The organism is Bradyrhizobium sp. SZCCHNRI1009, from assembly GCF_032487575.1.
Classification (GTDB): domain Bacteria; phylum Pseudomonadota; class Alphaproteobacteria; order Rhizobiales; family Xanthobacteraceae; genus Bradyrhizobium.
In genome coordinates this window covers 1-55991 of record NZ_JAUEUL010000017.1, presented here as the reverse complement: position 1 = coordinate 55991, position 55991 = coordinate 1, and the positions used below count along the sequence as shown (strand labels likewise).

General features: G+C 62.9%; 53 protein-coding genes, 1 tRNA gene and 4 pseudogenes (1 of these 58 running past the window's edge). 30 read left to right on the top strand and 28 right to left on the bottom strand.

Going from position 1 to position 55991, the window contains the following annotated elements:
- From QX010_RS24535 to QX010_RS24520, 4 genes are all read right to left on the bottom strand, one after another.
- Positions 1-318, bottom strand: partial view of a DUF302 domain-containing protein gene (locus QX010_RS24535; RefSeq protein ID WP_316182405.1) — the 5' portion only. It extends 96 nt beyond the left edge of the window; the window shows 318 of its 414 coding nt (coding positions 1-318); it begins with the start codon at positions 316-318; its stop codon lies off the left edge, out of view.
- 104 nt (positions 319-422) lie between these two features.
- Entirely contained in the window at positions 423-962 is a 540-nt protein-coding gene (locus tag QX010_RS24530) for a cytochrome c (RefSeq protein WP_315803374.1), read from the bottom strand.
- The gene (gene soxC / locus QX010_RS24525) at positions 949-2226 is read right to left on the bottom strand and encodes a sulfite dehydrogenase (RefSeq protein WP_316182403.1); all 1278 of its coding nucleotides are present in this window, start codon (positions 2224-2226) and stop codon (positions 949-951) included. The genes QX010_RS24530 and soxC overlap by 14 nt, the downstream gene beginning before the upstream one ends.
- A gap of 93 nt (positions 2227-2319) precedes the next feature.
- The gene (locus QX010_RS24520; RefSeq protein WP_316182401.1) at positions 2320-3693 is read right to left on the bottom strand and encodes a PLP-dependent aminotransferase family protein; all 1374 of its coding nucleotides are present in this window, start codon (positions 3691-3693) and stop codon (positions 2320-2322) included.
- A gap of 85 nt (positions 3694-3778) precedes the next feature.
- Here QX010_RS24520 and QX010_RS24515 point away from each other — a divergent pair, with 85 nt between their 5' ends.
- Positions 3779-4768: an AraC family transcriptional regulator gene (locus QX010_RS24515; RefSeq protein ID WP_315803371.1), complete on the top strand. Its 990-nt coding sequence runs from the start codon at positions 3779-3781 to the stop codon at positions 4766-4768.
- 20 nt (positions 4769-4788) lie between these two features.
- On the opposite strand, the gene QX010_RS24510 is transcribed toward QX010_RS24515, so the two are convergent.
- Positions 4789-5754 carry an MBL fold metallo-hydrolase gene (locus tag QX010_RS24510; protein WP_316182399.1) on the bottom strand — a complete coding sequence of 322 codons (966 nt, stop codon included), beginning with the start codon at positions 5752-5754 and terminating at the stop codon, positions 4789-4791.
- 238 nt (positions 5755-5992) lie between these two features.
- Here QX010_RS24510 and QX010_RS24505 point away from each other — a divergent pair, with 238 nt between their 5' ends.
- The 3 genes from QX010_RS24505 to QX010_RS24495 all read left to right on the top strand — a co-directional run bounded on the left by QX010_RS24505 (position 5993) and on the right by QX010_RS24495 (position 8643).
- On the top strand, positions 5993-6892 hold the full coding sequence (locus QX010_RS24505; RefSeq protein ID WP_315803370.1) for an AraC family transcriptional regulator: 900 nt from the start codon (positions 5993-5995) through the stop codon (positions 6890-6892).
- Positions 6893-7081: 189 nt separating this feature from the next.
- A complete protein-coding gene (locus QX010_RS24500; protein ID WP_315803369.1) occupies positions 7082-7903 on the top strand; it encodes an alpha/beta hydrolase in 822 nt (273 codons plus the stop codon).
- Entirely contained in the window at positions 7900-8643 is a 744-nt protein-coding gene (locus QX010_RS24495) for a response regulator transcription factor (protein ID WP_316182396.1), read from the top strand. Before QX010_RS24500 ends, QX010_RS24495 begins: the two co-directional genes overlap by 4 nt.
- Before the next feature lie 142 nt (positions 8644-8785).
- Here the strand turns inward: QX010_RS24495 and QX010_RS24490 are convergent, their stop codons facing one another.
- Positions 8786-9115 (bottom strand): hypothetical protein, encoded by a 330-nt coding sequence (locus QX010_RS24490; RefSeq protein WP_316182395.1) that lies wholly within the window; start codon positions 9113-9115, stop codon positions 8786-8788.
- A gap of 244 nt (positions 9116-9359) precedes the next feature.
- Positions 9360-10349 (bottom strand): alcohol dehydrogenase catalytic domain-containing protein, encoded by a 990-nt coding sequence (locus tag QX010_RS24485; RefSeq protein WP_316182393.1) that lies wholly within the window; start codon positions 10347-10349, stop codon positions 9360-9362.
- Positions 10350-10483: 134 nt separating this feature from the next.
- Between QX010_RS24485 and QX010_RS24480 the strand changes: the two genes are divergently transcribed.
- Positions 10484-11335: a LysR family transcriptional regulator gene (locus QX010_RS24480; protein ID WP_315803365.1), complete on the top strand. Its 852-nt coding sequence runs from the start codon at positions 10484-10486 to the stop codon at positions 11333-11335.
- A gap of 293 nt (positions 11336-11628) precedes the next feature.
- On the opposite strand, the pseudogene QX010_RS24475 reads toward QX010_RS24480, so the two are convergent.
- Together QX010_RS24475 and QX010_RS24470 are read right to left on the bottom strand one after the other, a co-directional pair.
- Positions 11629-12146, bottom strand: a pseudogene (locus tag QX010_RS24475) (transposase); the annotation flags it as partial.
- 1374 nt (positions 12147-13520) lie between these two features.
- On the bottom strand, positions 13521-14546 hold the full coding sequence (locus QX010_RS24470; RefSeq protein ID WP_316182392.1) for a KamA family radical SAM protein: 1026 nt from the start codon (positions 14544-14546) through the stop codon (positions 13521-13523).
- A gap of 13 nt (positions 14547-14559) precedes the next feature.
- Between QX010_RS24470 and QX010_RS24465 the strand changes: the two genes are divergently transcribed.
- From QX010_RS24465 to QX010_RS24450, 4 genes are all read left to right on the top strand, one after another.
- Positions 14560-15462: an amino acid--tRNA ligase-related protein gene (locus QX010_RS24465; protein WP_316182390.1), complete on the top strand. Its 903-nt coding sequence runs from the start codon at positions 14560-14562 to the stop codon at positions 15460-15462.
- A 34-nt stretch (positions 15463-15496) separates the two neighbouring features.
- A complete protein-coding gene (locus tag QX010_RS24460) occupies positions 15497-16828 on the top strand; it encodes an ABC transporter substrate-binding protein (protein WP_316182389.1) in 1332 nt (443 codons plus the stop codon).
- A gap of 335 nt (positions 16829-17163) precedes the next feature.
- Positions 17164-18426 (top strand): hypothetical protein, encoded by a 1263-nt coding sequence (locus QX010_RS24455; RefSeq protein ID WP_316182387.1) that lies wholly within the window; start codon positions 17164-17166, stop codon positions 18424-18426.
- Positions 18423-19520, top strand: coding sequence for an ATP-binding cassette domain-containing protein (locus tag QX010_RS24450; protein ID WP_316182385.1), 1098 nt, complete (start codon positions 18423-18425; stop codon positions 19518-19520). Before QX010_RS24455 ends, QX010_RS24450 begins: the two co-directional genes overlap by 4 nt.
- On the opposite strand, the gene QX010_RS24445 is transcribed toward QX010_RS24450, so the two are convergent.
- Positions 19501-20211: a methyltransferase gene (locus QX010_RS24445; RefSeq protein ID WP_316182384.1), complete on the bottom strand. Its 711-nt coding sequence runs from the start codon at positions 20209-20211 to the stop codon at positions 19501-19503. The two genes, QX010_RS24450 and QX010_RS24445, sit on opposite strands and share 20 nt — an antisense overlap.
- A gap of 339 nt (positions 20212-20550) precedes the next feature.
- Between QX010_RS24445 and QX010_RS24440 the strand changes: the two genes are divergently transcribed.
- The gene (locus QX010_RS24440) at positions 20551-20829 is read left to right on the top strand and encodes a ThiF family adenylyltransferase (protein ID WP_316182382.1); all 279 of its coding nucleotides are present in this window, start codon (positions 20551-20553) and stop codon (positions 20827-20829) included.
- 317 nt (positions 20830-21146) lie between these two features.
- Positions 21147-21227: pseudogene (locus tag QX010_RS33105) on the top strand (transposase); the annotation flags it as partial.
- Positions 21228-21386: 159 nt separating this feature from the next.
- On the opposite strand, the pseudogene istB reads toward QX010_RS33105, so the two are convergent.
- Positions 21387-22109, bottom strand: a pseudogene (istB, locus tag QX010_RS24435) (IS21-like element helper ATPase IstB); the annotation flags it as partial.
- A pseudogene (istA, locus tag QX010_RS24430) lies at positions 22109-23603 on the bottom strand (IS21 family transposase). The pseudogenes istB and istA, both read right to left, overlap by 1 nt.
- A 121-nt stretch (positions 23604-23724) precedes the next feature.
- Between istA and QX010_RS24425 the strand changes: the two are divergent.
- Positions 23725-24543 (top strand): aldo/keto reductase, encoded by an 819-nt coding sequence (locus QX010_RS24425; protein WP_316182380.1) that lies wholly within the window; start codon positions 23725-23727, stop codon positions 24541-24543.
- A 315-nt stretch (positions 24544-24858) separates the two neighbouring features.
- On the opposite strand, the gene QX010_RS24420 is transcribed toward QX010_RS24425, so the two are convergent.
- Both QX010_RS24420 and QX010_RS24415 read right to left on the bottom strand, forming a co-directional pair.
- The gene (locus QX010_RS24420; protein ID WP_316182378.1) at positions 24859-25092 is read right to left on the bottom strand and encodes a conjugal transfer protein TraD; all 234 of its coding nucleotides are present in this window, start codon (positions 25090-25092) and stop codon (positions 24859-24861) included.
- Position 25093: 1 nt separating this feature from the next.
- Positions 25094-25420, bottom strand: a complete 327-nt coding sequence (locus QX010_RS24415; RefSeq protein ID WP_316182473.1) for a conjugal transfer protein TraD — start codon at positions 25418-25420, stop codon at positions 25094-25096.
- Between the two features lie 171 nt (positions 25421-25591).
- On the opposite strand from QX010_RS24415, the gene traA reads away from it, so the two are divergent.
- Together traA and QX010_RS24405 are read left to right on the top strand one after the other, a co-directional pair.
- Positions 25592-28603: a Ti-type conjugative transfer relaxase TraA gene (gene traA, locus QX010_RS24410; RefSeq protein WP_316182377.1), complete on the top strand. Its 3012-nt coding sequence runs from the start codon at positions 25592-25594 to the stop codon at positions 28601-28603.
- A gap of 128 nt (positions 28604-28731) precedes the next feature.
- Positions 28732-28947, top strand: a complete 216-nt coding sequence (locus tag QX010_RS24405; RefSeq protein WP_316182472.1) for an AlpA family transcriptional regulator — start codon at positions 28732-28734, stop codon at positions 28945-28947.
- A gap of 255 nt (positions 28948-29202) precedes the next feature.
- Here the strand turns inward: QX010_RS24405 and QX010_RS24400 are convergent, their stop codons facing one another.
- On the bottom strand, positions 29203-29448 hold the full coding sequence (locus QX010_RS24400; protein ID WP_316182375.1) for a hypothetical protein: 246 nt from the start codon (positions 29446-29448) through the stop codon (positions 29203-29205).
- Between QX010_RS24400 and QX010_RS24395 the strand changes: the two genes are divergently transcribed.
- Positions 29411-31081: a recombinase family protein gene (locus QX010_RS24395; RefSeq protein ID WP_316182471.1), complete on the top strand. Its 1671-nt coding sequence runs from the start codon at positions 29411-29413 to the stop codon at positions 31079-31081. The two genes, QX010_RS24400 and QX010_RS24395, sit on opposite strands and share 38 nt — an antisense overlap.
- On the opposite strand, the gene QX010_RS24390 is transcribed toward QX010_RS24395, so the two are convergent.
- The 5 genes from QX010_RS24390 to QX010_RS24370 all read right to left on the bottom strand — a co-directional run bounded on the left by QX010_RS24390 (position 31038) and on the right by QX010_RS24370 (position 34010).
- Positions 31038-31114, bottom strand: a tRNA-Met gene (locus QX010_RS24390). The genes QX010_RS24395 and QX010_RS24390 overlap by 44 nt on opposite strands.
- A 239-nt stretch (positions 31115-31353) precedes the next feature.
- Positions 31354-31704 carry a hypothetical protein gene (locus tag QX010_RS24385; RefSeq protein ID WP_316182373.1) on the bottom strand — a complete coding sequence of 117 codons (351 nt, stop codon included), beginning with the start codon at positions 31702-31704 and terminating at the stop codon, positions 31354-31356.
- A 76-nt stretch (positions 31705-31780) separates the two neighbouring features.
- Positions 31781-32416 (bottom strand): class I SAM-dependent methyltransferase, encoded by a 636-nt coding sequence (locus tag QX010_RS24380; protein ID WP_316172598.1) that lies wholly within the window; start codon positions 32414-32416, stop codon positions 31781-31783.
- A 27-nt stretch (positions 32417-32443) separates the two neighbouring features.
- Positions 32444-33640 (bottom strand): tRNA 2-thiouridine(34) synthase MnmA, encoded by a 1197-nt coding sequence (gene mnmA / locus QX010_RS24375; RefSeq protein ID WP_316182371.1) that lies wholly within the window; start codon positions 33638-33640, stop codon positions 32444-32446.
- 142 nt (positions 33641-33782) lie between these two features.
- The gene (locus QX010_RS24370; protein WP_315803361.1) at positions 33783-34010 is read right to left on the bottom strand and encodes a hypothetical protein; all 228 of its coding nucleotides are present in this window, start codon (positions 34008-34010) and stop codon (positions 33783-33785) included.
- Here QX010_RS24370 and QX010_RS24365 point away from each other — a divergent pair.
- From QX010_RS24365 to QX010_RS24330, 8 genes are all read left to right on the top strand, one after another.
- On the top strand, positions 33997-35601 hold the full coding sequence (locus QX010_RS24365; protein WP_316182369.1) for a flagellar hook-length control protein FliK: 1605 nt from the start codon (positions 33997-33999) through the stop codon (positions 35599-35601). The genes QX010_RS24370 and QX010_RS24365 overlap by 14 nt on opposite strands.
- 12 nt (positions 35602-35613) lie before the next feature.
- Entirely contained in the window at positions 35614-36312 is a 699-nt protein-coding gene (locus tag QX010_RS24360) for a flagellar hook capping FlgD N-terminal domain-containing protein (RefSeq protein ID WP_315803359.1), read from the top strand.
- Between the two features lie 249 nt (positions 36313-36561).
- A complete protein-coding gene (locus tag QX010_RS24355; protein WP_002714638.1) occupies positions 36562-36837 on the top strand; it encodes a DUF1153 domain-containing protein in 276 nt (91 codons plus the stop codon).
- Positions 36838-37172: 335 nt separating this feature from the next.
- The gene (gene fliF / locus QX010_RS24350; protein WP_316182368.1) at positions 37173-38771 is read left to right on the top strand and encodes a flagellar basal-body MS-ring/collar protein FliF; all 1599 of its coding nucleotides are present in this window, start codon (positions 37173-37175) and stop codon (positions 38769-38771) included.
- Between the two features lie 44 nt (positions 38772-38815).
- Positions 38816-39910 carry a flagellar motor switch protein FliG gene (fliG, locus tag QX010_RS24345; RefSeq protein WP_315714167.1) on the top strand — a complete coding sequence of 365 codons (1095 nt, stop codon included), beginning with the start codon at positions 38816-38818 and terminating at the stop codon, positions 39908-39910.
- Positions 39910-40533: a FliH/SctL family protein gene (locus QX010_RS24340; RefSeq protein ID WP_316182367.1), complete on the top strand. Its 624-nt coding sequence runs from the start codon at positions 39910-39912 to the stop codon at positions 40531-40533. Before fliG ends, QX010_RS24340 begins: the two co-directional genes overlap by 1 nt.
- A 30-nt stretch (positions 40534-40563) precedes the next feature.
- Complete coding sequence (fliN, locus tag QX010_RS24335; RefSeq protein WP_015669138.1) at positions 40564-40911, top strand: flagellar motor switch protein FliN; 348 nt, start codon at positions 40564-40566, stop codon at positions 40909-40911.
- Positions 40912-40964: 53 nt separating this feature from the next.
- On the top strand, positions 40965-42344 hold the full coding sequence (locus tag QX010_RS24330) for a sigma-54 dependent transcriptional regulator (protein ID WP_315803356.1): 1380 nt from the start codon (positions 40965-40967) through the stop codon (positions 42342-42344).
- A 444-nt stretch (positions 42345-42788) separates the two neighbouring features.
- Here the strand turns inward: QX010_RS24330 and QX010_RS24325 are convergent, their stop codons facing one another.
- The 6 genes from QX010_RS24325 to QX010_RS24300 form a co-directional block, all read right to left on the bottom strand.
- Positions 42789-42944 (bottom strand): hypothetical protein, encoded by a 156-nt coding sequence (locus QX010_RS24325; protein WP_284421132.1) that lies wholly within the window; start codon positions 42942-42944, stop codon positions 42789-42791.
- Positions 42945-43031: 87 nt separating this feature from the next.
- Positions 43032-43601, bottom strand: a complete 570-nt coding sequence (locus QX010_RS24320) for a flavin reductase family protein (protein ID WP_316182363.1) — start codon at positions 43599-43601, stop codon at positions 43032-43034.
- Positions 43602-43615: 14 nt separating this feature from the next.
- Positions 43616-44476, bottom strand: coding sequence for an ATP-binding cassette domain-containing protein (locus QX010_RS24315; RefSeq protein ID WP_316182361.1), 861 nt, complete (start codon positions 44474-44476; stop codon positions 43616-43618).
- 10 nt (positions 44477-44486) lie between these two features.
- Positions 44487-45293, bottom strand: a complete 807-nt coding sequence (gene ssuC / locus QX010_RS24310) for an aliphatic sulfonate ABC transporter permease SsuC (protein ID WP_316182359.1) — start codon at positions 45291-45293, stop codon at positions 44487-44489.
- Positions 45290-46465 (bottom strand): FMNH2-dependent alkanesulfonate monooxygenase, encoded by a 1176-nt coding sequence (ssuD, locus tag QX010_RS24305; protein WP_316182357.1) that lies wholly within the window; start codon positions 46463-46465, stop codon positions 45290-45292. The genes ssuC and ssuD overlap by 4 nt, the downstream gene beginning before the upstream one ends.
- A 35-nt stretch (positions 46466-46500) precedes the next feature.
- Positions 46501-47457 carry an aliphatic sulfonate ABC transporter substrate-binding protein gene (locus QX010_RS24300; protein WP_316182355.1) on the bottom strand — a complete coding sequence of 319 codons (957 nt, stop codon included), beginning with the start codon at positions 47455-47457 and terminating at the stop codon, positions 46501-46503.
- Positions 47458-47831: 374 nt separating this feature from the next.
- On the opposite strand from QX010_RS24300, the gene napE reads away from it, so the two are divergent.
- The 7 genes from napE (at position 47832) to ppk2 (ending at position 54633) form a co-directional block, all read left to right on the top strand.
- Complete coding sequence (gene napE / locus QX010_RS24295; RefSeq protein ID WP_316182353.1) at positions 47832-48017, top strand: periplasmic nitrate reductase, NapE protein; 186 nt, start codon at positions 47832-47834, stop codon at positions 48015-48017.
- Positions 48018-48033: 16 nt separating this feature from the next.
- Positions 48034-48354 (top strand): chaperone NapD, encoded by a 321-nt coding sequence (locus QX010_RS24290; RefSeq protein ID WP_316182352.1) that lies wholly within the window; start codon positions 48034-48036, stop codon positions 48352-48354.
- A 15-nt stretch (positions 48355-48369) separates the two neighbouring features.
- Positions 48370-50874 carry a nitrate reductase catalytic subunit NapA gene (gene napA / locus QX010_RS24285; RefSeq protein WP_316182350.1) on the top strand — a complete coding sequence of 835 codons (2505 nt, stop codon included), beginning with the start codon at positions 48370-48372 and terminating at the stop codon, positions 50872-50874.
- 23 nt (positions 50875-50897) lie between these two features.
- Positions 50898-51350 carry a nitrate reductase cytochrome c-type subunit gene (locus QX010_RS24280; protein WP_316237569.1) on the top strand — a complete coding sequence of 151 codons (453 nt, stop codon included), beginning with the start codon at positions 50898-50900 and terminating at the stop codon, positions 51348-51350.
- The gene (locus QX010_RS24275) at positions 51347-52009 is read left to right on the top strand and encodes a NapC/NirT family cytochrome c (protein ID WP_316182347.1); all 663 of its coding nucleotides are present in this window, start codon (positions 51347-51349) and stop codon (positions 52007-52009) included. The genes QX010_RS24280 and QX010_RS24275 overlap by 4 nt, the downstream gene beginning before the upstream one ends.
- A gap of 213 nt (positions 52010-52222) precedes the next feature.
- Positions 52223-53332: an ATP-dependent RecD-like DNA helicase gene (locus QX010_RS24270; RefSeq protein WP_316182345.1), complete on the top strand. Its 1110-nt coding sequence runs from the start codon at positions 52223-52225 to the stop codon at positions 53330-53332.
- Positions 53333-53478: 146 nt separating this feature from the next.
- Positions 53479-54633: a polyphosphate kinase 2 gene (ppk2, locus tag QX010_RS24265; RefSeq protein ID WP_316182344.1), complete on the top strand. Its 1155-nt coding sequence runs from the start codon at positions 53479-53481 to the stop codon at positions 54631-54633.
- A gap of 10 nt (positions 54634-54643) precedes the next feature.
- Here ppk2 and QX010_RS24260 read toward each other — a convergent pair whose 3' ends face one another.
- Positions 54644-54895, bottom strand: a complete 252-nt coding sequence (locus QX010_RS24260) for a hypothetical protein (RefSeq protein WP_315803343.1) — start codon at positions 54893-54895, stop codon at positions 54644-54646.
- 159 nt (positions 54896-55054) lie between these two features.
- Positions 55055-55312, bottom strand: coding sequence for a hypothetical protein (locus tag QX010_RS24255; RefSeq protein ID WP_316182342.1), 258 nt, complete (start codon positions 55310-55312; stop codon positions 55055-55057).
- Between the last annotated feature and the right edge of the window lie 679 nt (positions 55313-55991).

The window sequence follows — 55991 nt, the reverse complement described above, 5'->3', positions numbered from 1 at the left end:
GTGACGCCCCAGCAGCCAGGCCGGGTCATTGTAGGACAACCAGGTGCGGCCCTCGGCGTCCTGCCACACGAGGACCTTCAGGGGCAGATCGATGCCGCTGGTCTGGGCGGCCTGCATCAGCGGCGTTCCCCCTTTGGGGCTGCCGAAGATCAGCAGGTCGGTCGGGCGCAGCGTCATGCCCGCCTCGACGGCGCCGGCCCGATGGTCGACATGAGCAAAGATCGTCAGTCCCCTCGATGTGACCGCGTCCTGCAGCTTCCGCATCGTGGTGCTCGGATCATTATGGCTTTGAATCGTGATCAGCCCGTTCGGGTCCATGGCTTGTGCTCCGATCGTTGTCGACAATGTCAGAAGGCCGAGCAGAGCGAGCGTCCACCCGATCACGAGGCCCCGGCCGGCGGATTGCCGGCAGCCTGATCCGCTCATTTTGGCGCCCGCACCCTGCTGAACTCCGGCACGGGAACGAAGCCGTCGCGGTTCGGCATTCTAACCTTCGGAAGCGAGGCCTGATCGAGACGGCCGTCCGGCGGCAGGATGCCGTTCAGGCTGAGGATGTAGGCCGACAATGCGTAGTAGTCGTCGACGCTGAGCGAGCCCGGAGCCTGGTACGGCATGGCGCGATGGATGTAGTCGAACAAGGTCGTGGCATAAGGCCAGAAACTGCCGACGGTCTTCACCGGATTGCCAGAGGCGAGCGTCCCCTGACCGCCCACCAGACGATCCTTGATGCCGCCCTGCCCGCCTTCGCCATGGCAGGCGGCACAGTTCTCGGCAAAAAGCTCCCTGCCACGCGCGGCCGTGCCGCTGCCCTCTGGCAAGCCCTTGCCGTCGGGACGGACGTCGATGTCCCATAGCCTGATCTCCTGCGCCGTTGCCGGGCGTCCGAATTCGGCCGCATGTGCCGGACAGACGAGAAGCGCCGCGGCCAGCGCGGTAGCGAAAAGGCGCTCAGGCGAGAACATTGCTGACCTTCCCATCGCCGCTGATACTCCACGTCTGCTGGGCGCTGTAGTGGAACAGCGCGTTGGTCCCGGTCTTCGCGATGAACGATTTGCGATCGGGCTGCACATTGCCCTTCTCGTCGGTCGAGCGGCTGACGATCCTGGTGGGCTTGCCGTCCCACTGCCAGTCGAGCTGGAAGCGCGCCTGCGCCTTCGGCAGCACGGGATGGTTCAACCGGGCCTGCTGCCAGGTTCGGGCCGCGTCGGTGCTCACCTCGACCTTTGCGATCCGACCATGGCCGCTCCAGGCCAGGCCGGTGATGCGGTTGTAGCCGGGGCGGATCGTCATCGTCCCCGAGGGCGAGGTGATGACGGAATTGGTCTCCATCCTGAGCTGGAACTGCATCGCCTTGCCGTTGGCCAGCAGCTGGGTGTAGCGCGCGGTCTCCCAGCGCGTCATCCAGGGCGCGTCGCCGAACTTCAGGCGGCGCAGCCATTTGATGTTCAGATTGCCTTCGAATCCGGGCATGATGAGACGCAACGGGAAGCCATGGGCCGGCCGCAGCGGCTCGCCGTTCTGGCCATAGGCGACGAACGCCTCGTCCATGATCTCATCCGTGAGCGGGATGCTTCGTGCAACGCCCGCCGCGTCGCCGCCCTCGGCCAGCATCCAGGCGGAGCGATGATCCTTGCCGACCAGCTCGATCAGATGGCGAAGCGGGACACCGGTCCATTCGTTGCTGCTGACGAGACCATGGGTATTCTGCACCGTCAGATTGGGGTCGGCCTTCTTCCAGTTCTCCCAGCCATTGCCGGTGCACTCGATGAAAACGACGCGCGAGATCGAGGGCATTCGCGCGATGTCATCGGGCGTCAGCACAAGCTGCTCGCGTGTCATGCCGTGGATGAGCAGCCTGTGCCTGGCCGGATCGATGTTCGGAACACCGGAATGGCTGCGCTCATAGTGCAGATCCGACGGGGTGATCGTGCCGACGAGCCTGTCGAGTGGCGTCTTAGAGTTGATCGCATCGGCGGGATCGACATTCCGCTTGCCGGGCGTCGCCTCCGGAATCCGTCCGATGTGAACATAGGGCGAGCGCGCGCTGAAGGCGGACAACGCATCACCCGGCTCCCGCGCCGGCACGTCGGCCAGATCGTCGGCGAGCGCTTCGCCGGCTATCGAGACGCTGACGGCGACCGCCGACGCCTTGACGAAGCGTCGACGCGAGATGCCGCCTCCCTCATCGGACCGGAGCCAGGTGTGAGACGGCTTTTCGATGCTCATGCGTGCCCTCAGGATGACGGAGGTCGCAGAGGCTTATCTGCAATTCGGTGGCGCCTCCATTATACCGGGGGATGTGAACGCCCGGGGATCGCGCTATACGATCTGTCTGACGGGGCGCGCGGTGACTGCGCGCGACAGCACCTGCAATGCCTGGCCGAGCTCGGCCCGGTTGCGTGCCGCTCCGAGAGAGAGACGCAGACCGCGCGGTGCCGGCTGGCCGACCGCGAACGCGACCTCACCGACGACGGCCAGGCCGTTCCGCATCAGATGCGACAGCAGGTCGGTGCCGTCGAGCTGCGGCGACAGCGGCATCCAAAGATGATGACTGGCGGGACGCGCGGCATAGGTCACTCCCTTCAGCAGACGCGACGCGAGCTGCTGACGGGCGGCGGCCTCGTTGCGGATGGCGCGGATGATCTCGTCGGCGACACCGGACTTCAGCCAGTGCGTGACCAGCGCAACCATCGGCGACGCCGGCATCTGCATCGTTGCCTGCAGGTTGACGCGCATCATCTGCTCGGCCTTGTCGTCGGACGCCAGCAGATAGGCGACACGCAGGGCCGGCGCGATGCATTTGGCGATGCTGGCCGCGTAATAGGTTCGCTCGGGGATCAAGGTCGCGATCGGCGCGACGCGCGGCTCCAGCGGGCCATAGGCATCATCCTCGATCAGCACGGTGTTGCGCTTGCGGATGATGTCGGCGATTGCCTGCCGCCGTCCGGCGCTCATCGTCGCGGTAGTCGGATTCTGCTGTGTCGGAACCAGATAGACCGCCTTCGGCCGGTGCTTGCGCACGGCGTCATCCAGCGCGTCGGGCCGGACCCCCTCCAGATCCATGGCAGCCCCGATGAGACGCACACCGAGCTGCGCAGCGGCTGCCTTGATTCCGGGAAAGGTGAGCGCCTCCGTCACGACGACATCGCCCGGCTGCGTCAGCGCCAGCAGAGCATTGAAGATGATCGCTTGCGATCCCGGATAGATCACGATCCGCTCGGGCGAGGCATGAGACAGCCGCGGTTGCAGCCAGAGGGCGGCAGCTTCGCGCTGGTCCACGCTGCCGCCCGGCGGCGCGTAGCTCAGAAACGCGCTCAAGCCGGCCTCCGTGCGAATGGTCGAAAGCCCCTGCTCGATCCGCCGTTCGAGCTGCGCCTCGACCGGCTGTGGCGGCAGGTTCATCGAGAGGTCGATGGTGACCGTGGCCGGCTGGTCCGGAGACGCACGCGCCGTGGTCTCGGACACGAACGTCCCCTGCCCGACGCGCCCCTCGATCAAGCCTCGACGACGCGCCTCGCTATAGGCGCGTGTGACCGTCGTCAGATCGATCCTCAGCTCCGCCGCGAGGCTGCGGTGCGTCGGCAGCCGCTGCCCACGCAGCAGCCGTCCGCTCGCGATATCCGCGGCGAGCGCATCGACGATGCGGACGAACAGCGGCCCTTGCCATTCGGAAAGTGTAGGGAGCCAATCCATGCAATTCTCCGCAATTCCTTTGATTGCATGCTTCTTCTGACAGATTGTATGGATCATCCCCCTCGGTCAAGGACGGAGGCGCGCAATGGACAACGAGGCCAGAGAAGCCAACACGGCGACGCGACTATCGCACACGGGCCGACATGTGCCGGCCCTGGTCACCTCGCTGCCAAGCCTGGCGCACATCCCTGCCGAACGACGCTGGCGCGAGCCACCGCACTCACCATCGCTGACCGCGGACGGCGGAGCACGACTCTCGGTCTCGATGTGGAGCGGAAGGATCGACAGAGCCGCACTCGAGGTGCAAGCCGATCTGGCCGACCTGCCCTACACGGTGTCTTACGCCGTGCGGTGCACGAACCTGTCGCTCTCCATTGCCGGACGGTCCGTGATCGATGGCGACGTCGTTCCAGGCACCATCGTCCTGACAGGGCCCGCGCTTCCCAATGCGCGGGCAATCTATCGCGAGGACTACGCGATCCTGCGGGCGTTCGTCTCTCCGGCCACCGTGACGGAATGTTACGAGGACATCAGCGGCAGGCCCGCCGACCCTTCGATGGAGTTGTTCGGCCCGCAGGAAGCGGACGACAAGGTGCTGCGTCACCTGATGACGTCGCTGATGCGCGCCTTCGCCGATGACGCCGCCCCGAGCCGGTTGTTCCTCGACAGCCTGAGCATCAGCTTCGCGGCTCACCTGATCGGGCGCTACCACCTGAAGCAGGAGCATTCGCCGAAGCGAAAGCTGTCGCCGCTGACACCGTGGCGGCTGAATCGGGCAAAGGCCTTCATTGATGCTCATCTTCAACAGCCGATCGCGCTGGCGGATCTGAGCGCCGCCGCGGGTCTCAGCCGCATGCATTTCGCAGCTCAGTTCAAGGCCTCCACCGGCATGTCGCCCCACATGTATGTCCTCCAGTGCCGGGTTCATGCGTCGAAGCGGCTGCTGCTCGATCCCGAGCGATCGATCCGGGATGTTGCCATCTCCGTCGGATTCAAGAGCGAAACGCATTTCATCAATGTGTTCCGGCGCCTGGTCGGAGAAGCGCCGGGACGCTGGCGCCGCGCTGTGCCATGATTTCGTCTCGGCCGCGGACGTCAGACGCCCTGGTAGACCAGTCGGGTAAAGAACGCCGGCGTGATCAGGAATTGGCCGAAGCGGCTGTCGAAGGCCGTGGTCGGCTTGGCCGCGATGGCCTCCTCCACCGAACGTCCCTGCTGCTTCAGCTTGGCGACATTGTCGCGGATGGCGGAGAGCATGTCCCGATAAACCGCGAGCTCTTTCCTGTTGCTCACGGGCGCGCCATGTCCGGGAACGACGATCGTCCTGTCGCCCGCCGCGGCCAGATTGGCATCGGCGGCCTTGATCATGCCGTCGATGCTGCCGCCGGTCGAATAGTCGATGAAAGGATAGATTCCGTTCCAGTACGTGTCGCCACAGTGCAGGACGTCGGCCTCGGTGAACGTGATCGACAAATCGGAATCGGTATGCGCAGCGCCGTAGGGCCGGAGCACAACCGTCGCGCCGCCGTGCTTCAGCGTCGTCTCGGCGCTGACGGTCTCGCTCGGAACTGCGGCGAGCGGCGATGTCGGGAAGTTGTAGTCCCAGTCCTCGACGCGCTGCGCTGACAACAGATGCTTGCGGGTGTTCGCGTGGGCGACGATCGCCGCTCCCTCGCCGTTCAACCACGCATTCCCGTCAGTATGGTCGAAATGCCAGTGCGAGTTGATCAGGCGCGTCACAGGGCCGCGGCCAATGGTATTCAGACTCTGCAGCAGCTTCGGACGCGACGCCGTAATGCCTGCATCGACAAGCAGCTTGCCGTCGCGTCCGGAGAGAACCGCGACGTTGCCGCCGGATCCTTCGAGAATGCTGACATCGCCGCGTAGCGCGTGGACCTTGATCGGCGCATGCGCCGCCGCGTCGCGGATCGTATCCACGATGTTGCGGGCTTCGGCAAACGCCTGCGATGGCGTGAGCCAGCCTCCCGCGGCAACTGCACCGGCTGCGGCGATACAGCAGATGCAGAACGTTCGGCGGGAATGGTTCTCAGCCAGTGTCATCTTGCGATCTCCCATTGCCCGTTCGGCAGCAACGTCTCCCGGCAGCCACCACAATCTGGCCTCGGCGCAGCGTTGCGACGGCTGGTCACGACATCTAGCGGACGAGAGACCATGCTTGCTTCCTGAAAGTGCGAATGACTTTCCAATTCGCACGTCAATCGATGGCGCTGCGGCCTACGGCCTCTTTCGCATCCGGTCGGCGCTGTCTAACTAAACGATTTCTCGACGAGGTCTCTCCATGCTGGTGCACGACGAAACTCAATGGCGCGCCAAGCCTGCCCCCGCCACGCTCGCAAACGGCCGCCATCTTCAAGTCGGCCTGTCGCGCTGGCGAAGCGAGCACAACGGTCCTATCGAAGTCTGCTCCGATTGCGAGGATGATTCACACGTCGTGACGCTGGTGCAGCGGCGCGCGCGACAAGAGTTGCTGATCTCCGGACGCAGCGTCTGGAGCGGCGGCGAGGAGCCGAATGCCATGCTGATCACCGGCCCGCGGCAGGGACGTTGGCGCGGGGTGGCCAGGGGCCGGCTCGACAATCTCAGGGTTTTTCTCTCGCAGGATCTGCTGCGCGAGTGCATGAACAGCGTGCTCGGGCGTTTGCCATCGGGCGACATCTGTCTGTTCGAGACCGACCGGATCGTCGACGACGGTCTCCGACAGCTTGCCTTGGCATTCAGGGCCGCGGACCTCTATGACGGAATCGCGGGACCCTCCTTCGTGGAAGGGCTCGCCTTGGCGTTCGGCTCGCGCTTGATCGAACGACATCATGGCCGCACGATCAGCGCCGGCGACGCGGCGAAGCCCGCGGCCGACCGTATCGGCCGCGCCCTCGACTATATCGATGCGCACCTTGGTAGGACGATCTCCCTGTCGCAACTCAGTGACATCGCTGGCCTTCCCCGATCTCGATTTGCCGCCCAGTTCAAGGCCGCCACCGGGCATCCGCCCCATGCCTATATCCTGCACCGCCGGATCGTCCGCGCCCAGGAGAGGCTTCGAGCGACGGAACAGCCAGTCGTCTCGATCGCCTTCGATCTCGGCTTCAGCAGTCAGGCCCATTTCACCACCGCCTTTCGGCGAATGACCGGAAACTCCCCGGCGCTTTGGCGGCTGGGCGCCCGCAATCGAACAAGCTGAACCGTAGCTCCATCCGCTGCAGCTGCCCAGCGCGTGCTCGTGCATTCTTTCAAGATTGGAAGTCCGCACGGAAGACTTCTCCGGTGGGTCTCTTTTAAGTCGTTGTCGAACGAATGCTCACGTCCGAGGCCGCGCCGTAGCCCGCGCTGCAATCGGAATCCTCGACGGGTCTCAACTGGAGATGCATCCATGCCCTTCATCACGACGACCGACGGAACCGAGATTTTCTACAAGGATTGGGGCAACGGACAGCCGATCCTGTTTCATCACGGCTGGCCGCTCAGCGCCGACGATTGGGACACCCAGATGCTATTCTTTCTGCATCGCGGCTATCGCGTGATCGCGCACGATCGGCGCGGTCACGGCCGGTCGAGCCAGTCCTCGACCGGCCATGACATGGACACCTATGCGGCCGACGTGGCGGAGCTCGCACGCGCGCTCGATCTGCGCAATACCGTCCACGTCGGACACTCGACCGGCGGCGGCGAGGTCACGCGTTACGTCGCCCGTCACGGCCAGGGGCGCGTTGCAAAGGCCGTTCTGGTCAGCGCGATCCCTCCGATCATGCTCAAGACGTCAGCGAATCCAGACGGCACGCCGCTCGCCGTATTCGATGATCTCCGCGCCCAGCTCGCGGCCAACCGGGCGCAGTTCTATCGCGATGTGCCGATTCCGTTCTACGGCTTCAACCGGCCGGGCGCGCGCCTCATCGAGGGTGTCGTCGACAATTGGTGGCGTCAGGGCATGATGGGCGCAGCCCACGCGCATTATGAATGCATCAGGGTGTTCTCGGAAACGGACTTCAACGAGGACCTCAAGCTCATCGATGTACCGACGCTGGTCATGCACGGCGATGACGATCAGATCGTGCCTTATCAAGACGCCGCGCTGCTGTCGGCCAAACAGCTCAAGCATGGCACCTTGAAGCTCTACAAGGGCTTTCCGCACGGCATGCTGACGATCCATGCCGACGTCCTCAACGCAGACATTCTCGCGTTCATCGCAGAATGACGGCAGAGCTTCCTCGCCGTCGAACATCCTCGCATTCGGCTGCGGACTCCCCTCTCCTGCAGCACGGTGCGCGGACGCGTGGCCGCGGCGAGTTGCACCATCTCAGGTTGGCCAGGCCGGAGATCCCACCACCTCATGTCGTCGCTGTCGTCGATGACGACACGACGTCGCGAGACGTACTCGATGCCATCTTGATGTCAGCGGGTCTCGAGTCCAGGTGGCACGATTCGATAGCTTCGCTGCTCACCAGGGGCGTTGATCGCGAAGTCGGCTGCCTCCTGATCGACGTCCGGTTGCCGGGCAAGAGCGGCTTGGCGCTGCAGCAGCATCTCTTTGCACGCAACGTCCGAACCCCGATCATCATGAGCGCCCGCGACGCGGATGTGTCGACCGCTGTCAGCGCCATGCGATCCGGCGCAATCAACTTCGTGGAGAAGCCATTCCAGCCGCGGAACCTCCTCACGGCGGTCGACGAAGCCATTGACATCGAGGCGCGACGGCAGAAGGAGGAGCGCGCGAAGGATCACTTGAGGGATCGCGCCACCCGATTGACGCCGCGAGAGATGGAGGTCCTGACGGCTCTCGATCGCGGCCTGGTCAACAAGCAGATCGCGGCCGAACTCGGGATCTCCCTCATCACGGTGAAGATGCATCGAAGCAATGCCTTCAGAAAGCTCGAGGCGACATCCGTGACGGACATGGTTCAGAAGGTCCGCGACCTCGAGCTCGGGCGGTGCTAGCGAGGGCGCCGTGGAGTTGTCGTCTGGGTGGTGTCGATAGAGAATAGGTCGAAGCCCGCCTTGCGCAATCCGGTGCGAGCGACACGTTCACCCGTGTATGTGCGGGCAACTGCAGGCGTGCTGCGCATGTCCTCGCCTGCGTTCAGATCAGGACGGCAGCGAATCTCCAGTCGACCGACTTGCCATCGACCATTGCGTGGAAGGGCGAGAACGCGGTCTCGGCCATTAGCCTTCTCGACGAATTCTGACCGTGCCGCTCAGACCTCCAGACGACGATGTCGGTGATCGAGCCATCCGCGTTGGAGATCATGAGCCGGGAGACGAAGCCGGGCTGCTGACGAAGCCAAGCATCGATGTCACGGCCGGCTTCGACGGCCTGCTTCGCCGCAATCCCCGGCTTCATGCGGAACGAGGTGACTTCCGCCGCCTGAGGCAAGCCCCGCGCGTGACGTGTCTCGCTGGCCGTCACCATGTCTCGCCTCTCAGATCTGGTCCCCACCGGAGACCTCGATCGAGGAAGAACGAACCCTTGAGATGCGTGGCGAGCAGGTTATCGAACATCTCGGGTGTCACCTGGTCGACGGTGGCGAAGAGGCCTGCTCCGGCTTTGTCGACAAGGTGGTCGAAGCGGGCGCGGCACCAGACTCTCATCGCGCGACACCTTGGCGTTGCCATTTGCGAGTGAAACCTGTGCAGCCGTGATTGGTCGAGCAAGCTCACGCCGCCCCGATGTCGACCGCAATCTTGCCTGCGCCACCCCCCTTCTTGAGGGCGTCATAGGCCGCGCCGACGTCCTCGAGTGCGAACCGGCGCGGGTCGAGCAGCGGCGTGAGCTTGCCGGCCTCGACCATCTGCGCGGCCTTCTTGAGAATCTCGCCGTGGTGCCGCCGTCCTTCACCCTCGATCAGCGGCAGGAGGGTGAAAACGCCGGAATAGGTGCCGCCCTTGAACGAGAGAGGCGCGAGCGGATGGGTACCCCACCCCAGCGATGAGGTCACGTGACCAAACCTCGCCACCGCGGCGAAGGCGACGTCGAGAGCGCCAACCGCATCGTACACGACGTCGAAGCCACGCCCTCCCGTCACGCGGCCGACCGCTTCGGCAATCGGCTCGTGCCGGTCGATGAAGGTCGCGCCAAGGCGCTCGATCACGGGCCTGCTCTCCGCGCTTCCCGTGGCATGGACCGTTGCACCGAATGCGAGCCCCAGCTGGACCACGATATGACCGACGCCACCGGCTCCGCCCAGCACAAGGAGCGTCTGTCCTTGTCGAATGCCGACGCGATCGACAAGACCCTCCCAGGCCGTGATCGTCACGAGGGGCAGAACCGCGGCCTCGCGCATGGAGAGGTTGGCCGGCTTGGCCGCAAGCAGATCCTCATCGGCGCTGACATATTCGGCCAGCGTTCCGGGATGACCGCCGACGCCGCCGACCATGCCGTACACCTCGTCGCCAGGGCGAAACCGGGTGACGCCGGGGCCGACGACCTCGACCGTCCCAGCCATGTCCAGCCCGAGGATGGCGGGCGCGGGATGCTTGGCATGCGCGGCCTGGCCGGCTTGGATCTTGGCGTCCAACGGGTTGGTGCCCGCCGCGGCGATGCGCACAAGGACCTCACGGTGCCCCGGCGTCGGGCGGCTGATCGGGGTGACGCGGAGCGGCGCGCCAGTTTCGTGGAGGACGGCAGCCATCATCGAATGGGTCATTGAGACCTCCTGCTGTGATGGCGGAGACCATGATCCCTCATGTTCTGAATGGACATCATCGAATTTGTACGTAATTCATTCAGTTCTGAATAGGTGTCCAGCGATCCCGTCGCGCTGTTTTTGAAAGGACCGGCATGGAGTGGAGCGACCTGCGGATCTTCCTTGCCATTGCGCGCGAGGGCACGCTCGGTGCTGCAGCGCGTCGGCTCGGCCTGTCTCAACCGACCATGGGACGCCGCCTCGCAGCCCTTGAGGCCGCCGTGAACCAGACGCTGTTCCAGCGGACGTCCGAGGGTTTCGTGCTCACACACGAAGGCACGGCCGTGCTGGCCCACGCCGAGCGCGTGGAGGAGGAAGCGCTCGCCTTCGAGCGACGCCTGGCCGGAACGCAGGCGCAACTCGACGGCTTCCTCAGGATCTCATCGTCGGACTGGTTTGGCCGCTTGATGCTGGCGCCTGTCCTTGCCGAGTTCGGCCGTCTCCACCCGCGCGTTTGTGTCGAGCTGCTGACCGATGCTCGGCTCTACAGCCTTCCCCGCCGCGAGGCGGACCTCGTGTTCCGCATTCGGTCGTTCGACGAGCCGGAGGTGATCTCGCGGCGGCTCTTGCACATTCCCTATGCCGTGTACGGCCCGGTTCACGGCCCCCGGAACGTCGGAGGCGACGGCGAAGGGATCAGGGTCGTCACCATGGACACGGCCTTCGCCGATATGCCCGACGCGCGCTGGCTGGCGAAGAAACTCCCGAAGGCGGAGGTCGCGATGCGGAGCAACAACCGGGACGTTCAGGCCATTCTCTGCGCGCAGGGAGCGGGCCTTGCCGTCCTGCCCCGACCGCTCGGAGACGCTACGCCCGGCCTCCAGCAGGTCGACGTCGGCGAGCAGCCGCCGGGGCGGGACACCTATCTCGGCTATCATCGAGATCTGCGCCGGCTGGCGCGGCTGCGGGCTGTGCTCGATCTGGTGATCGCGCGGCTGGCATCGTAGGCCGCGCCGTGGCGTGGCGCGCCAGCCTTGCGGACCGGGAGAATGGGGACGAAGCGTTCGGGTGGAGGGGTGACCGTTGGTAGCGGGGGTCCGCTACATCGCGAAACCCACTATCTCAGAAGCCCTGTTTTCCTATCGGCGTGCAGCCTAACTCGGGAAGAGGCGTCTCGATAGCCCGCCGTTCGTGCGCGATTCTTCGCTCGACTAAAATGTTGGCGAAGAGGTTCAAATCGGGGAGGCGCAACCACCGATACCGACATTCACTCAGCGTGGCGATTTAGACACCCTTGTGAGCGCGCCGTACGGTTGATGCCGGATCGCTCGCCTGCCCGTCGCAGCAGGATGAACAGCCGGCGATAGCTGAACCGCCGCCGTTCGTTGGCAAGCTCGCGCAGTCTGACCCGAAGCTCGGCGTCCGAGGGGCGACGCGACCGGTAGCGCACCATCGTCCGATCCGCCCCGACGATCGAGCAGGCCCGCCGTTCCGACACGCCGAGCTTGGCCTGCAGATGCGCCGCTGCGGCGCGCTTGGCGGCAGGCCCTACTATTTTTTTTGAAAGTAGCTCCCGCAGCGCTGCCGCATCGAGCATCTGCTCGGCCAGCAGCTTCTTCAGCTTGGCATTCTCGTCCTCGATCGCCTTGAGCCGCTTGGCCTCGGAGACACGTCCATGCCGCCGAACTTGGCCTTCCAATTGGAGAGCGTCGCCTCCGAGATCCCGTGTTTGCGAGCCAGATCGGCCGTCTTCGCACCGGCCTCGTGCTCTTTCAAAACCGCGATTATCTGCTCTTCCGTGAACCGCTTCCGCTTAATCTGTCCGACTCTAAGTCCCTCTGAAGGACATTCTTAGGGGCAGGTCAATGGTAGCCGGCACGGTCAGCAAGTAGCCGATCGAATTCTCGCTGGCCGGGCGATGGGCATGTCGCTGGTTAGGAAAGAGATAGGGTGTCCACCCCGTGAGCCCACGAAGGGCACGCAGGACATCAAGAGCCTGGGTCGAGAGCGGCACTAGGTGATCCCCGCTCTGATCATCCTTGTACTGGAGACGGAGCTTCATCCGCTCGGCCGGGACAACCCAGATCGGAGAGTCCGGATCCAGATCGTCGAACTCTGCCCAGGGCGCCGTGTCTCGGCAAGTCCGTCCGATCCTATGATATTGATCTCATCCTAAGGAGGTTACCTCCACGACAGCCGCGGGAGGTCCGTCTGACTCGGCAGCATGCGCAGCAACGCGATGTCGTCCTCGTCGCTGTCGAGGCTGGTGCGCGCGCCGGGATAGAGCACTTTATGCGGTATCATAATGGCATGTTTGGCAGGACCATCTCCGCTAGCCCCTTGACTTGAACACAATCTTTAGTTTGACTAGCTGATATTCCTTGCATATTCGCTTCCCTGCAACTTCGCGAGTCTGCCGTGCATCAAACGGTGGTGAGCATTTTTAGACGACTAAGATCGACTGGCCCTGTCTTCAGACACGGGCTTGCCATCAACTTGCTAGTCAATTCAGCACTCGTGGCCGTTACGATACTGGCCTACCAATTCGCCAATGAGATCCCCCTTGTTGCAGATTCTCCGAGCCGCTTCAGTGTGCTAATCGTTCCTCTATTGCTTGGCGCACTCGTAGCGGCTGCACTCTCCTTCCTCAATTACTTCTCTTTGCCGGGATGGCAGAGGGCCTTTCCCATCGCTGGAATGATCCTCGTCGGGCACACTCTCAATCTCATCGTCTTTGACAACTTTGGCGACGGATCAACATCCCATTTGTTAGATGCCTACACCGCCCGACTCGACAGAATTGGGTCTCTAATCCTGGTATTCTCCATCCTCACAATGTGCTGCAGCGGTCTAAAGATTTGCGAAACAAGAACTTTACCATCTGAACGGAGAGGCCAGTCCGCCGAATCGGACCCCGCATACTGGATACTAAAGATGCTCGTTGGTGATTTGCCAATCGTAATCAGCGCTCTGTTCGTTATCAAACTGCAAGAACTTTGCGCTGACTGCTCGCATCAGAACTATACCAACGTGTATGTAACCATTCTAAAGGGAGCAAGCGGCGCTATTAGCCGGAATGTCGACTCGTTGCATTTGCTTGAGATCCAGCGACAGCTATCTGTGGCCAATTTTTGGACAGGAGTTTCGCTTGGTGTCACCGGAGTTCAGCTGGTGATGCAACAGATTAGCTCTCTATCGCTCGATTTCGCGTTCCTCCTCCGATCCAAGCTGAGCCAAAGGCGTTTTGTGGAGAGCTCCAGGGATCTCTCTGACAAAGCGAGGGACCAGGTATCCGGGAAGGCGATCACGCAATGACGTCTCTAACTCTACGGCTCTTCGACGAGGCACTTCGAAGTGCTCTGCCCCCTCGACCCTGTCGAGCAGATGCACATAGTACGGGACCACCCTCGCCTCGTGCAATTTCCAGCTATGTCGCTCCAAAACATCACTGCGATCATTTACTCCGGCCAACAATACGGCTTGATTGAGAACGAGACCTCCACCTTTAACCAATTGCACGAGCGCACTGCTAACAATTGCATCCAATTCGTTCGGGTGATTTGTGTGAACGACAATGACTAACCGTTTCGGAATAGACTGCAGTTTTTCTACGATCTCCGGAGTGAGACGGGACGGCACTGCCGTTAAAGTTCGCGTGTGAATTCTGATCGTCGAAATGGACTCTATACCGCCAAGAGCATCGAGCACGGCAAACAGCTTTTCATCAGTCAAGGAGAACGGATCTCCTCCGCTCAAGATCACTTCCCTTATCGAGCGGTCGCTCTCCACGGATCGAACGACTTCAACGAGCTGGCTGCGAGAAACGATAGCATTCCCGTAGTCAACGTGGCGACGAAAGCAGTACCTACAATGGATCGCGCACGCCCCACTCAACATAATAAGGACTCTGCCGCTGTATTTTCTCAATACCCCCGCTTTATCTCGAACTCGCTCTTCTTGAAGAGGATCGCGGCTTGTCCAATGCGACTTTCTGCGCTCTTCCATTCTGGACACGACCTGAAGGAACAAAGGGTCTTTCGCATTCCCCTTCTCCATCAATGACAGGAAATGCGGTGGCACCATTAACTCAAACGGAGACTCGGCATCTAATTCAAACGACAAGTCTCGCGGCTTCAGCTCAAGCCTGTCGAGTAACTCAAAGACCGACATCCTTGCTCTGCGATAGTCGGATTGCCAATCATTCGATGATAATGCCATAGGAGGACATCTCTTGGAACTACGGATTGCGCTGCAGGAGCGAGCAGCACTACTCTCGACACTCCGCCGGGAACTCACTTCACGTGGGGCAATTGAAGTTATAACAAAGTCGCTTCTTCCGGAAGCTCTCGCACATCCAACAACGCAGATCTTCTCGACAAGATCCCAGACCGACAGCTCCTCGAGCAAGCTCTACCTTCAAGCCTCACCCGAACTCGAAATGCGACGATTGATTGCTCGGGGCTCCGGGCAAATTTTTCAGATATGCGCAGCGTATCGGGACGAGCAGCCGGACGACACTCATGACCGTGAATTTCAGATGCTAGAGTGGTATACTCCCGGTACTACATACATCGAACTTCGACAACAAGTCGGGGAGCTCGTACGCCACTTTTGCAAGCTTCCGGAGATGGATTTGACTTGTCAAGACATCTTCCATCGGCGCTTCGGCGTGGATTTGAGTCGTATGAGCGTCGACGATCTCGACCAGACGTACAGATCCCATCTTTGCTCAGTATCTGACCAGGAGCCTATACTAAGCGTGATTAAGTTTGGTCGGCTGCTCGATAAGGCGTTGAGCGAGATAGCACCTGGCTACATTGCTTATGTCTCAAACTACCCGCTCTTCGACACTTGCTTTGGAAAGGCGAGCGCCAACGGCTACATCGAGCGCTTTGAGATATTTCTTGACGGCGTGGAAATCGCAAACGGCTACCAAGAAATCGAATCCGGGGAGGCCTTTTTAGAGCGCTTCCGCGCAGAAAATCTCCAGCGCATTAATTACGGACTAGATCTATTGCCCGAACCCACTGTTGTCGATCTGCCTCCATGTGCAGGAGTTGCGATTGGAGTCGATCGCCTTCTAGGCTACGTGCAACGAACCACTCGGGCCAAGTCTGATTGCTCCTTCTTATGAAACAGACATGGAACACTTGATAGGAAGAGACACGATGGCGATATCTCGGCGGCTATTGTTAAGTTCTGCGTTCCTGCCATTGCTTTCTGGCTGCGCCAAGTCTTTGGTATTTCTGGGAGAGGACACACCAAGCGTCCGCGCCATCGCCAACGTCGCAGCGTCGGTTGCGGCAGGTAACTCAATAAAGTTCGTCTTCGATCCCTATGAACAGATGATCATTAAAGCAGATACCGACTTTGCATCCAAGACCGGAAACTTCGATGTCGTACTTCAATATAATACGGCGTTAGCCGGCTATGTGCGCAACAACTATATAATTCCGCTGGATCAAATTGGCGACAAGGCATGGATCGATGGCTTGTCGGATCGCCTTTATGAAAAGGCGTGGAAGGAAGTCGGATGGTACCAGTCCTCAACCGGCGAGCCGGCCAAGCCTTTCGGCGTTCCGTTTAGCGCCAACACGATGATACTTTGTTGTAAACGGTCGTTGTTTGAAGATGAAAGAGCCCGATCTCGCTATCAGACGCTTCACAGCAAGGAGCTCGCCCCTCCAACGACTTGGGACGATTTTGAGAAGATCGCAGAATTCTTTACTACAGCGGAGACGCGCGGAGTCGCTCTTCAAGGGGCAGACAGTTTCATTTATTGGGAGTGGGCGAACTTCGCGTTTGGATTAGGCGGGGGGGTGATGAAAAAGCCCTTCGGATGGGTCTCTGACGACGTAACCCCCCTCATATTGACAACTGATCGCACTATAAAGGCCACAGAACTATATTTACGCCTGAAACAGTACTCTCAATTCGATCAAGCGGGAGCCGATTTCTTCAAAACAGACGCCGCACAGCAAGTTGAACTGATGAAATCGGGCCGGTATGCGATGTCGATCGTCTGGAGCGACATGGTCTACAATCTCGTCCACGGTCAGGTATCCTGGTCTAGCGACTATACATTCCACGTAATCCCCGGCCCCGTCTCAATGCTCGCTGGAGGTAGCTACTATATCAACAGGCAAACCGCAAATCGCGAGCGCGTTGCTTCGATCATACGATCGCTGTTGGAGTTTAAGCAGCAACGGGAGATGGCCCTAATTGGACTCTGCCCGCCGCGAAAAGATATCTATGCGGATGATGAGCTTCGACGGACAATCCCATATTTGTCGGCGGTCGGCGCCTCCCTCGAACGAGGGGTCTACATGCTGGAGGCAGGCCCCGACGCTGAGAACATAGGAATAATCCTGTCTCGTACTCTCCAAGAGATGTTCCGGTCTGGCGAGGTCGACAATGTCGCTGCACGGCTTAGTGCCGCCGAGGCCGAAATTCGCGAAAGACGACGGGAGATTTTAGGCTCAATTCGGGATAAGCGATAGGTCTCCAAATGAGGTCGGGGATATTCTTCACGATGGCTCCACTTACTTTCGCGTTCTTCTTTTTTGGATTGCCATTCCTATTTTGGTTTCAGCGGGACGCAATCGAGGCAGGGCTATTCAAGCCTCTGCTGCGGACGGTAATTGTTGCAGGAGGCACCACAATACTTTCTCTGCTTATCGGAACAATAATCGGATGGCTACTATTCTCGAAACGAATGCCGACAAGACTTTCGGCTTGGCTGTTACTACCATTCTGCTTGGGGGGAGCGGCGTGGTCGCTAGGATTCCTACCCATAGTCTCGCGGCTCCCAGGCATAGCCAATCGAGAGACGTGGATGGTGCTGGCGACGCTGATTGTTGTAAATGTACTACAGTATGCCCCTTTAATTGCCTTCGTGTCTTTCCAATCTTTCACCAAGACGAATACAGCACGTTATGAGCTGATGGTCGCGAGCCGGATGACAAAGGCTGAAACAATTGCACTCGTCTTTTGGCCCGAACTATCGGGATTTTCCGCTTTCGTCGGCGCTGTTATTTTTACTGCGAGCTTCGGAGAGAGCGAAAAGGCATTGCTATTCTTTCGCGCCTCTACAGGAACGGATAGTTCGCTCGTTGCTCATCTAATTACCGACACATACAGACGATTGCACGTCGTGCAAGACGTCGCCCTCTTGCACATCTTCTCGACGTCGGCGGTCGCGATAGTTTTCTCGATTTTCGCTATTGCGTCAGCAATTGGATTGGGGATGCTTCTGTGTAGAGCCGCACTGCAGCTCATTTCAAGTCGATTTTTGGCTCCTTACCCATCTAATCAGGCGACGTTACCCAACTCAATTTACCGCCGGATTGCTGCGGCCGCTCTTCTCGCTCTTGTCATATGCTGCTCATGGTCAGCGCTCGGTAGTGACGGCCTTGTTGTGAAAGATATCTTCATTGTTCTCGTCGCCGCGCTTGCCGCGTCGGTTTTGTATATCGCTTACACTTTTGCCTTTCGTCTTTCCGGCGCACATTTGTGGAATGTGAACGCTGGCATGTCTCGGTGGCTGTTCTCGTTCATTCTGCTTTCGATTCGACTAATACCGGGAACGGTTCTTTTTTATTTGATAGTCACTTGGACCGTTCCGATAGGACGACAATCCGTCGCGATTCAGTGGATCGCCTGGTTTGCAACTCATCTACTGTATAACTCTGCTATTGTACTACCGTTTCTTTTGCTCCTACTCCAGCGCGTGCCTTCTACCGAGATCGAACTATTGAAGGCGAGCCGAGTTGGATCTCTGGACATATCGCGCGTCTCGCTTCTCCTGCGTTTCTGGAGAGAATTGGTTGTTGTGTTTGTTTTTGTCTTTGTGCTTGTTTGGAACGGAGATGCTGCAAACGGAGCGATGTCTACCATTTTTCGATCAGCCAACATGGAGATCATCACAAATCTGCACGGGCGGAAATATGATCTGCTGCGGAGCGTCGAACTCGCGCTTCCGACGTTGAGTCTCGCCATACTCTCCGTCAGCCTACTCGCGTATCAAGCGATGCCCTCAGACTCCCAGGTTGACCGGCAAGAACATCGCCCTCAGTTCACAGCTGCGGAGGCCCAGTGATTCAAGTTAAGATTTCGTCGCTCAGCATAGGGTTCGGCCACAAAGGAGGGTTTCGCCACCTATTCCGTGGGCTTACCTTGGATATCCCAGTTCAATTCGGGGAGACAATCGGACTGATGGGCGAAAGCGGATGCGGTAAAAGCACTTTACTGCGCCTGATTGCAGGCGTCCTCGCCTCTCGTCACGGCGTCATTCGCATAGACGGGGCACCATCAGATAGTGTCGCGTTTCTTCCACAAGGTGGAGTGCTTCTCGAACACCTCTCACTACAGGACAATCTGCGCTTGTTCTCGCGACTAAAGGTTACAAGACGGCGCTTCGATCAGGCACGACTTCTTCACGCGATCGACGCACTGGATCTTAACGAATTAGTAAGCCGTGGAACAAAGGTTGACAAGCTAAGTGGCGGAGAGCGCCAGCGCGTTTCCCTCGCACGGGTTCTTTCTATAAAGCCGCAACTTATCTTGTTAGACGAGCCCTGCGCCGCAATCGGGGGAGATCACCGTACAGAATTCCTATCAACCTTGAAGCGTTCGTCCGAAGAACTTCGCTTTGGTGTCATTCTTGCCAGTCACGATTGGAATGACCATTCGCTCATTGCAAATCAAATCGCATTTATGAAGAACACCGGCGGAGATGGCCTTTCGACAGTTCCAGTTGTGCCGGTCAAGGAGTTTGCGTCTGTCCCCTGGCACCGTGAGGCTGTCTCTTACACTTCGCGGGGCCCCATAAACTGGATCAAGGCTCAAAAGATTGACGGATGCTGGTGCCTTTCGGTTGGCGATCTGCAGCTAAGCCGAATGGGAGCGGAATTGCCTTTGGCGACTAAGCTGCGTCACGAGGGCGATGGTTCGCTGCTCCTGGCTTGCGGTATAGATAACATTGAATTCAGTGAGGAGAACGCCGAGAGCCCGCCATTAGAGTTTTTTGGGACGTCTGACGCTTTCGCTTTCCTAAGAATCGGACCACGTATCCTCATCGCCGGAAAACAGAGCTTTGCAGACGGCAAGAGATCCATTCGGTTGACCGGCAGTATTCCGGCATACTCTACAGCCGGAGACTTTGTTGGTATTCTCAACCTTCCTGCAGAGTAATTGAAATGGGCGACGGCGTAAGCTCGAACAAGATGAACTCGACTTCATTGACTTCTTTCGCTTTTACGGAAGCCACTTTGGTCATCTGTAGACTGCTAGATCGCGCGTAATTAGATAGCCTTTCGATGTCCCCGAAGTCGCCAAACCCCACCAACAGTCGTCCATTTGGGACTAACCAATCTGCGGCTTGGCGTATGAAGCGCTCAGTGAGGCGGTACCCAGGGTCGAATACCGCTTTCTCGAGCAGAGATTGATACTCGTACGCTTCATCGATGTAGACAAACGGAATATTCCAGAAGATCGTATCGAACTTCTCGCTATCGTGCAGCGGCTCAAATATGTCACCCTCTCGACAATCAACGATATTCGATACGCCATGGAGTGATGCATTAATCCTGGTATTTGTTACGGCGTCAGGATTGATATCTATCGCAACGACCTTCTTAGCTCCTCGTAGTGCCGCAAGCACGGATATCGCCCCCATCCCTGGCCCGATTTCCAGAAATGCATCCTCTGCTCTGTACGAGACGGCATTGGCTAGGAACCCTGTTGAAGCAAAAAATTGCGGTGACAGGACATTTGGAAGAACCGCAAACTGTAGGCCAGAAATGCAAACATCATGCGGCTGTTTAACCAATGCATTCCGATCCAATACAGCTCTAGTCGCAGCCAACTGGTCGCTGTTCAGCATAGGTCGAACCTCACAATAGAGTTGATCCGCGCAATTCGGTCACGATCGCCGTCGAAATCTCCCGAGACAAAGCTGCGGACCCTATTTTTTATATTCATATTGCTGGATAAGACAAGTCGCGCCGTTCGGTTTGAAAGGGGTGCCTACGGCCTTGGGCGAGACAGTCGGAAACCCGCTTCCGCGCTCGCTTCGACACCGGAGAATCCGATCGACGTCGACGAATTCTACGATTGGGCCGTCGAAGCGAAGATCTAGTGGTGCTAGGTCCTAAAAGATCGGCCAGAGATCGTTGAACGACGGGATTCCGAGACATCGGCGGCATGGTGGACCGGAAAGGAGGTGGCGATCGTCGGGTGCGGCGCGATTGGAAGCAGCATTGCGCTGATGGCGGCGCGCGCCGGAGCAAAGAAAATACAGCCTTACGACAATGCGGTCGTCAAGCCCGGTATTCTCGTGCGGCAGCAGTTCGATCGCCATCAGATCGGTTACGGCAAAGCGCAAGCGACCTCGCTCAACGTGAAGCACGCTATTCTCGGGACGGAAACAGTACATCATCATTCCGATATCCGGACAGTGCTTTCTCAACAACGAGAAGCGAGCGATGTTGTTGGAAGCTGACGTCATCGTCGACGCGACGGCTTCGTGGACTGTCGCGCTAGCGCTTGAGCGCTGTTTCAGCAAGTCTCCCAAGCGCCACCCTCCCCTGCTCACGATGACACTCGGTCACAATGCCGACCTCGCTCTCACGACGCTAGCGGCAGCGGCGTCAGGTGGAATGTCGCTCGACGTCGACCGACGGAGCAAGATCGCATTCGCAAACTCCAGCCTCTGCATGCCGTTTCTCGACGAATTCTGGCCGGTGTCCACCGATCGTGACCATGCCCCTGGGGCTTAATCCAGTTTGAAGTTCGTTCTGGCCCAACGAGGACCAGAGCATGAAGCGCAGCCGCTTTACGGAAGAGCAGATCATTGGGATTTTGAAGGAGCACGAGGCTGGAGTTCCGGTCGCCGATCTTTTGTCAACAGGCGTTTCAACCGGCGTTCAAAATTGACCCCGGATCGGCGTCCAATTTTGCCCCCCTCGGGCCACGAGTCCTGGCGGTAGCGCTCGCGGCGTCGGAGCTGGTCGGGGTTGCGGAGACGCCGCGAGCGCGGGTTGGGATGTGATCGTCGTCGCGGCTCTTGACGCGCCAGCTGTCATTGCCGGTTTCGATGATGTCGCAATGGTGGATCAGGCGGTCCAGCAGCGCAGTCGTCATCTTGGCATCGGTGAAGACGGTGGGCCATTCGCCGAACGTCAGGTTCGTGGTGACGATTACTGAGGTGCGCTCGTAGAGTCGGCTGATCAGGTGGAACAGCAGCTGGCCGCCGGACTCGGCAAATGGCAGATAGCCGAGCTCGTCGAGCACGACTAAGTCCATGCGGGTGAGTTGGTCAGCGAGCCGGCCCTGCCGGCCATTGCGGGCCTCGGATTCCAGCCGGTTGACCAGGTCGACGATGTTGAGGAAGCGGCCGCGGGCACCGGCACGGATGCAGCTGCGGGCAATGGCGATGGCAAGATGCGTCTTTCCGGTCCCGGTGCCGCCGATCAGGACGGCGTTACGCTGCTGAGCAAGGAAGCTCCCGCCGGCAAGATCGCGCACCAGAGCCACGTTGATCGGCGTGCCCTCGAACTGGAAGTCGCCGAGATCCTTGGCCAGCGGCAGCTTGGCGATGGTGAGCTGGTATTTGATCGAGCGGGCCTGCTTCTCGCTGATCTCGGCGGTCAGCAGATCGCCGATGATGCGCTGGTGTTAATGCTGGCGCTTGACGGCGTTGGCCATGATCTCGTCGAAGGCAGCCTTCATACCATGGAGCTCGAGCTCAGCCATGAGATCAAAGAGTTCGGATCGTTCCATCAGACGGTTCTCCTGAGGTTGTCGTAACGGGCGCAATCGGCGACCGGGGCGTGGCGAAGGGTCAGCGCGGCGGGCGTGAAGATGGTGGGAGGCGGCTCCGGATCGCGCCGGCGCGCCAGGATGTTGAGGATGACGTCGGCGGAGTGGACGCCCTCGGCGATCGCCTCGGTGCAGGCAGCCTCGACCGCCGGCAGGCCATCGGTCAGCACGGCGGTGAGGATATCGACCATCTGCCGGCCGCCATCGTCGACACTGGCAAGCCTGCATCGCACGCGCTCCATCGCAGCCGGCAGCACCCAGTCCTTGAAGGGCGCACCGTTGCGCAAAGCCCCGGGCTTGCGGGCAAGCACCGGGACGTAGTGCCAGGGGACGTAGAGCGTCTCGCCTCGGCCAAACGCGCGCTTGTGCTCAGCGACGATCCTGCCGTCCTGACGGATGACGATGCGGTCCGCATAGGCATGGACCTCGACCGGTCGGCCGACAGCGCTCGCCGCCACCGAGTACTAGTTGTTGTCCAAGCGGATCAGGCACGTCTTCGAGACCGAGGCCTGCACCGCATGGAATCCGTCGAACCGGCCGACATAGGGGACGAGCTTGGGGCGTTCGGCCTCGAACACCTCCCAGATCGTCTGCTCCGCCAGTTCGGGATGGCGATGCGCCTTGGCGTAGGCGATGCACTTGTCGAGCAGCCAGGCGTTGAGCTCCTCGTAACTCCTGAACCGCAGCCGGGGCGTGAAGAAGCGCTCGCGGACCAGGCCGACCTGGTTCTCGACCTGGCCCTTCTCCCAGCCCGAGGCGGGCGTGCAGGCGACCGGCTCGACCAGATGATGGCTGCACATCTGCAGGAAGCGGCGATTGTATTGCCGGTCCTTGCCGACGAACACAGTCTCGACCGCGGTCTTCATGTTGTCGTAGATGCCGCGACGGCAGGCACCCTTGAACAGGGCGAACGCCCGGTCGTGAGCGTCGAACACCATCTCCTGCGTCTCGCGCGGATAGGCGCGGACGAACAGCATCCGGCTGTGACAGAACATGGGCGACCCTCACGGTCACGGTCACCCCGTTCAACAGAACGATCTCGTGGCTCCAGTCGAACTGGTAGGCCTCACCCGGCGCAAAGCTCAACGGCACATAGGCCCCCGCCGTGGCCTCACCGTGTTCCTTGGCCCAGCGCCTGGCGTAGCGCCGCACCGCATCATAGCTGCCGTCATAGCCTTGGCCGCGCAGCTCCTCGAAGATCCGGATCAGCGTCAGCTGTTCGCGTGACGTCTTCGCCGCGTTGGCCGACAACAATCGCTCGAGCTCGTTCGTCCATTGCCCAAGCTTCGGCCGGGGCTGCACCACCCGCTCGTATTCGAATGATGTCTCGCCCGACCGCAGCACCTTGCGGACGGTGTTCCGCGAAACCTTGAGGTCCCGCGCAATCTCCTTGATCGTCTTGTCCTTGACGAAGTGCTCACGCCTGATGCGCGCAATCGTCTCCACAACCATCATCCCCCTGACCACCCGCTTCAACCCGAAGCGGGCAGCCTGCTACGGCCAACAATCGCGGAGTCAATTTTGGACGCCGATCCCCCAGTCTAGGCGGTCAAATTTGCACGCCGGATAACACAATATGGGCGTCACGCATTTCGATACGGCTGAGCTTTACGGTCCCTTCGTCAACGAAGAGCTGCTAGCCGATGCCCTCGGGTTCCATCGCGCCCGAGTCGAGGTCGCCACCAAATTCGGATACCGACTCGAAGCCGGCAAGATCGTAGGATTGGACTCTAGGCCGCAATCGATTCGTTCAGCCGTAGAAGGGTCGCTGCGCCGATTACGCCGTGACTACGATGACGTCCTGTATCAGCATCGACCCGATCCAAACGTTGCGGTGGAAGAGGTCGTTGGCACGATGTCAGATCTCGTAAAAGAAGGGAAAGTACTTGGCCTTGGCCTGTCTGCTACCGACACAGAAACGGTGCAGCGAGCGTCGGCGGTGCACAGGATTTCTTTCGTTCAAAACGAGTATTCCCTGATTCAACGCGAGCCGGAAAAAGGGCTCCTCGCGTATCTGAACGACCAAAGGATCGAATTTGTCTGCTACTCACCTCTCGGACGTGGGATACTCGGGCGCATGACCGGTGGAGAAACGAAACGTTCGTCGACCGATCATCGCGCGAAGGACCCGCGTTTCGAATCGGGTCGTCTGGCTGAAATCAACCGGGCTCTCGATCCGCTCTGGGACGTAGCGGCCGCTCATTCGGTTGCACCATCTGCGGTCGCCCTTGCATGGCTGTTGGCCAAGTCTCCTACCATTCGGGTCATTCCGAGCGCCACATCAATAGAACAATTGAAAACGAACCTCGGCGGAGTCGAGATTGTCCTATCCTCAGAAGAGATGGCCAGCCTCGACAAGCTTGACAAGAACCTAACGACATCCACTCTTCAGTAGCCTCAGTCATTACAATTCAGACGAATTCGACATGTAATCCGTGAACCACTGGCGGAATTGTGCGCGTCCATGGAAAACAACGCGCAGCGACAATCTCTTGGACGGACGGCAAGTCAGCGTCCACGACCTTCCTCACAGTGCATCAACCCAAAAGCATTCGCTGCCCGAATTGTCCCTGAACGGCACGAGAATGCCGTTGGCCAGAACCGGCTCGCATGCTCGAGAGAGTTTAAACGAGCGCACAAGGCCGGAACGCTTTTTTTTGGCTACTGGTTTTCCGCTTGTGCTCATCAGGTCCAGACTAGATCGACTGGCTCATCCTGGATCACTCTTTCCATTTTCGAACGCTTGCCTCCCTTTCTCGCTCCAGATCGCCCGTGCATGTTCACCCTGGTCGCTTTGCAGCTTGTCTGCCATCCAGAGTAGCGCTCCGAAGATCATGACGCGATCACCGCTGGTCAGTTCCACAATTCGGGCCTTGACGATGAGGCCACCCAGTTCGATGAGATGCCGCGTACGCTTGCGGCGTTCGACCTGCCACGTGCGCATGTCATGTCGCGCCCTTGCGGCTTGATGCCGATTGCGCGCCGCTCGGTTGCGTTGGAGCGCCATCGATGTTGCGGTCAGTTGTCGGAGCATTTCGCCGCGACCGTCCTTGAAAGAACGCGACCCCGCGCCTGGCCCATGCCTCCCTCTTTCCGGCCTCTTTTGTTTCTGCCAGCACAATCAGCGCGCCCGCCAGTTCGTCGGCGTTGAGCACGTCGGCTCCAGTGGCGATTACGAGTTCGCCAAGCTGCTGCACTTTGCGGTCCTTGAGGTCACGCGCCTTGTCCCCAAGTGCCTTCAGTTCGGCATCGAAATCCCGTGGCTTGCGCATCGGTATCTCCATGAGTGTTGATGGAGTGATGATAGTCGAGCACCCGGCACAATGCTGTAAGGTCGTCAGGACGGCCTGAAACGCGTTAATCCCTCCCGAGATTTTTTCGAGGGAGGGCGCGCTTATACGTCGTTCCGACGTGCGCTTCGCCGTGTAGATGATTTGCCCGCGATGGCGATCTATCATCTTCATGTCAAGGTCATTGGCCGGAAGGCCGGGAGCAGTGCGGTGGCATCGGCGGCCTACCGTTCGGCCTCGCGGCTGCGTGACGAGCGGCTTGGTCGTGATCAGGATTTTTCCGCCAAGCGCGGCGTCGTTCATTCCGAGGTGATGCTGCCGGAGAATGCGCCGGCGGCGTGGAGCGACCGCGAGCGGCTCTGGAACGATGTCGAAGCGTTCGAACTCCGCAAGGACGCCCAGCTTGCCCGGGAGATCGAGTTCGCCCTTCCGCGAGAACTGACTGAGGCGCAGGGCATCGAGCTGGCTCGGAACTTCGTGCGCGGCGAGTTCGTCGACGTGGGTATGGTTGCTGATCTCAATGTGCATTGGGACAGGGGTGAGGACGGCATGCCCAAGCCCCATGCCCATGTGATGCTCACCATGCGCGCGGTCGACGAGAACGGCTTTGGCTGGAAGGTCCGAGACTGGAATCGCACGGAGATGGTCGAGCGCTGGCGCGAACGCTGGGCGGAGCTTGCCAATGAGCGCCTGGCAGAACTCGACATCGACGCGCGGATCGACCATCGCAGTCTGGAGGCCCAGGGCATTGCTCTGGAGCCGCAAAGCCAGATCGGCGCGCCGGCCAAACGCATCGAGGTTCGGGGCATTGATGGCGAACGTGTGGAAGCCGACCGCGCCGAAATGCACCGTGAGATCGCACGGAACAATGGCGCGCGGATTATCGCCGATCCCTCCATTGGGCTGGAGGCGATCACCCAGCAGCAATCGACGTTCACGCGGCGTGACCTCGCCAAGTTTGCGCACCGCCACAGTGACGGGCTCGACCAGTTCAACCAGGTCATGGACGCAATGCAGCGAGCGCCTGATCTGGTCGAACTCGGCAAGGACGCCCGCGGCGAGGATCGGTTCACCACCCGCGGAATGATCGAGGCAGAACAGCGCCTGCACCGGGCTGCTAAACGGATGGCGGAACAGGCGCGCCATCAGGTACCCGACGCGGACCGCATGGCCGCTTTGGCGGGAGCGGAAGCGCGGGGTCTGGTCCTCTCGTCCGAGCAGGCCGACGCAGTTGCGCATGCTACGGACGGACGCGATCTCAGCGTCGTGGTCGGCCATGCCGGGACGGGAAAGAGCGCAATGTTGGGGGTGGCGCGCGAGGCCTGGGAAGCGGCGGGCTTCGAGGTCCGGGGCGCGGCGCTGTCCGGCATTGCGGCGGAAAACCTCGAAGGCGGATCGGGCATTGTGTCGCGCACGATCGCTAGCCTTGAGCATGGCTGGGGACAGGACCGTGATCTGCTCAAGTCGAGCGATGTGCTGGTGATCGACGAGGCTGGCATGGTCGGCACCCGCCAGCTCGAGCGCGTGCTGTCGCATGCTGCCGAAGCTGGCGCCAAGGTGGTGCTGGTCGGCGATCCACAACAGCTGCAGGCCATCGAGGCGGGCGCTGCATTCCGGTCGATTCATGAGCGTCACGGCGGCGCCGAGATCGGCGAAGTGCGCCGTCAGCGGGAGGACTGGCAGCGCGACGCCACGCGCGATTTGGCGACCGGCAAGGTGGACCATGCGCTTGGAGCGTACCGCTCCCACGGCCTGGTGCATGAGGCCGAGACTCGCGAACAGGCGCGCAGCGATCTGATCGATCACTGGGATCGCGACCGGCAGTCATCACCAGATCGGAGCCGGATCATCCTGACCCACACGAACGACGAGGTCCGCATCCTGAACGAGGCAGCGCGCGAGCGGATGCGGGCAGTGGGCGATCTCGGCGACGAGGTGGGGGTGACGGTCGAGCGCGGCGCGAGAAACTTTGCCAGCGGGGATCGGGTGATGTTCCTGCAGAACGAGCGCGGCCTTGGCGTCAAGAATGGCACGCTCGGGACCATCGAGCACGTCAGCGCGCAGTCCATAGCCGTGCAGACCGACGATGGCCGATCCGTGCGTTTCGACTTCAAGGACTACAACCGGATCGACCATGGCTATGCGGCGACGATCCATAAGGCTCAGGGCATAACGGTCGACCGCGTCCACGTCCTGGCGACGCCCGGCATGGACGCCCACAGCAGCTATGTCGCCCTGTCGCGGCATCGCGACGAGGTGGACCTGCATTATGGTCGCGATGATTTTGCCAATGCAGACCGGCTCACCCGCGCCCTGTCGCGCGACCGCGCCAAGGACATGGCCTCGGATTACGAGCGCGCCGATTCGCTCCAGAGCTACGCCAAGCGGCGCGGGATCACCTTCCGCGATCGCGTGAGCGAGATCTTGCGCAAGATCATGCCCGAGAAGCTGCGTGACATCTTCGACGGCCTGCGCCCTTCGGCTGATGTGGCCGGACTGCATATCGGACAGAGACCCGAACGGGCAACGCCGGAAACGGAAAGCAGCGATCCCGCAGTCGACCGGCGCGGAGCCAAAGTCCCGGCAAGGAACGTGGCGCCAGATCCCGAAGCGGACGCACGTCGCGTCCGGACCCGGGCGCTGGTGCGCCATGCCCGCGCGGTGGATGCGATCTTCGCGGCGCGGGAGACGAGCGGCCGAGCGAGTAGCGAACAGGTGAAAGAGTTGCAAAAGGCGCGTCAAGCTTTCGAGCAGGTGCGCCCCTTTGGCTCGCACGACGCTGAAGCCGCATATAGGAAGAACCCGGAGCTCGCCCGGGAAGCTGCCGGCGGACGTCTCAGCGGCGTTATCCGCGCGCTTCAGCTAGAGACCGAACTGCGCATCGATCCTGTCCGTCGCGCCGAAAACTTTGTTGAGCGGTGGCGGAAGCTCGACCAGACCAGCCAGCGCCTATATCAGGCGGGCGACTTGTCCGGCTACAAGGCTACGCGCTCAGCAATGGGCGACATGGCGAAAACCCTCGAACGCGACCCGCAATTGGAATCCATCCTCGCCGGTCGCAAGAACGATCTCGGCATTGCATTCGAATCAGGCCGCCGGCTCGGCCAGGATCTGGCCTTCGTCCATGGCATCGATCTCGGCAGAGGCCGAGGCCTTGGAATTTGACCCATCCCGTTTGCCGCCGACTCTACGCCACGCTTGGCAACGCGCGAACTCCTATTGTGCGCCTGCATCTGTTTGGCCTCTTTGATCTCACAACACCTCAGAAGCGACCAGCGAAGGGCACCACGGCCATGCGCGAACCAGACCGTATCATCAGGTTGAAAACCGTCCTCGCCAGGACCGGGCTGTCCCGGTCCACAATCTACCGCAAGATCGCCGAGGGCACGTTCCCGCCCCAGCTCAAAATCAGCAGCAACGGTTCGGGCTGGCATGAATCCGATATCAACCGATGGATCGCAGATCCAGTCGGATGGCGTGCGGAAGGCCGATTCGAGGAAATTCGGTAAGCTCGATTTGCGATCCTTCAACCGGCCGCAGAACGTAAAGACTCGTGCTCTCGTATCTCAATTCATACGCTCCCCACTCTCGATCGCGGACCTTTTCCTTCGCCAGCGCATCCTAAACGGCGAGCGCGTCTCCGATCCTCTTCCGTTTCCGGACACCCCTCTTTTGACTGTGCCGACGGCAGGCACAGTGCCCAAGGTCAAAGCGATCCGCATCCAAACGACGTTTCTGTTCTCGATTCTATCCAATGCTACGCTTCATCGTTCCCCGATCTCGCCTCGGCTCTCCCCGCGCAGCATCCTGTTGAGATGGCGCGACAAAAGACCGGACAGGGATCGCATCGGGCAACAGGCTGTGTTGCCGAAACTGACAATGCCCTGGTCAAATTCGTTGAAGCGCTTGCGATTGCCGATGCGAGGCGCGATCATCTGCGGGAAAGAGATCCGCTGACAAAACGCCATCTTGATGCGGTCAGCTCTCAGTGCCGCAGCAATGGTATTCATGATGAAACGCGCAGCTATTTACGCCAGATTCTCGACCGAGCTCCAAAGCGAAAGATCGACTGAAGATCAGATAGCTTTGTGCCGGACCTATGCGGCTCGTCATCAGCTCGCAGTCGTCGCAACGTTCGAGGACAGGGCCCGTTCGGGCGCCTCGGTCTTTGGGCGGGATGGCTTGATGCAGCTGATGGATGCTGCACGCCAGCACACATTCGATGTCGTCGTCGTGGAGGCATTGGATCGGCTCTCGCGCGACATGGAGGATCTCGCCGGAATTCACAAGAGGCTGTCCTTTCAGGGGATCCAGATCCAAGCAGTGCATGACGGTACGGCAGACTCCGTCTTGATTGGAATTCGAGGTCTTGTCGGTCAGATGCAACGTGAGGACGGCGCGAAGAAGGTTCGTCGCGGCATGGCGGGCGTGATACGCGACGGCCGCCACGCCGGCGGACGCGCCTATGGCTATCGTGCGATACCCGGCCAATCGGGCGAACTCGAGATCGTTGAAGATGAGGCCGCCATCGTCCGCAGGATTTTCAGCGCTTACGCCGAGGGAGGAACACCTCGCGACATTGCCCACGATCTCAATCGCGAAGACATTCCTCCACCACGTGGCAAGCGATGGAATGCATCGACGATCAACGGCAACGCGCAACGTGGGAACGGGCTCATTTTCAACGAGCTGTATGCGGGTCGCATCGTCTGGAACAAAGTCCGAATGGTCAAAGATCCTGACACCGGAAAGCGGCTATCTCGCCCCAACCCGCCCCACGAGTGGCAGCGCATGGAAGCGCCACACCTGCGGATCGTCGAACAGTCCGTCTGGGAGCAGGCTCATCTTTTGAAGTCGCAGAAGAGCCGTCTGGCCAGCCATGTGAAGCGCCGGACGCCACATCTGCTTTCCGGCCTTCTTCGCTGCGGTTCCTGCGGGTCCGGCCTGTCGGTTCATGACCGGGACAAGACGGGCAAAACCCGCGTCCGCTGCTCGGCCGTGCGAGAAAGCGGCAGCTGTTCGAACCGCAGGATCTTGTACCTTCGCGACGTGGAAAATCTGGTCCTAAGCGGCATGGCTGAAGAGCTGAAGGATCCCCGGATGATTGAGACTTACGTGCGCAACTACAATCGGGAAAGAACGCGGCTTGCCGGAGACTCCGCCGCAACACGCACGCGCCTGGAGGCGAAGCGAGATCGGATCGAGGGCGAGCGGCAGCGCAACATCGATCTTGTCATCCGATACGTCATTTCGGAGGACGACGCTCGGCAACGCATCGCCGAGCTAGAAGAGGAGCGAGAGCAGGTGGAGGCGGAACTCGCCGCGCTTGAGGAAGCCCCTGTTCCAGTTGCCCTTCACCCAGCAACCTTGGACCGATATGTCGCAACCGTCGATGCGCTAGCGGAAACCTTGGCGGACCACGCAAGTGCCGAGGACGACCGAGGCACGCTCATCGACAATTTCCGGGCTCTCGTGCACAGCGTCACAATTTACCCGAAGGGACCCAGGGAAGGATTTGAGATCGAAGTGAAGGGGAAACTAGCGGCATTGCTCGGGAAAGGAGTGTTCCCGGACGCCAGCTACAATAGTGGGTCACGCGTGGTAGCGGGGGAGGGACTCGAACCCCCGACCCCAGGATTATGATTCCCGTGCTCTAACCAGCTGAGCTACCCCGCCACGGTGTTCGATCAAGGCAAGACCGGTCGAAGCGGGCCGCCGGGCCTTGTGAACGGGCGGCATATAAGGAGGCGTCTCCGCCCCTGTCAAGCAAAGCTCGCGGGCAGCAGCGGTTTTCGCACGAGGGGATTTCCGGACGACTCTCCAAGGCCTTGCGCATGTATCCGCCGCTCGTCGAGGGTCACACGCCGACGTGTGCGACCAACAGCAGCTGCTCGGCAATGCGGATCACAAGAGGCTCACTTCGGCTGTACGTTCGGATTGCCGCCGGGGCTGCCGGGCGGCGGGATCACCGGGGTCGTGCCGCCCTCCGGGGTCGGCGCGTGCATTTCCGGGTCGACCCCGCTCGGCGGACACAACACGCCGTTGGTCTTCGCCAGCTTGTCGCCGAGCAGCTCGCCGGCGCGGCCGGTGGTGATGCCGTCGGGCGTCGCCGTCGCGCGGGCATTCGGCGCACAGGCGGCATTCGCGTCGGCGGCCGGCGCCGTCGTCTGCGGCGGCGTGGCCGGCGTCGGCGGCGCCTGGGCATGGGCCGCAGCTGCGGCCGACACCAGCGCCAACGAGAGGAACAAGGATTGCCTGATGCTCATGGCGGGGCAACGCAAACCGCGCGTTCGCGTTCCGCGCGGATGGCCTGGCAAAGCGCACGGCCAGGGTATCCGGTGATCAGCCCTTGCGGTAGCGAATGAGCGAGAAGTGTCCGAGCGGCGGCATCGGCCGGCGCTCGGCCAAGGTGACGCCGCCATGCTTTGCAGCCCAGTTCACCAGCCGGGCCCAGGGGAACTCCGGCCGCCAGCCGAGTCGGCGCGCGATCGGCGCGAAGGCGAGCTCGAAGATGCGGCGCGGGCCGCTCTCGGCGCCGATATGGTTGACCAGGATCAGCTCGCCGCCCGGCTTCAGCACGCGGATGAAATCATCGAGCGTCGCTTCGGGATCCGGCACCGCAGTGATGACGTATTGCGCGACCACCGCGTCGAAGAAATTGTCGGGGAACGCGAGATGCTTGGCATCCATCACCGCGAGCGTCTCGACATTGAAGAGCTTCAGCTCGCGCACGCGGGCCTGCGCCCGCCGCAGCATCGGCTCGGAGATATCGACGCCGCAGATCTTCGTGGTCCGGGCGTAGTCCGACAATGACAGGCCGGTGCCGACGCCGACGTCGAGAATGCGGCCGCCGATGCGATCGGCTTCCGCGATGGTCGATTGGCGGCCCTGATCGAAGACCTTGCCGAACACCAGATCGTAGATCGGCGCCCAGCGCTCATAGGCCTTTTCGACCCCCGCGCGGTCGATGTCCCCCATGCCCCTGCCCTGAATGATGGATGCTGATCAGCCGCGGACCGGCTCGGCCACGCGCTGCGGCCTGATCGCGTTGCCGCCCAAGCTGCTGCTTTCCGCAACAGCGCTCTGGATGAAGCCGCCACCGAGCACGCGGGCGCGGCCGGACGCGGCATCGTAGAACACGCAGGCCTGGCCCGGCGAGACGCCCTCTTCGCCGGCGACGAGCTCGACCTCGTAACGGCCGTCCGCACCGCGCAGCCAGGCCGGCTGCGGCGGCCGCGTCGAGCGCACCCGCACGAACAATTCGAGGCCCTCGCGCGCGGCCGCGTCGAGCGCGCCATCACCGATCCAGTTGACCTCGCGGAGCGTGATGCGATGCGTGCGCAGCGCCTCGCGCGGGCCGACCACGACGCGGCGGGTGGCGACGTCCAGCTTGACGACGTAGAGCGGCGCACCGGCAGCGATGCCGAGGCCCTTGCGCTGGCCGATCGTGTAGTTGGCGATGCCGTGATGCGCGCCGAGCACGCGGCCATTGAGATCGACGATCTCGCCCGGCTCCATCGCGTTCGGGCGCAGCTTGCCGATGATGTCGGTGTAGCGGCCGGTCGGCACGAAGCAGATGTCCTGGCTGTCGTGCTTGTCGGCGACCTCCAGGCCGAAACGGCGCGCGAGCTCGCGCACCTCCGGCTTGGTCATGTCGCCGAGCGGAAAGCGCAGGTAATCGAGCTGCTCGCGCGTGGTCGCGAACAGGAAGTAGCTCTGGTCGCGATCGCTGTCCGCCGCGCAGATGAGCGCGCGCGATCCGTCCGCCAGCCGCCGCGAGGCGACGTAATGGCCGGTGGCGAGCACGGAGGCGCCGAGCTCGCGCGCGGTCTTCAGGAGATCGCCGAACTTGATCGCGCGGTTGCACTCGATGCACGGCACCGGCGTCTCGCCCGAAGCGTAGCTGGCGGCGAAATTGTCGATCACCGACTCGCGGAAGCGATCTTCGTAGTCCAGCACGTAATGCGGGATGCCGAGGCGCTCGGCAACGTTGCGGGCATCGTGGATGTCCTGGCCGGCGCAGCACGCGCCCTTGCGGTGCGTCGCCGCGCCGTGATCGTAGAGCTGCAGAGTGATGCCGACGACGTCGTAGCCTTCCGACTTCAACAGCGCGGCCGTCACCGAGGAGTCCACGCCGCCGGACATGGCGACGACGACCCTGGTGTCTTCGGGACGGCCTTCGAGATCGAGACTGTTGAGCATGATCCGGTCACTGCGATCGCGGCGTCAGGCAACGGGTTCCCGGCGCGGGAACGCCTCGCATGCGCCGTCTTTGCGGATGGCTTGCTTCGGGCGATCTCCGGAAAGGATGTCCTGATCGGAAACAACACGAAAGCATCTGTCTCTAATATAGGCGCACTTCCTGCGAAGCAATTGCGCCGGTCGCAGATGCCGGCGGCAAATCTTGCCGGCCGGGCAGAAATGGCGAGGACGAGGGCTGCGGCCCGCGCCCCGATTGATTCCATAAGAACCTGAATTTGTTGGCGATTTTCTGCAACCCCGGCTTGGCCCGCTCCTTGCTGAACTGCTTGGTCGAGTTCATCGCGAGAGGGTCCAAGGTGTTCAGCGTCACGTCAGACATCCAGGCAGGCACGGTTCTCAAGACCACGGCGCCGAGACAGTCCCGTCAGGACGCTCCGCAGCCGTCCGACAGCTTCTCGGCGCTGGTCGACGCCGCGACTCCGGATCCGTCGACAGCGTCGCCGCCCACCTCCGCGTCGCCGTCGCCGCGCGCCGCCAGCGCTTCCACCCCGAGCCGCGAGCCGGCGCGGGCCGGCGACGCCGATCGCACCACCCAGGCCAGGTCGCAGGACAAGCCGGCGGACAAGGCCGACGGCAGCACCGCGCGCGCCGACGACAGCGGTTCGGATACCCCGGCCGACGCGATCGCCGGCACGTCGACCAAAACCGATGCGGCTGGGACCGCCGACGGCAAGACCAGCGACGGCAAGACGGGCGACAAGAAGGACGGCGATCAGGCCGGCACGGATGCGAGCGCCGCGACGACCGCTGTAGCCGGGCCGACCGTGGCCGTGCCGACGCCGGTCGCCGTCGCCATCCAGCCCGAGATCACCCTCGCCAACCCCGCCAGCGGCGATGGCACGGCGGACGGCGACGGCAAAACCAATGCGCCCGGTGCGGCCGCTCCCGTCGGAGTGCCCGGTGTTGGCCCGCAGGGCTCGGTCGATGCCGCGGCAGGCCTGCTGGCGGCCGCAGCCAAATCCTCCGCGGCGGCCAAGGATGCCGACGGAGCCGGATCCACCGCGACGACGCCCGAGACGGCAGCGGCGGCCTCCGGCGACGCTGCCGCATCTGCCGAACAGAGCTTCGCCGCCGCGCTCGATGCGGCCGTTCCCGGCAGCACCAAGACGACGGGCAAGCCGGGCACCCAGACCAAGACGGGGCTCGCCGACGGCGCAGCCGGCAAGGTCACCGAAACGGGCAATGGCAACGTCCAGTCCACTCAGCAGCCGGGCCATGGCGCGCTCGCGCAACAGCCCGCTGTTGCAGCCAAGCCGGACTCCGTCGAGGCCGGCGATGGGAAGGCGAATGGCAACGTGCAGGCACCGGCCTCACATGATCGCAACGCCGCGCCGACGACCAGCCAGACCAACGGGCCGGCGCCGGATCCGAGTGCACAGGCCACGGCCGCGTTGCAGCCCCAGCTGTCGACGCCGGCCGCATCGACCAGCCAGATCACCTCGGCCAACCTGACCGCGACAGCCGCCACGGCGGCCGCTGTGCCGCTTCATGGGCTTGCCGTCGAGATCGCAGCCTCCGCGCTCAACGGCAAGAGCCGCTTCGAGATCCGACTGGATCCGGCCGAGCTCGGCCGCATCGACGTCCGCATCGACGTCGACCGCAATGGCCAGGTGACCTCGCATCTGCGGGTCGAGAAGCCGGAGACGCTGGCGATGCTGCAGCAGACGGCGCCGCAGCTCCAGCAGGCGCTGCAGGACGCCGGCCTCAAGAGCAACAACAGCGGATTGCAGTTCTCGCTGCGCGACCAGAACTCGTCCGGCCAGAATGGCGGCGATTATCAACAGAATGGCAACGCACAACGCCTGATCGTGACCGAGGACGAAAACGTCCCGGTCCAGCTCGCCGGACGGTCCTATGGACGGATGTTCGGCGCGCAAGGCGGCGTGGATATCAGGGTTTAACAGGAGGCTTCCATGGCAATCGGCGACGCGATCACGGCACCCCCGCCGGTCTCGGGCACGACCAACACCAATTCGTCAACCGGCAACAGCAGCCTCGGCTCGAGCGCAGGCTCGACCATTGCCGGCAATTTCCAGACCTTCCTGACGCTGCTGACGACGCAGTTGCAGAACCAGAATCCGTTGGATCCGCTGGACACCAACCAGTTCACCCAGCAGCTCGTGCAGTTCGCCGGCGTCGAGCAGCAGCTCAAGACCAACGACCAGCTCGCATCGCTGCTCACGATGCAGCAGACGACGCAGGCGACCCAGGCGCTCGCCTTCGTCGGCAAGACAGCGGTGGTGAACGGCTCGACGACGACCATGACCAACGGGCAAGCGAGCTGGGATCTCAGCATTCCGAAGGACAGCAACCTGACGGTGAGCATCACCAACAGCGTCGGCCAGACCGTCTTCAGCGGCAAATATTCGGCGAGCGCCGGCGACAACCAGACCTATAATTGGAACGGCCAGGGCAATGACGGCACCCAATGGCCGGACGGGCAATACAAGATCACGGTGGTCGGCACCGATGCAACGAACGGTTCGCCGGTGGCCATCTCGACCCAGGTCAAGGGCACCGTATCCTCGGTCGACCTGACCCAGCAGCCGCCGCTGCTGTCGATCGGCGGCCAGACCTATACGGTGAACCAGATCCAGCGGATCGTGAGCTAGCTCCCGCCCCGTCTGAACCGATCCCGGCTGAGCTCGAACAAGCTCAGCCGCCGCGGCGACATGTCAGCGTAAGCGCCGGAAATTCTTAACCAATCATTTACCACGATTCCGCTCCCGGGGCGCAGCGCCACCGGAAGTGGCGGCGTTCGCGCATAGCGCCGGATTCGCGCCCTTCGCTTAGGCAAATTTTAAGCGAGGCGGCGTAGGGTCTTACCGTGAGTTCAGTGGTTAAGAGTTTGTGAGTACGCCATGACAGAACCCCATCGCCCGAGGGTGAAATACGTCATCGGGCCTGACGGCAGCCCGCTCACCATCGCGGATTTGCCTGCGCCAGGCACCAAGAGGTGGGTCATTCGCCGGAAGGCTGAAGTCGTTGCCGCCGTTCGCGGCGGCTTGCTGTCCCTCGAGGAAGCGTGCAGCCGCTACACCCTGACCGTCGACGAATTCCTGTCGTGGCAGTTCTCGATCGACCAGCATGGTCTCGCCGGCCTGCGCACCACCCGAATTCAGCAATATCGCCAATAAGACGTTACCGACGCGACGGGATTTGTTCGAAAATCGGCTTGGCCCCGCCAAGCCGATTTTTTGCATGTCTACACTTTGTTAGGACCCTTTAACCATCGTTAACCATATCGAAACCTTCCCATAGGCAATAATTGCCCAGCGGTTCGATCCAACCTCCGCGCCCCCTCTGCGACTGGCGGACGTGGCGGCTGACATCGGATCGCCACCTGGAATGCGGGTGCTGGTGAAGGTTAAGGATTGAATTTCGCGATCTATGCAACCGGCCGTAAAGGCCCGCGAAGCTCACATCGCCTTTCAGCGGCCACCCGTCGAATGCCGAACTATGGGGCAGTTGCTTGCAAGGTCTCTTGGACTTCCTGAAGGGTTTGGGCGCCGCGCGGCTCACCGCAATGATCGCGGTGACCGCTGCTTTGATCGGCTTCTTCGGCTTCGTCATCATGCGCGTGACCGCGCCGCAGATGACCACCCTCTTCACCGACCTGACGATGGAAGACTCCTCCAGCATCATCAAGGATCTGGAGCGGCAGGGCATTCCCTTCGAGATGCGCAATGAAGGCAGCGTCATCCTGGTGCCCAAGGACAAGGTGACCCGGCTGCGCATGAAGCTCGCCGAGGGCGGCCTGCCCAAGGGCGGCGGCGTCGGCTACGAGATCTTCGACAAGTCGGACGCGCTGGGCACCACGAGCTTCGTCCAGAACATCAACCATCTCCGCGCGCTCGAAGGCGAGCTTGCCCGCACCATCCGCGCCATCGACCGTGTCCAGGCCGCGCGCGTCCATCTCGTCCTGCCCGAGCGGCCGCTGTTCTCGCGCGAGACCCCGGAGCCGTCCGCCTCGATCGTCGTGCGCGTGCGCGGCACCCTCGAGCCGGCGCAGATCCGCGCCATCCGCCACCTCGTCGCCTCCGCCGTCAACGGCCTGAAGCCGCAGCGGGTGTCGATCGTCGACGAGGCCGGACAGTTGCTCGCCGACGGCACCCAGACCGACATCGACCAGCAGGTCGGCGACGAGCGTCGCAACGCCTTCGAGAAGCGGATGCGCAAGCAGGTCGAGGACATCGTCTCCTCGGTGGTCGGAGCGGGCCGCGCCCGCGTCCAGCTTTCCGCCGATTTCGACTACAACCGCATCACCCAGACCTCCGACCGCTACGATCCGGAAGGCCGCGTGCTGCGCTCGAGTCAGACACGCGAAGAGCAGTCGGCGACCAACGAGAACAACGGCCAGGTCACGGTCAACAACGAGCTGCCGGGCAACCAGCAGAACCAGTCGCCGCAGCAGCCGCGGGACCAGAGCAAGAAGACCGAAGAGACCAACAATTACGAGATCTCCCGCACCACCAAGACCGAGGTCACCGAGGCCGGACGGGTCAACCGCATCTCGGTCGCGGTTCTGGTCGACGGCGCCTATTCCAAGAACGAGAAGGGCGAGCTGGTCTATCAGGAGCGCAGCAAGGACGAGCTCGACCGCATCGCCGCACTGGTCCGCTCCGCCATCGGCTTCGACCAGAAGCGTGGCGACCAGGTCGAGGTGGTCAACCTGAAATTCGCCGACGCTCCCGCGGTGCCGCAGATCAACGAGCCCACCGGCTTCCTCGGGATGCTCCACTTCACCAAGGATGACGTCATGTACGTCATCGAGCTCGCGGTGATGATGCTGCTCGGCATCGTGGTCGTGTTCATGGTGGTGCGGCCGCTGGTGAAGAAGATCATCGCCACCGAAGAGATCGCCGTCCCGGGCGGCGGCCTGCCGGCGCTCACCGACGAAACCATCCAGGCAGCCGCTCACGCCCAGCAGACCGCCAACATGATCGACGTCGCCCAGGTCCAGGGCCAGGTCCACGCTCAGTCCGTCCACCGGGTGGGCGAGCTGGCCGACCGCAACCCGGGCGAAGCCGCCGCCATCATCCGCCAGTGGCTCGCCGAGCCGCAGAGCTGACCCGATCGACGTGAACCGCCTGAACTGAAAAGAACGTAGACGCCATGTCGCTGCCGCAGACCCAGAACGCCAACGCCAACAACAACGACATTTCCACGGTCATCGCGACCTTGGCGAGCCGCCAGGCGCAGCGCGAGAAGACCGAGCCCTTGAGCGGCCCGCGCCGCGCCGCGGTGATGATGCTCGCCCTCGGCGAGCAGTACGGCGGCAAGATCTGGCAGCAGCTCGATGACGACGAGGTGCGTGAACTGTCGCTGGCGATGTCGACGCTGGGAACCATCGAAGCCGACGTGGTCGAGGACCTGATGCTCGAATTCGTCTCGCGCATGTCGGCCTCCGGCGCGCTGATGGGCAATTTCGACGCCACCGAGCGCCTGCTGCAGCAATACCTGCCGCCGGAACGCGTCAACGGCATCATGGACGAGATCCGCGGCCCCGCCGGCCGCAACATGTGGGAGAAGCTCTCCAACGTCCAGGAAGAGGTGCTCGCCAACTACCTCAAGAACGAATATCCGCAGACCATCGCGGTCGTGCTGTCCAAGCTGAAGCCGGAGCATGCCGCCCGCGTGCTCGCGATCCTGCCCGAGGACATGGCGCTCGACGTCATCGGCCGCATGCTGCGCATGGAAGCGGTGCAGAAGGAGGTCATCGAGCGCGTCGAGCAGACCCTGCGCGTCGAGTTCATGTCGAACCTGTCGCAGACCCGCCGCCGCGACGCTCACGAGGTGATGGCCGAGATCTTCAACAATTTCGACCGCCAGACCGAGACCCGCTTCATCACCTCGCTGGAAGAAGAGAATCGCGAATCCGCCGAGCGCATCAAGGCGCTGATGTTCACCTTCGACGACCTGATCAAGCTCGACTCCGCTTCCGCCCAGACGCTGCTGCGCAACGTCGACAAGGACAAGCTCGGGGTGGCGCTGAAGAGCGCCAACGAGGAGGTGCGCAACTTCTTCTTCGGCAACATGTCCTCCCGCGCCGCCAAGATGCTGCAGGACGACATGGCCGCGATGGGACCGGTGCGGCTGCGCGACGTCGACGAGGCGCAGGCCCTGCTCGTCAACCTCGCCAAGGATCTCGCCGCCAAGGGCGAGATCATGCTCAGCAAGAACCGCGCCGACGACGAACTGGTGTATTGATGGCTCAGCCCGCGAAATTCCTGTTCGATACCGACTTCGCCGCGCCGGAGAAGGCGACGCGGGAGCGCGCTGCCGCCACCTCCGCCGAGATCGCACAGAAGGTCGCGGCCGCCGAAGCCGCCGCCTATCGCAACGGCTACGAGGCGGCGCAGCGCGAAGCCAAGGTCGAGGCCGACCGCCGCGTCGCCTCGGCGCTGGAGCAGATCAACATCCAATTGCAGGGCATCTCCGCACGCTTCGAAGGCATCGAGCAGCGGATGGAAACCGAGGCCGTCGATGTCGCGGTCGCCGTCGCCCGCAAGCTGTGCGCGGCGCTGGTCGAGGCGGAGCCGCTCGGCGAGATCTCCGGACTCGTGCACGACTGCTTCGCGCATCTGGTCGCGACGCCGCACCTCGTGCTGCGCATCAACGACGCGCTGTACGAGCTCGCCCGCGAGAAGATCGAGAAGCTCGCCAAGCAGAGCGGCTTCGAGGGGCGCCTCGTGATCCTCGCCGAGCCGGAGATCGCGACCGGCGACTGCCGTATCGAATGGGCCGATGGCGGGGTCGTGCTGGAGCGCGCTGCGATCGACGCCAAGATCAACGAGCTGGTCGGACGCTACATGGCGTCCAAGAAGAACTAGGCCGCCGTGGCGGCCGAGGGAGTTTAAGTCATGAGCGACAATGAGATCCCGCTTCCCGACCTCAATGCGGCGGACGCGCCTCCGCTGGGCGGCGACGTCGGCTACAATGAAGAAGAGCATGCCGCGCGCATCGCGGCCGACCTCGAGGCGGTGTTCGACGTCCCGGTTCAGGTCTCGGCCGTGCTCGGCCGCTCCAAGATGGATGTCGGCGAGCTGCTGAAGCTCGGGCCCGGCACCGTGCTCGAACTCGACCGCAAGGTCGGCGAAGCCATCGACATCTACGTCAACAACCGGCTCGTGGCACGCGGCGAGGTGGTTCTGGTCGAAGACAAGCTCGGTGTGACGATGACCGAAATCATCAAGTCCGACCGCAACTGACAGACATGACCTGCGTGCCGATCGAGAGCGGCACGACCGAATAGGAGACCAACATGCGGCTTCTCATCGTCGGAACGCTGAAGGGCCAGCTGACGACGGCCACCAAGATCGCCATGGAGAACGGCGCCACCGTCACCCATGCCGAGGACAACGAGCAGGCGATGCGGGTGCTGCGCGGCGGCAAGGGCGCCGACCTGCTGCTGGTCGACGTCGCGCTCGACATCCGCGACCTGGTGATGCGGCTCGATGCCGAGCACATCCACGTGCCGATCGTCGCCTGCGGCATCACCAGCGATGCCCGCGCCGCGGTCGCCGCCATCCATGCCGGCGCCAAGGAATACATTCCGCTGCCGCCGGATCCTGAGCTGATCGCGGCCGTCCTCGCCGCTGTCGCCAACGATTCGCGCGATCTGGTCTATCGCGACGAGGCGATGGCCAAGGTGATCAAGCTTGCCCAGCAGATCGCCGGCTCCGACGCCTCCGTGATGATCACCGGCGAGTCCGGCACCGGCAAGGAGGTGCTGGCGCGCTACGTCCACACCCGCTCGGCCCGCGCCAAGCGTCCTTTCATCTCGATCAACTGCGCCGCAATCCCTGAGCACCTGCTGGAGTCCGAGCTGTTCGGCCACGAGAAGGGTGCCTTCACCGGTGCCGTCGCCCGCCGCATCGGCAAGTTCGAGGAGGCCAATGGCGGCACGCTCCTGCTGGACGAAATCTCGGAAATGGACGTGCGGCTGCAGTCCAAGCTCTTGCGCGCGATCCAGGAGCGCGTGATCGATCGCGTCGGCGGCACCCGTCCCGTCCCTGTCGACATCCGCATCATCGCGACCTCCAACCGCAACCTGGCCGACGCCGTGCGCGAGGGCACGTTCCGCGAGGACCTGCTGTTCCGGCTCAACGTCGTCAACCTCAAGATCCCGCCGCTGCGCGAGCGCCCCGCCGACATTCTCGAACTGGCGCAGCATTTCGCGCGCAAATATTCCGAGGCCAATGCCGTTCCGCTGCGGCCGATCTCGGCGGAGGCCAAGCGCATCCTCACCACCAACCGCTGGCCGGGCAACGTGCGCGAGCTGGAGAACACGATGCATCGCGCGGTGCTGATGGCACAGGGCGACGAGATCGGGCCGGATGCCATCCTCACGCCCGACGGCGCCCGCCTCGACATCGGCAAGACCCAACCCGCCGTCGCGCATGCTACGATGGCGGCGGAACAGGTCACGCGCGCCCTGGTCGGCCGCACGGTCGCCGATGTCGAACGTGACCTGATCCTGGAGACCCTGAAGCACTGCCTGGGCAATCGGACACATGCGGCCAATATCTTGGGCATCTCGATCCGCACGTTGCGCAACAAGCTCAACGAATATGCCGACGGCGGCGTGCCGATCCCGCCGCCGGGCTCCGGCGACACGCCGCGCATGCCGAGCCCCGTATAATCTGCCCATCCGGATCGTTCTCGGCGGCGCGCTGGCCCTCGGCGCGCCGCTTGCCGTTTCGCCGGCCGGTGCCGCAACGCGCGGCGTGCTGTCAGGCTGCTGGGAGCAGACGTCGCACGCACCGCTCGTCACCCCATCGTCGGGTCAGGAATGGGGCGTCCGGAGCTGGTGCTTCGCAGGAAAAGGCAAGCTGATCTCGCGAACGATCGCCTGTGGCAGGGAGGGCTGCGACGGCTGGGACAATGAACGCAGCTATCGCTGGCGGCCGCCCACGCTGTCGCTATCCGACGTCGAGACGTCGCCGGATGGCGGACACATCAAAGTGTGGCGCCGCTGCCGCGTGCAGTTTCTGACCGACGATTGGATGCAGCTACAGGACTGTGAACAGTCCGCGGATCCGTGGGTTCGCGAGAATACGCCGGCGCGGCGTCGCCGGGCACAGCCTCACGAATAGTTCGGCGCCTCGGGATTGCGGAAGATGTGAATGGGATCGCCGGGCGTGAACTCGCGCTGCGTCAGGACCGCGTACGCATACAGCGCGAGATAGAGGATGGCGACCGTGCCGATCGCATACAGAGCCCAGGTTCCGATCCGCTTCATGATTTCCGCTGCTGACGCCGACAGCGGCTTTTAAGGCGTCCGCAGGAAAGTTGCCAGCTCGCCCCGGAGCGTCGGAACGTTACGGCGTCAGCCGCGCGGATCCGGGACGCTGAAGGCCGCGAGCCGACCGTGACCGTCGTCGCGATCAACCCCGACATAGCTGCCATGCCAATACGCCAGGGCCGCCGACTGCGGCGCCACATCGATATGCACCACTTTGCCGATCACGATGGCATGGGAGTGCCGCTCGATGATCTCCTCGACCTCGCAATCCAGCGTCGCGAGCGCTCCGACGAGGAGCGGCACACCGGTGACCCGTTTGCGCCACTCGGCCCCTGCGAAACGTTCGACGCCGCGCAAGCCACCCTTACCCGCAAACCGTTCGGCCACGCCGATCTGATCCGCCGCCAGCAGATTGGCGCCAAAAACGCCCTCCCGCTGCAGAATTGGCCAGGACGAGGCGTTGCGGTTGAGGCTGACGATGATGGAGGGAGGCTCGACCGCAAGTGACGACAGCGAGCTCACCGTCATGCCGGTGACCTCATCGCCGCGTCCGACCGTGATGACGCTGACGCCTCCGACCAGTTGGCGCATCGCAGAGCGGAAATCCGGCTGGAGCGCCGTGGCATCAGGCATGTGACGGACGATGGAGTTCATTGCGTTGACCTTTCCTACCCCGTCGTACCCGGTCCAAGCAACTGGCCCAGGATCGAGCCTTCCAGCGCCGCAAGCTCGGCGGAGCCGCGCTGGCGCGAGCGCGGCAGATCGACGCTGATGTCCTCGGCGATCCGGCCGCTCTCGATGACGAGGACGCGATCAGCGAGGGCCACGGCTTCCGCAACGTCATGGGTGACCAGGATTGCGGTGAAGGTTTGATCGGCCCAGACCCGCTCCAGCAGCCGCTGCATCGCGATCCGCGTCAGCGCGTCCAGCGCGCCGAGCGGCTCGTCGAACGCCAGCAGGCGCGGACCGCTGACCAGCGCGCGCGCCAGCGCGACGCGCTGCTTCTGACCGCCGGACAGCACCGCCGGCCATTGGTCGCGCTTGTCGGCGAGACCCACCTCCTCGAGCGCCCGCCGCGCCCGCTCATGCGCACCGGCGGCCTTGCGCTCGCGGCCGAGCCCGACCTCGACATTGGCGAGCACCCGCGCCCATGGCAGCAGCCGCGGTTCCTGGAACATGACGCGGACGTCCTCGGGCCGCGCGGCCGCTTCGCCGAAGCTGATCGTGCCCGACGTCGGCTTGTCGAGGCCGGCAATCAGCCGCAGCAGCGTGCTCTTGCCGCAGCCGCTCTGGCCGACGACGGCGACGAACTGGCCGGCCGCGATCTCCAGGTCGATGCCGCGCAGCACCTCGTTGTCGCCGAACGCCTTGCGGAGATCGCGGATCACGAGCGGCAGGCCGCGTGTCTCGGGTTGGGCCGGACTCACGCTGTGCTTCCTCACGGGGCGGAAAGCCTCAGCATGCCCGATCACATCGGGGCCGTCGATCACCTCCACACCGGAGACGGGAATTCGGAGCGCTTGCTGCATTTCCAGAACCTCAATGCTTGCTGAAGGCCGGATGCCAGGACAGCGTCAGCCGCTCCAGCACCCGCGAGGCGCTGTCGGCGACCTTGCCCAGCAGGGCGTAGATCAGGATGGAGAGCACGACGACATCGATCTGCATGAACTCGCGCGCCTGCATCGCCATGTAGCCGAGGCCCGAGGACGCCGCGATCGTCTCGGCGACGATCAGGGTGAGCCACATGATGCCGAGCGCGAAGCGCAGGCCGACGAAGATCGACGGCAGTGCGCCGGGGAAGATCACCCGGCGAAACAGCTCGCGGTCGGACATGCCGTAGACGCGGCCCATTTCAATGAGTTGCGGATCGACCGTGCGAATCCCGTGCAGCGTATTCAGGTAGACCGGAAAGAACACGCCGAGCGCCACCAGAAACAGCTTGGCGCTCTCGTCGATGCCGAACCACAGGATGACCAGCGGGATCAGCGCCAGATGCGGCACGTTGCGGATCATCTGCAGAGTGGTGTCGGTCAGCTTCGCCGACAGTTGCGACAGGCCGTTGGCCAGACCGAAGGCGAAGCCGATGCCGCCGCCGATCAAAAAGCCGATCGAGGCGCGCCAGAAGCTGACCCAGATGTTGCGGCCGAGCTCGCCCGACCACAGCAGCTTCCAGCCGGCGCGCGCCACGTCGCTCGGCGCCGGCAGCACGCGTGGCGAGACCAGGCCGGCGGCCGAGGCCGCCTGCCAGATCAGGATGATCGCGAGCGGCACCAGCCAGGGGATCAGCCCATCCGCGCGCGGCACCGCGAGCCTGCGGACCTTGGGAACACTTTCGATCAGACTCATGATTGCGAGGCCCTCTGCAACGGACGGTGCTCGTTGGCGATGGTCTCGCCGAACGGGCCGGTATTGGTGCGGAGCCTGGTGACGTTGCCCGTCCGCTCCGACACATTCAAGCCAAGCTTGGGAAACACCAGCTCGGCGAAGCGGTAGGCTTCCTCGAGATGCGGATAGCCCGAGAGGATGAAGGTATCGATGCCGAGATCCTGGTACTCGCGGATGCGCGCCGCCACCGTGTCGGGATCGCCGACCAGCGCCGTGCCGGCGCCGCCGCGGACCAGGCCGACGCCGGCCCACAGGTTCGGGCTGATCTCGAGCTTGTCGCGTCGGCCGCCGTGAAGCTGCGACATCCGCTGCTGCCCGACCGAATCCATGCGGGCAAAAATCTTCTGCGCCGAGGCGATGGTGTCGTCGGTGACGTGCTTGATCAGGTCGTCGGCGGCCGCCCACGCCTCGTCATTGGTCTCGCGCACGATCACATGCAAGCGGATGCCGAACGACAGCTTGCGGCCGCGACTGTCGGCGACGGCCTTCACCTTGGCGATCTTGGCCGCGACATCGGCCGGCGGCTCGCCCCAGGTGAGATACTTCTCGACGGTGTCTACCGCGACGTCGATGCCGGCATCCGACGAGCCGCCGAAGAACAGCGGCGGCCGCGGCGACTGCACCGGCGGGAACAGCAGCCGGCCGTCCTCGACCGTGATATGCTTGCCGCTGAAGTTGACCGCCTCGCCTTCGAGCAGCGCGTTGTAGACGGTCAGGAATTCGCGCGTGACCTCGTAGCGCTCCTCATGCGACAGGAAGATGCCGTCGCCTTTGTTCTCGACCGGATCGCCGCCGGTGACGACGTTGACCAGCAGCCGGCCGTTGCTGACGCGGTCGAGCGTCGCGGTCATGCGCGCGGCCACCGCCGGCGATTGCAGGCCGGGTCGCACCGCGACGAGATAGCGCAGCCGCTCGGTGAACGGCGCCACCGCCGAGGCCACGATCCAGGAATCCTCGCAGCTCCGTCCTGTCGGGATCAGCACGCCGTAATAGCCGAGCTGATCGGCGGCCTGCGCGACCTGGCGCAGATAGTTGAAGTTGACCTCGCGGCCGCCCTGCGAGGTGCCGAGATAGCGGCCGTCGCCATGGGTCGGCAGGAACCACAGCACGTTGGGCGTCGAAGCGTTACTCATGTCAGTCTCTTTCGGATTGGGATGGCGATCAGGCGTCAGGTGGACGGCGTCCACTTCCAGACGATGTCGCTGACGTTGACCTGTTTCGGAATGAGGCCGACGCGGGCGAACCGATCCGCCACCGCCTGCTGGCTCCTGATGATGTCGTCGTCGAGCGGCACGACGCTGTAGACCGAACGGTCGACGAAGCGCCTGACCGGCGCGATGTCGACGCCGGTCGCCTCGGCCTGCGCCTTGGCCACCTCGTCGTGATGGCTGTTGGCCCAGATGCCCTCGGCGGCGAACGCGGCGTTCAGCCTGGCGACGATGGCGGGATACTTCTCAACGAAGTCGGAGCCCACGATGTAGAACGAGTTCTGCTTATGCACGTCCTTGTCCCACGCGATCACCCGTGCATTCTCCTTCAGCTCGGCGAGCGCGAGGTACGGATCCCAGATCGACCACGCGTCCACCGAGCCCTTGACGAAGGCCGCGGTGGCATCGGCCGGCGCGAGCGGCGCCGGCGTGATGTCGCTCCACGACAGGCCCGCCTTCTCGAGTGCTGCGACCAGCAGATTGTGCGCGCTCGAGCCCTTGCCGAAGGCGACGCGCTTGCCCTTGAGATCGGCAAGCGTCCTGATCGGCGAATCCTTCTGCACCACGATCGCCTGGCTGCTGCCGTTCTGCTTGACGGCGGCGGCGTAGCGGATCTTGGCGCCCGCGGCCTGCGCGAAGATCGGCGGCGCGTCGCCGACATAGCCGAAATCGACGCTGCCGACATTGATGGCCTCAAGCAGCGGCGGACCGAACTGGAAGTCGACCCAGACGATCTCGATGCCGAGAGGCTTGAACGTCTCCTCGATGGTGCGGCGCGCCTTCACGGCGGGGAAGAAGCCGCCCTTCTGGGTGCCGATGCGGATCTCCTTCGGCCTGTCCTCGGCGCGCAGCGGCGCCGCGCAGCTCATCACCGCAGCTGATGCCAATGACAGTTTGAGAAAATCGCGACGCTTCATTGCACTCTCCGACCCTTGCGCATCCGCATTGATGCGATGCAAGGGATGATGGTGGCGGGCGAAACGCGTGTCGAGCACCCCGGAAAAATAGCGATGCCGGTCCTGTTTCGTCACACAGCGAAGGGATGTTCGTATCGAGACGCCCGTGCAATGCAGCGAGAATTTCTCGCGATCGACAACGCGATCACGGGTCTTCACAGACCATCAACCACGATCGCACCGGCATGCTCGCCGATCCGCGACCAATCGTCCCCGCGGTTCCGCCGCTTGATCCAGGTCAAGCCTTTGGCAAGGCTTCCTTGCTTAACGTTGGAACAGGCGCGGCCCGGATGCCGCAACCCCTCCTGAACCTCCCCCTAGCCGAGAATTCTCTCATGTCGCTCATTGGCGGCGATGCGAACGCGCGTGCGCGTCGCAGACGCATGGAAATTTTTGCCTTCCTGTTTCTCACTGCCGTGCTGATGCCTGCGCTCGCGGTCGCCACCGTCGGCTCCTACGGACTCACGGTGTGGGTCTACCAGATGATGGCCGGACCGCCCGGGCCGCCCGCGGCGCACTGATCGGAAGGACCCCGCCGTGCTCTCACACCGCACCTCCCTCGACCGGCGCGCGCTGATCACCGGCCGCGTCCTCACCGCCGATCCCGTCGTCGCACCAGCCAAGGGCGAGATCGCCTCGATCATCGTGCAGACCCGGCCCGAGCAGCTCGACCGCGTCGAAGCCGACATCCTCGCGCTGTCCGGCTGCGAGATCCACGGCCGCGATATCCGAGGCAAGCTGATCGTCGTCGTCGATGCGCCCGATGCCGGCGCGCTCGGCGCCACCATGAACCGGATCGGACTGCTGCCGCACGTGCACTCCGCCTGCCTCGTCTTCCACGCCATCGACGCCGGCTAATCACACGAGACTCCAATGACCGACATGAAGATCGATCGCCGCCAGATGCTGAAGCTGGAAGCCGCCGCGATTGCCGCGGCCGCCGCCGGCATGCCGAGCGCCTCGCTCGCGGCGAACCTCGTCACCGAGCGCGAGCAGAGCGAGCTGAAATGGGACAAGGCCGCCTGCCGCTTCTGCGGCACCGGCTGCAGCGTGATGGTCGCGACCAAGGACAACCGCGTCGTCGCCACCCATGGCGACATCAAGGCCGAGGTGAATCGCGGCCTGAACTGCGTCAAGGGCTATTTCCTGTCCAAGATCATGTACGGCCATGATCGCCTGACGCACCCGATGCTGCGCAAGACCAACGGCAAGTACGACAAGAACGGCGAGTTCACGCCGGTCACGTGGGACGAAGCCTTCGACATCATGGCGCAGAAGTACAAGGAGGCGCTGAAGAAGCGCGGGCCCTCCGGCGTCGGCATGTTCGGCTCGGGCCAGTGGACGATCTGGGAAGGCTATGCGGCCTCCAAGCTGTTCAAGGCCGGCTTCCGCTCCAACAACATCGATCCCAATGCGCGGCACTGCATGGCGTCGGCCGTGGCCGGCATGATGCGCACCTTCGGCATCGACGAGCCGCCCGGCTGCTACGATGACATCGAGGCCACGGACGCGTTCGTGCTGTGGGGCTCCAACATGGCGGAGATGCATCCAATCCTGTGGACCCGCGTGACCGATCGGAGACTGTCGACGCCGCATGTCAAGGTCGCCGTGCTCTCGACCTTCGAGCACCGCTCGTTCGACCTCGCCGATATCGGCATGGTGTTCAAGCCGCAGACCGACCTCTACATCCTCAACGCCATCGCCAACCACATCATCACGACAGGCCGCGTCAACAAGGACTTCGTCCAGGCACACACAGTGTTCAAGAAGGGCCAGACCGACATCGGCTATGGCCTGCGGCCGGAGCATCCGCTGCAGAAGAAGGCCAAGGGCGCCGCCAACCCGAACGACGCCACCGACATCTCGTTCGACGAGTATGCGAAGTTCGTCTCGGACTACACGCTTGAGAAGGCCGCCGAGATGTCCGGCGTGCCGTTGAACCGGCTGCAGGCGCTCGCCGAGCTCTATGCCGATCCGAAGACCAAGGTGGTCTCGTTCTGGACCATGGGCTTCAACCAGCACACCCGCGGCGTCTGGTGCAACAACCTCGTCTACAACATCCATCTTCTGACCGGGAAAATCGCCGAGGCCGGCAACAGCCCGTTCTCTCTGACCGGGCAGCCCTCGGCCTGCGGCACCGCGCGCGAGGTCGGCACCTTCTCGCACCGTTTGCCCGCCGACATGGTGGTCACCAACAAGGAGCACCGCGCCAAGGCCGAGCACATCTGGCAGCTGCCGGAAGGTACGATCCCGGACAAGCCGGGCTATCACGCGGTGCTGCAGAGCCGGATGCTGAAGGACGGCCTGCTCAACGCCTATTGGGTGCAGGTCAACAACAATTTGCAGGCCGGCCCCAACGCGAACGAAGAGACCTATCCGGGCTTCCGCAACCCCGACAATTTCATCGTCGTCTCCGACGCCTATCCGTCGGTGACCGCGCTCGCCGCCGATCTCATTCTGCCGACGGCGATGTGGGTGGAGAAGGAAGGCGCCTATGGCAATGCCGAGCGCCGCACCCAGTTCTGGCACCAGCTCGTCTCGGCGCCGGGCGAGGCGCGCTCCGACCTCTGGCAGCTGATGGAGTTCTCCAAGCGCTTCAAGATCGAAGAGGTCTGGCCCGAGGAGCTGATCGCCAAGAAGCCGGAGGTTCGCGGCAAGACGCTGTTCGACGTGCTCTACAGGAACGGCCAGGTCGACAAATTCCCGGTCGACCAGATCGAGCCGGGCTATGCCAATGACGAATCCAAGGCGTTCGGCTTCTACGTCCACAAGGGCCTGTTCGAGGAATACGCCTCGTTCGGCCGCGGCCACGGCCATGACCTGGCGCCGTTCGAGGCCTATCACAAAGAGCGCGGCCTGCGCTGGCCTGTCGTCGACGGCAAGGAGACGCGCTGGCGTTTCCGCGAGGGCTCCGACCCTTACGTCAAGTCCGGCACCGGCGTGCAGTTCTACGGCTTCCCGGACGGCAAGGCGCGCATCTTCGCCCTGCCCTACGAGCCGCCGGCGGAATCGCCGGACAAGGACTATCCGTTCTGGCTGTCGACCGGACGCGTGGTCGAGCACTGGCATTCCGGCACGATGACCCGCCGCGTGCCCGAGCTCTACAAGGCGTTCCCCGAAGCCGTCTGCTTCATGCATCCGGACGATGCCGAGGCCGCGAACCTGAGGCGCGGTGACGAGGTCAAGGTCGCCTCGCGGCGCGGCTTCATCCGCGCCCGCGTCGAGACCCGCGGCCGCGACAAGCCGCCGCGCGGGCTCGTCTTCGTGCCGTGGTTCGACGAGTCCAAGCTGATCAACAAGGTGACGCTCGACGCCACCGACCCGATCTCGCTGCAGACCGACTACAAGAAATGCGCCGTGCGCATCGAGCGGGTGTGACGATCATGATCAAGAGACTTGCCATGATGCTGCTCGCAGCCAGCCTTGCGGCCGGCTCGAGCGCCCTGCTCGCCCAGAGCGTCTCCTCGTCGCTGCGCGGCCCCACGCCGCTCAATGACGAAGGCCCGGCGCCGCCGATGCAGCCGACGAAGAACACCGCCGAGAAAGAGGTGCGCAACTATCCGGAGCAGCCGCCGGTGATCCCGCATTCGATCGACGGCTATCAGGTCGACATGCAGGGCAACAAATGCCTGTCCTGCCATGCCCGTGCTCGCATCGCGGAGTCGAAGGCGCCGATGCTGTCGATCACCCACTTCATGGACCGCGACGGCCAGTTCCTGGCGTCGGTGTCGCCGCGCCGCTACTTCTGCACCCAGTGCCACGTGCCGCAGAGTGTCGCAAATCCGCCTGTCAGCAACGACTTCGTCGACATCGACACGCTGCTGGCGCACGACAAGCCGGGTGGCAAGCGATGAGCAGCGCCGACATCCCGGAGGGCGCCAAGGCGCCCGTCCCCGAGCAGCAGCTCGGCCTTGCCGGCCGCGCCTGGCAGTTCATTCTCGACCTCATCGACGTGCTGCTGAAGCCGAGCTCCGTGTTCGGGCTCGGCGTGCTGGTGCTCGCCGGCTTCCTCGCCGGCGTGATCTTCTGGGGCGGCTTCAACACCGCGCTGGAGATCACCAACACCGAGAAGTTCTGCACCGGCTGTCACGAGATGAAAGACAACGTGTTCGCCGAGCTGAAGTCGACCGTTCACTTCTCAAACCGCTCGGGCGTGCGCGCCAGTTGCCCGGACTGCCACGTGCCGCACAACTGGACCGACAAGATCGCGCGCAAGATGCAGGCCTCCAAGGAGGTCTGGGGCCATCTGTTCGGCTCGATCAACACCCGCGAGAAGTTCACCGACCGCAGACTGGAGCTCGCCTTGCATGAGTGGGCGCGGTTCAAGGCGAACGACTCGCTCGAATGCCGCAACTGCCACAGCTCCCAGTCGATGGACATCACCAAGCAGTCGCCGCGCGCCGTCGAAGCGCATCAACGCTTCCTGTTCACCGGCGAAAAGACCTGCATCGACTGCCACAAGGGCATCGCGCACCACCTGCCGGACATGCGGGGCGTGCCGGGCTGGCAGTAGTCGACTTCTCTGAATGGCCGAGCCGTCGCCGCGCGCGCAGTCGGCTCCCCTCCCCCTTGTGGGGAGGGGAGCACACCGTACGCGCCGCACGCTTTCGGCCTCCATTCTCTGAAGCGAGGCACCTCTGCCTTAGCTAGCGCTTGATCTCCCCGCATCAGCCCTTAGGTTCACGGAATGTCCCCGAGTCGCCGCGCGGCTCCATCCCTGTGAGCCATGACCACCTTCTCCCCGCATCAGGATTCCGCGCTGAAGGCCGTCGGCGATTGGCTGAAGGCCAAGCCCGGCCAGAGCGGCACGCCACAAGTGTTCCGGCTGTTCGGCTATGCCGGAACCGGCAAGACCACGCTGGCCCGCCACATCGCCGAGGGCGTCGACGGCGAGGTCAAGTTCGCGGCCTTCACCGGCAAGGCGGCGCTGGTGATGCGCAGCAGGGGCTGCGACAACGCCTCCACCATCCATTCGCTGATCTATCGCGCGCAAGAAACCGGCGAGGAGCAGCCGAACTTCGAATTGTGGGACGACGCGCCGGCCTCCAAGGCCAAGCTGATCATCATCGACGAATGCTCGATGGTCGACGCCGATCTCGGCCGCGACCTGCTGTCCTTCGACTGCCCGCTGCTGGTGCTCGGCGATCCCGCGCAGCTGCCGCCGGTCAAGGGGGGCGGCTTTTTCACCGACAGCGAGCCGGACGTGATGCTGACCGAGGTGCACCGCCAGGCCAAGGACGATCCGATCGTGCGGATGTCGATGGACGTGCGCGAGGGCAACACGCTCGACGTCGGCCGCTACGGCGAGAGCGAGGTGGTCGAGCGCCGCGAGCTCGATCCGTCCCGCGTCATGGAGGCCGACCAGGTGCTGGTCGGCCGCAACGCCACCCGACGCGCCTACAACAACCGCTTCCGGCAGCGCCTCGACATCGAGGACGCCCTCCCTGTCGCCGGCGACAAGCTGGTCTGCCTGCGCAACAACCGCAAGAAGGGCCTGTTCAATGGCGGGCTGTGGCGGGTGAAGTCGCGCGCGACCTCGAAGTCCAAGATCGTCACCATGCGGGTCGCGCCCGACGAGGATCTCGGACGCAAGGTCACGAAAGTCTCGGTGCGCGGCGAATGCTTCGCCGGCGGCATCGAGGACATCCCGTGGGAGCAGCGCAAGCCCTATGACGAGTTCGACTACGGCTACGTGCTGACCGTGCACAAGTCGCAGGGCTCGCAATGGGACGACGTCGTGCTGTTCGACGAGAGCTTTGCCTTCCAGGAAAGCCGCGCCCGCTGGCTCTACACCGGCATCACCCGCGCCGCGAAGCGGCTGTCGATCGTGGTGTAACGCCGGCTTTACCGCGCGAGACGATTTTGCGCGCCTCGCTGGTACCCACCTGCGGCAGGTTGATCCACGTCAACCTGACGCAGGGTCCTTGGCGGATAAAGATCGATTCACATCTCTGTTAAACCAGCAGCAGACGGCGGGATCGTATGGCAAAGTCCAACACCACGAAAGGCAAGACCAAAGGCAAGTCGACGAAAGACAAGGCTTCCAACGGTCAGCGCCGCAAGCGCGCGAGCGCCACGGCGCGTGTCGCGCGCCGGCAGTCCGCAGCCAAGCTCGATCCGATCGGTCAGTCGCTTGTGGACGAATCGATGCAGGCCGCGCAGATCACCGAGCTGTCGGCGTTCGAGACCGTGCTCAACGGTCCGCCGGCCCTCGACCCCAACTCCGCGCCGGTCAGGGCGATGCTGGACGGCGCCGCGCCGGACGATGCCAGGCTGATGAAGGCGCTGATCGAGGGCAAGGCCAAGCCCGACAAGCGCCACACCTCCGACGAGCTCGCCGACAATTGGCGCCAGGGCGGCTACCCCTACAAATTCCGCATGTACCGCAAGGACTATGAGGAGCAGAAATTCATCCTGCAGACCGAGCTGTTGAAGCTGCAGAACTGGATGAAGGATGCGCGCCAGCGCCTGGTGCTGCTGTTCGAAGGCCGCGACGCCGCCGGCAAGGGCGGCACCATCAAGCGCTTCATGGAGCATCTCAATCCGCGCGGCGCCCGCGTGGTGGCGCTGGACAAGCCGAGCGAGGTCGAGCGCGGCCAGTGGTACTTCCAGCGCTATGTCGAGCATCTGCCGACCGCGGGCGAGATCGTGCTGTTCGACCGCTCCTGGTACAACCGCTCCGGCGTCGAGCGCGTGATGGGCTTCTGCTCGCAGGTCGAGTACGACGAGTTCCTGCGCCAGGTGCCGGAGTTCGAGCGCAACCTCGTGCGCAGCGGCATCCACCTCATCAAGTTCTGGTTCTCGGTCAGCCGCGACGAGCAACGCCGCCGCTTCAAGGAGCGCGAGGCGCATCCGCTGAAGCAGTGGAAGCTGTCGCCGATCGACACCGCCTCGCTCGACAAATGGGACGACTACACCCGCGCGAAGGAGGCGATGTTCTTCTCCACCGACACCGCCGACTGCCCGTGGACCGTGATCAAGTCAGACGACAAGAAGCGTGCGCGGCTGAACGCGATGCGCTGCGTGCTGCATTCGCTGCCCTATGCCGGCAAGGACGTCTCGCGCATCGGCCAGGTCGACGACCTCATCGTCGGCCGCGCCAGCGTGATCCACGAGCGCGAGGAGCACGCGAGCTAAGCCACCCCGCTCAGCGCCGATGACGCCGGTGCGGCCTCGCCATATCGGCTGGCCGCATCGCTGCATTGGCATTCGGAAGGCCCGGCGCGCCGCGACGGGCCAACTCCGCCTGTGCCGCCGGCGTCAGCGTGCCGCCATTGAGCACGTCGCGTTCGGGATGCATGGCCTCATAGGCCGCCGGCTCGGAGAATTGCGCCGATGCCGCGGTCACCGCCAGCGTCGACATCAGCAGAGCTGCCGCCAGGCTCCTGAATATGATCATGATCGGTCTTCCCTCTGTGGTGCATCAATTCACGCTTGCGATCATGTAGGCGGGCGAAGGCTGCCCCCCTATCACGACTGCGCGAGCCGGTAACCCTTCGTGAGCGCGCTCATGTCTCAGAGCTGGCGAAGGGATCATTCGTGCCGACGGTCCGACGCGTCACCGCCGCAGCGGCAGCCGATCATACCGGCTGAGACGGGCCCGCGGCGGAAACACGAGCACCGCGCCGGAGGCGCGCTCCATGCCCATTTTCCCCGCCGGCGTCAGCGCGCCGCCGTTGAGCACGTCGCGATCAGGATACATCGCCTGAAACGCCCCAGGCTCCTGCTCGCCGAAAAACCAGCCCTGCGCCGATGCCGGCGCAACAGTGGCCATCGACAGCAGCAAGGCTGCCGCCTTTGATTTCCAGGATGTCATGATTGTTCTCCAGGTTCTCAGGATGCGGAGACCACGCACGCGATTGATGCTCTGGTCAGAGCCGTCATCAGCGAGGCGCGACCGCCTCTGTATTGACCGCGGCGGAAACGAAATATTCGCGGCGTCGTCGCCTTGCCGGGATCACGACCGCGAGACCTGAACCACATCATCATTCGAGGATCGACGAAGCGTGACGTATCGTGAGTTCGCGGACGAGATGGCGCGCATCCGATGACCTCCCCCCGTCGTCGCGAATTTGATGGCTGCCGACGATGCAGGATCGACGGCGCGCAGCACCGCCCTGCAGCCCGTCGGGCAAATCGGCCGGCGGCGACAAAAGCTGTCAAGGCCTTCTGAAAAACATAAATCATTTCGCGCTCTGCCCAAATCAGACTTATCATGCCTGCGTTTCGTTGCACGGCAGGGGACGTATCGCGATCGTCACGGACGTTGGCAGCGGAATGCGATGGACGCGGCATGTTGCAGCGGGTCCTGGACCTGCCGACGAACGGCATGGCGCGGACGGCGAAAGCGTGTGGTCCTGGCCTCCCGACGCTGAGGCCAAGCTGGCGGTGATGATCCGCCGGCGACGGGGGCAAGAGAGCCGGTCCCCGAGGAGCAACTGTCTTTTTTGTAGACCGGTGATCGGCCGGCCTCAAGGCTGGCGCGAAGGCGCGCC

Bases quoted from the DNA above. Each gene is read 5' to 3' on its own strand.
- QX010_RS24415 (WP_316182473.1), bottom strand. From the start codon at position 25,420: ATGCGCAAGCCACGGGATTTCGATGCCGAACTGAAGGCACTTGGGGAC.
- QX010_RS24485 (WP_316182393.1), bottom strand. From the start codon at position 10,349: ATGACCCATTCGATGATGGCTGCCGTCCTCCACGAAACTGGCGCGCCG.
- QX010_RS24420 (WP_316182378.1), bottom strand. From the start codon at position 25,092: ATGCGCACGTGGCAGGTCGAACGCCGCAAGCGTACGCGGCATCTCATC.
- soxC (WP_316182403.1), bottom strand. From the start codon at position 2,226: ATGAGCATCGAAAAGCCGTCTCACACCTGGCTCCGGTCCGATGAGGGA.
- QX010_RS24325 (WP_284421132.1), bottom strand. From the start codon at position 42,944: ATGAAGCGGATCGGAACCTGGGCTCTGTATGCGATCGGCACGGTCGCC.
- QX010_RS24400 (WP_316182375.1), bottom strand. From the start codon at position 29,448: ATGAATACCATTGCTGCGGCACTGAGAGCTGACCGCATCAAGATGGCG.
- mnmA (WP_316182371.1), bottom strand. From the start codon at position 33,640: ATGCTCAACAGTCTCGATCTCGAAGGCCGTCCCGAAGACACCAGGGTC.
- QX010_RS24280 (WP_316237569.1), top strand. From the start codon at position 50,898: ATGATGCTGCTCGCAGCCAGCCTTGCGGCCGGCTCGAGCGCCCTGCTC.
- QX010_RS24470 (WP_316182392.1), bottom strand. From the start codon at position 14,546: ATGGCATTATCATCGAATGATTGGCAATCCGACTATCGCAGAGCAAGG.
- QX010_RS24270 (WP_316182345.1), top strand. From the start codon at position 52,223: ATGACCACCTTCTCCCCGCATCAGGATTCCGCGCTGAAGGCCGTCGGC.
- QX010_RS24495 (WP_316182396.1), top strand. From the start codon at position 7,900: ATGACGGCAGAGCTTCCTCGCCGTCGAACATCCTCGCATTCGGCTGCG.
- QX010_RS24340 (WP_316182367.1), top strand. From the start codon at position 39,910: ATGGCTCAGCCCGCGAAATTCCTGTTCGATACCGACTTCGCCGCGCCG.
- QX010_RS24480 (WP_315803365.1), top strand. From the start codon at position 10,484: ATGGAGTGGAGCGACCTGCGGATCTTCCTTGCCATTGCGCGCGAGGGC.
- QX010_RS24515 (WP_315803371.1), top strand. From the start codon at position 3,779: ATGGACAACGAGGCCAGAGAAGCCAACACGGCGACGCGACTATCGCAC.
- QX010_RS24520 (WP_316182401.1), bottom strand. From the start codon at position 3,693: ATGGATTGGCTCCCTACACTTTCCGAATGGCAAGGGCCGCTGTTCGTC.
- fliN (WP_015669138.1), top strand. From the start codon at position 40,564: ATGAGCGACAATGAGATCCCGCTTCCCGACCTCAATGCGGCGGACGCG.
- ppk2 (WP_316182344.1), top strand. From the start codon at position 53,479: ATGGCAAAGTCCAACACCACGAAAGGCAAGACCAAAGGCAAGTCGACG.
- ssuD (WP_316182357.1), bottom strand. From the start codon at position 46,465: ATGAGTAACGCTTCGACGCCCAACGTGCTGTGGTTCCTGCCGACCCAT.
- fliG (WP_315714167.1), top strand. From the start codon at position 38,816: ATGTCGCTGCCGCAGACCCAGAACGCCAACGCCAACAACAACGACATT.
- QX010_RS24380 (WP_316172598.1), bottom strand. From the start codon at position 32,416: ATGGGGGACATCGACCGCGCGGGGGTCGAAAAGGCCTATGAGCGCTGG.
- QX010_RS24255 (WP_316182342.1), bottom strand. From the start codon at position 55,312: ATGACATCCTGGAAATCAAAGGCGGCAGCCTTGCTGCTGTCGATGGCC.
- QX010_RS24505 (WP_315803370.1), top strand. From the start codon at position 5,993: ATGCTGGTGCACGACGAAACTCAATGGCGCGCCAAGCCTGCCCCCGCC.
- QX010_RS24425 (WP_316182380.1), top strand. From the start codon at position 23,725: ATGGGCGTCACGCATTTCGATACGGCTGAGCTTTACGGTCCCTTCGTC.
- QX010_RS24445 (WP_316182384.1), bottom strand. From the start codon at position 20,211: ATGCTGAACAGCGACCAGTTGGCTGCGACTAGAGCTGTATTGGATCGG.
- traA (WP_316182377.1), top strand. From the start codon at position 25,592: ATGGCGATCTATCATCTTCATGTCAAGGTCATTGGCCGGAAGGCCGGG.
- QX010_RS24355 (WP_002714638.1), top strand. From the start codon at position 36,562: ATGACAGAACCCCATCGCCCGAGGGTGAAATACGTCATCGGGCCTGAC.
- QX010_RS24275 (WP_316182347.1), top strand. From the start codon at position 51,347: ATGAGCAGCGCCGACATCCCGGAGGGCGCCAAGGCGCCCGTCCCCGAG.
- QX010_RS24360 (WP_315803359.1), top strand. From the start codon at position 35,614: ATGGCAATCGGCGACGCGATCACGGCACCCCCGCCGGTCTCGGGCACG.
- QX010_RS24490 (WP_316182395.1), bottom strand. From the start codon at position 9,115: ATGGTGACGGCCAGCGAGACACGTCACGCGCGGGGCTTGCCTCAGGCG.
- ssuC (WP_316182359.1), bottom strand. From the start codon at position 45,293: ATGAGTCTGATCGAAAGTGTTCCCAAGGTCCGCAGGCTCGCGGTGCCG.
- QX010_RS24315 (WP_316182361.1), bottom strand. From the start codon at position 44,476: ATGCAGCAAGCGCTCCGAATTCCCGTCTCCGGTGTGGAGGTGATCGAC.
- QX010_RS24460 (WP_316182389.1), top strand. From the start codon at position 15,497: ATGGCGATATCTCGGCGGCTATTGTTAAGTTCTGCGTTCCTGCCATTG.
- QX010_RS24260 (WP_315803343.1), bottom strand. From the start codon at position 54,895: ATGATCATATTCAGGAGCCTGGCGGCAGCTCTGCTGATGTCGACGCTG.
- QX010_RS24500 (WP_315803369.1), top strand. From the start codon at position 7,082: ATGCCCTTCATCACGACGACCGACGGAACCGAGATTTTCTACAAGGAT.
- QX010_RS24510 (WP_316182399.1), bottom strand. From the start codon at position 5,754: ATGACACTGGCTGAGAACCATTCCCGCCGAACGTTCTGCATCTGCTGT.
- QX010_RS24455 (WP_316182387.1), top strand. From the start codon at position 17,164: ATGGTGCTGGCGACGCTGATTGTTGTAAATGTACTACAGTATGCCCCT.
- QX010_RS24330 (WP_315803356.1), top strand. From the start codon at position 40,965: ATGCGGCTTCTCATCGTCGGAACGCTGAAGGGCCAGCTGACGACGGCC.
- QX010_RS24530 (WP_315803374.1), bottom strand. From the start codon at position 962: ATGTTCTCGCCTGAGCGCCTTTTCGCTACCGCGCTGGCCGCGGCGCTT.
- napA (WP_316182350.1), top strand. From the start codon at position 48,370: ATGACCGACATGAAGATCGATCGCCGCCAGATGCTGAAGCTGGAAGCC.
- QX010_RS24395 (WP_316182471.1), top strand. From the start codon at position 29,411: ATGCGGTCAGCTCTCAGTGCCGCAGCAATGGTATTCATGATGAAACGC.
- QX010_RS24405 (WP_316182472.1), top strand. From the start codon at position 28,732: ATGCGCGAACCAGACCGTATCATCAGGTTGAAAACCGTCCTCGCCAGG.
- QX010_RS24320 (WP_316182363.1), bottom strand. From the start codon at position 43,601: ATGAACTCCATCGTCCGTCACATGCCTGATGCCACGGCGCTCCAGCCG.
- QX010_RS24300 (WP_316182355.1), bottom strand. From the start codon at position 47,457: ATGAAGCGTCGCGATTTTCTCAAACTGTCATTGGCATCAGCTGCGGTG.
- napE (WP_316182353.1), top strand. From the start codon at position 47,832: ATGTCGCTCATTGGCGGCGATGCGAACGCGCGTGCGCGTCGCAGACGC.
- QX010_RS24385 (WP_316182373.1), bottom strand. From the start codon at position 31,704: ATGAGCATCAGGCAATCCTTGTTCCTCTCGTTGGCGCTGGTGTCGGCC.